The sequence below is a fragment of the Bacillus swezeyi genome, from assembly GCF_001969815.1.
GTDB lineage: Bacteria > Bacillota > Bacilli > Bacillales > Bacillaceae > Bacillus > Bacillus swezeyi.
The window spans coordinates 57,672-100,309 of record NZ_MRBK01000017.1 but is presented as its reverse complement, the minus strand read 5'-3'; the positions used below and the strand labels follow the sequence as shown (position 1 = coordinate 100,309).

Sequence of the window (42,638 nt, the reverse complement as noted above, 5' to 3'; positions counted from 1 at the left end):
ATTATATCTCTTACCAATAATCAATATAGTAATAGAATTGTTCAAGGAGCATTTGGAACTTATAAGAGATTCATTAGCAATGATCAATCTATTCTCTTTTATGATTGGAATAGTTACCACTATAATAGTCATTATTATTAGTTTGATTAAGCACAAGTATTCCGAACAAGCATACTTTTTGAAGATGCTTATGCTAACAAATTACCTTGCAATTTTGCCTTTTCTCACTTTATATGTATTACCAACATTTATAATAGGAGATTATATTTACTCTGCACCATTAGTAGCTCCATGCCTTTTGCTAATACCATTTTCTTTAGTCTATCAATTTATATCAAATAAAATTTACGATGTTGAGTTTTTAATAGGTAGATTAAAGTATTATGGATTATTAGCTATAATCCCAACTATTGTTGTTATCTGCACTATAATATTAATGAAGTATCAGGCGGGTGATTATTATACCGCAAGACTTACAATTTATATTTATCTTGTCATACTTGGTTTGTTTTATCTAAAAGAAATCCTAGACTATCGCTTCCGTCTGAAGCGATTTTCAGAGAAGTTTAACTATCAAGACAGCATTTTTAAATTCACACAAACAATCCGGACATATACGTCATTGAATCAAGTTCTTTTGGAATTGAAGCAAACGATTCTGGATGTCCTGATTGTCAGTCAAGCGCATGTACTGAAAGTGAAAAACGACGGAACGGTATCCTTGCTTGAAGGAGAAACAGAAGAATATCCTTGGATACCATATGAAAAAGAAGTCGCCAAAGTCATTACCGATATCGGCAAAATTGTCGAAGTCGACCGCGGGTTTTTGATTAAAATCGGTGAACGGGGCGGGACGTCGTATGTCATGCTGTGTCTGTCGATTTTAAACACGCCTAAGCTGACGCGCGATGAGATTTCCTGGCTTGAGACGCTGGCCTTTTATACGAGCGTTTCCTTGGAAAACGTTTTGAAAATCGGCGAGCTGATGGAGCATCTTGAAAATGTCAAAAAAGAGGGGCCGAATCCGGTTTGGCTGAATAAGCTGATGTTTGCGATTGAAGAGAAGCAGAGGTCTGACTTGGCAAGGGATTTGCATGATTCAGTGCTGCAGGACATGATTTCATTGAAGCATCAAAGCGAGATGTTTCTTGCCGATTTTGAAAAAGATAAAGTCTGCACGAATCAAATTCGGCAAAGGCTCATCAATATGAATGAGCACATGTCAAACGTCATTCAAATGACAAGAGAAACATGCCAGGAGCTGAGACCGCAGCTATTGTATGATCTCGGCCTCGTAAAGGCGCTTTCCAAACTGGCGGCGCAGCATCGAGAATCCTCCTCGATTGAAAAGATCCGCCTCAATACCGAAAAGTTTTCAAAGATATTGGATCTTGATACACAGCTGAATCTGTACAGGATCGTGCAGGAGCTTCTGAGCAATGCGGCAAAGCATTCAAAAGCCACTGAGATTTTGATTATGCTTGTCTGCATTAAAGAAAAAGTCGTGCTTCATTATGAGGATAACGGTATCGGAGTTGACCAGGACAAGCTTTATCAAAACAGCGCAAACATGGGGCTGTCAGGGATTCGCGAGCGCGTCCGCGCTTTGAATGGCAGTCTGGAGATTCAGACAGCAGAAGGGAAAGGCTTCAGAGTCGTCATTGAAATGGAATTGTAATGTTTAGTTAACAATTTTGCTTGGCATCTGCCAAGTTTTTTCTATAAAATGGTGATAGGGCAAGGTAACGCAAAAGGGAGGAAATTATGAGAAGATTACTTGTGATCGATGATCATCCGGCTGTCATGGAGGGAACGAAGGCAATTCTTGAAACGAATCAGGATTTTATTGTCGATTGCCTCAGCCCGGAAGCAAGCGAACAATTTCTGACGAAGCATGATTTTTCTGCGTATGATCTGATCTTAATGGATTTGAACCTTGGTGAAATCAACGGAATGGACCTATCTAAGAAAATCCTTGAGACATGTTCATCATGCAAAATTATCGTATACACAGGATATGAAGTAGAAGACTATTTTGAAGAAGCGATACGTTCAGGCATGCACGGCGCGATCAGCAAAACAGAATCCAAGGAAAAGATTATCGAGTACATATATCAAGTTTTGGATAATAAAATTGTCGTAGATTATGATTATTTTAAACAGCTGATCACACAGCAGAAAACAAAATCAAGCAGCCAGCAGACCGAACATGAGCTCTTGACTGAAAGGGAATGTCTGATCTTAAAAGAAGTCGAAAAAGGCTATACGAATCAGGAGATTGCCGATGCTCTGCATTTAAGCAAGCGCTCGATTGAATACAGTTTGACGTCCGTCTTCAGCAAACTGAATGTCGGCTCAAGGACAGAAGCTGTTTTAATCGCAAAATCTGAAGGTGTACTTTAATCAAGGGGGATGGCAGGTTGGAGACAAAACATACACTTCTCGAAGCATTGGGGATTGAACTGACAGAATGCAGCAAGGAACGGTGCGTTGCCGTCATGCCGGTTGATGAAAGGACGCGTCAGCCTTTTGGCTATCTTCACGGAGGAGCATCTGTCGCACTTGCTGAAACGGTCGCCAGCATCGGAGCGTATCAGCATATCGATCCAAAACAGCAGGCTTGCTTCGGACTCGAAATTAACGCCAATCATATCAGACCCGTCAAGGAAGGAACCGTTCGAGCGGTCGCGACTCCTTTCCATGTCGGAAAAACCACAATGGTCTTCAATATTGAAATCCGTGATGAACAGGACCGCCTCAATTGCATTTCAAGGTGTACAATGGCGGTCACTCAGCATTCTTCCTCATAAAAAAACTCGCCGAAGTGGCGAGTTTTTTATAGATAAGAATCTTTTTTCTTTTTGATGACAAAATTTCTGTAGCCTTCATAATCATCCTGGACGCTTTTCTTTTCCATTTTAACGCCTGTATTATAGGCGGCCCGGGCGATCAGGTGGGCGCCTACAGGAGACGTCAGGAATACAAAGACGATGCCGAGGAGCACCTTTGCCGTAATCAAGCCGTGAAGCAGCCAGAAGTAAAAGAAAACACCGAGCAGAACACTGATGATTCCCAAAGTCGCCCCTTTTGAAGCGGCATGAATTCTCGAATAGACATCAGGGAGCCTTAATGTTCCAAAAGAAGCGGCCAAGGATATCAGCGCGCCCAATAGAATGAAAACGGCGATGAACAATTTAGCGGCTTCGATCATTTTCGATAATCTCCCCTTTCTCAAGGAATTTGGAAAATGCCACGGTTCCGATAAAGGCAAGAATACCGATTAATAGGATAACCTCTAAATAAGCTGTCGTATTTAACAGGATTGAGACGAGAGCCGTAATTCCGATCAGGTTGATGCCGATCGCATCAAGCGCCACCACTCTGTCAGGGATGCTTGGTCCTTTAATGACCCTGAGGACGTACAAAAAAGTGGAGACCGCCAAAATGCCGAGCGATAATTGCAAAATAAATTCAAACATCAGCGGCTTACCTCCTTAATAGCTTCTTCGAATGAATGGCGAATGTCGCTGATGGCTTTATCGGCATCATCAATATCCACGGCATGAATATAGAGAATAGATCGGTCGTCTGAAACATCGACGACCAATGTGCCGGGTGTTAAAGAAATCAGGTTCGCCAAGGTCGTAATTTCCCAGTCTGCTTTAAGATCTGTCTTGAATGCAAAGATTCCCGGTTTATTTTTCAGCTTTGGGGACAAAATCGTCTTCAGGACGCTTACATTGGCTAAGATCAGCTCTTTTGCAAAAATAAAGAGCAGCATGATAATCGCCCAAATGTTGATCAAATAAAAACGGCGGCGGAAAAAACGCCTCATCAAAAAGAGCGAGAACAATCCGATCGCGTAACCTATCATCAAGCTGACAGCAGTGTAGTCATTGTTCAGAAACATCCAGCATAACGCAAGGATAAAATTCAATAATATTTGTAATGCCATGCGATCTACTCCTTCAAAACGGCTTCAATATATTTTTCAGGGTTTACCAGCGTGTCGGCCGCCTGGTGAAAGTAAGGCGCGACAAACTCTGTGCCGATTCCGATGGCGAGTGACAGAAAGAGCAGTATCGCTGCCGGATACATGTAGCCTTTGACCGGCCTTTTTGCCGGAGCATCTTCCCGGTCATCTCCCCAAAAGCCGTTGATAAAAATTTTCATGACGGAATATAATACGAGCAGGCTTGATAACAGCATGAGCATCGTAATGACGAACTCACCACTTAAAAAGCCCCCTTCTGCAATTTTCAGCTTTCCTATAAATCCGCTGAAAGGAGGAACTCCCGCTAATGAAACGGCTGAGATCATAAACATCCAGCCAAGGACGGGATGGCTTTTAATGAGTCCGCTCATTTTCTTCAGATTGTTCGTTCCCGTCAATGCAAAGAGTGTGCCGCCCAGCATAAACAGAGCCCCTTTGATGATCATATCATGAATTAAGTAATAGACAGACCCTTCAATGGAAGCAGGTGTGTTGGCGGCGATACCAAACAAAATCACGCCGACCGCTGTCACGATATTGTAGATGATGATCTTTTGGACATCCCAATAGGCGATAGAGCCGATAACCCCGAATATAATCGTGAGAGCCGCGAGCCAGACCATCAGCTGATGGGTATAAGCGGTATCTTGTGTGAAAATCAGCGTAAACACCCGGGTGATCGCATATAACCCGACTTTTGTGAGGAGCGCCCCAAACAAAGCAGAGATGGGTGCAGGCGGTGCGTAATAAGAACCAGGCATCCAGAAATAAAGCGGGAAGATCCCGCCTTTCAGACCGAAAACGATCAGAAATAATACGGCGATGACGGTGATCAGTCCTGTTTGGCCGGATTCGCTGATCCGAACGCTCAGATCCGCCATATTTAATGTGCCCGTTACAGCATATAAATAAGCGACTCCGATGACGAATAATGCGGAAGAAATAATATTAAAGACTATATATTTCAAAGATTCCCGCAGCTGAATCTTCGTACCGCCGATTACGATCAGGACATATGAAGCCATCAGCAGAACCTCAAAGAATACGAACAAGTTAAACAGATCGCCTGTCAAAAAAGCGCCGCTCACTCCCGCCAGAAGGAATTGGACAGCTGGATAATAAAAGAAACGTTCCCGCTTTTCTCCGATCGATCGAAACGAATAAAGGACGGTCAGAAATCCGATAATTGCCGTTGTTAATGCAAGAAGGCTGGCAAACTGATCGGCGACAAGGCTGATCCCAAACGGCGGTTTCCAGCCGCCGACATACAATGTTTGTATTCCATCGGTGAACACGGTCTGTACGAGCACAACCGCGGCCGCCACTGCTGCAAGGGAAGATATGGCACTGAATGCGCGCATCAGCTTTATCGATTTGTTCATAAATATTAGCAAAACGGCTGCCAATAAAGGAATGAGTATCGGCAGGATTACAAGATTATTCATGTTGATCATTTCCCCTCATTTGATCCATATCATCCATTTTCAGCTCCTGGTAGGCGCGGAAGGCCATGACCAAAAGAAAAGATGTCACACCGAAAGCGATGACGATTGCCGTTAAAATAAGCGCCTGCGGCAGCGGATCGACATATGCTGCCGTTCCCTCTTGTAAAATGGGAGGCGCTCCTTTTTTTAATCCTCCCATCGTCAGCAAAAGGAGGTGAACGCCGTGGCTGAGCACGGCCGTTCCAATAATCACCCTCAAAAGGCTCTTTGACAGCAATAAATAAGTCGCTGCCGTGAACAAAATTCCTACGATAAATGACATTAAAATCTCCATTATTCTCTCTCTCCAATCGTTTGAATAATGGTCATGGTCACGCCGACCACTACTAGATATACACCGATATCAAACAATACCGCGGTGGCGAGCTCCGTTTTCCCCAGCAGAGGAAGCTGAAAATAATCAAAAGCATGCGAGAGAAATTGAGCGCCGAACACAAAAGAACCGATTCCCGTGCAGAGGGAGATGAATAAACCGGATGCGGCCACATAAATAAAGTTGACGGGCAGGATATTCCGCACCGTTTTTAAATCATAGGCGAGCAGAAGCAGCACGAATGAAGATGCGGTCATCAAGCCGCCGATAAAACCTCCGCCGGGATTGTTATGTCCGGCAAAAAAGATATGGAAAGAAAAGAGCAAAATGATAAAAGAAGCGATCTTCGTAACGGTTTGAAGGATCACATCATTTGTCTGGTGTTTTTTCAATGCTCTTCTCCCCCTTTCTCCATTCTGAGTGTGATCATTCCGTAAATTCCTAAAGCGGCGATGACAAGAACGGTAATCTCAAACAATGTATCAAATCCCCTGAAATCGACCAAAATCACGTTGACGATATTATGGCCGCCTGCAAGCTTATAGCTGTTTTCAATAAAGTAAGATGAAATGCTTTCAAGAGACCGCTGGCTGTTTGCTGACAAAGCGAGCAGAGTCACGATTGCTCCGACTCCGATCGACACAACGGCATTGGTTACTCTGAACTTGGCCGATTTCGGCTTGAATCTGAATTTCGGCAGATGATAGAAACATAAAAGGAACAGCGCTACTGAAATTGTTTCAATAATGAGCTGTGTCAGCGCCAGGTCGGGCGCCCTGAAAATAACAAAAAATAAAGCGAGTGTATAGCCGATGACACCAAGCCCGATAATCGCCGTCAGCCTTGACCTTGCAAAAACGGTTGTAAATGTCGCGGCAATCATAACCGCCGACAGAACGAGTTCATATACGCCGATTGAAGCATTTCCTTTGACGTCATATGAAAAGCCGCCTGTAATCGCGAGCGAGCCGCCGATGACAATGATAAAAAAGACAAAAACATACACAAGGTAGTCGCGGAGAAATCCGGTCATGTATGTCCTTGTGATCTTGTTGGAGCCCTTCTCAAGACCTGACAGCGAGCTGTCATACAGTTTGTTCAGCGTCAGTTTTTCCGGGAGAAGGCCATAGACCTTTCGCCATTTGGCAAGGCTCAAATAAGCCAGAATGCCGAGGACAACGACGCCGACTGTCATAAAGAACTCAGGTGAAAAGTCGTGCCACCTATAAATATGAACCTTGAATTTTTCGCCTTCACCCAAAAGGGTCGGCATAATCGATTCAGCTGCAGGCTCAATGATGCTGTAAGACAAAATGTTCGGGAAAAAGAAAAAAATCACCACGAGAGAGACGAGAATAATCGGCGGAATCAGCATGCCGAGCGGAGCCTCATGCGCTTTTTTCTCAAGTTTTTCAGGCTGATATTTTCCCGTAAATGTTTTAAAAAATAAAACCATGCAGTAAATAAAGGTAAACACGCTGCCGATCCATGCCAAAACAGGGAACAGAAAACCCCATGTACCGGCGTTGAACAGGCTGAAATCAGTGGTCCTGAGCATGCTTGTGAAGAACATTTCTTTACTCAGAAATCCGTTGAAAGGAGGCAGTCCGGCCATCGAGAAAGCGCCGATCAATGTAATCGTAAAGGTAATCGGCATGATCGTCATTAAACCGCCAAGCTTGCGGATATCCCTTGTGCCCGTTTCATGGTCGATAATCCCGACTGCCATGAACAGGCTGCCTTTGAATGTCGCATGGTTGATCAGGTGAAAGATGGCGGCTATAACTGAGACCATGTAATATTCAAAATGATGAAAGTGCAAAGCTGCCGATCCGACGCCGAGCATCGACATGATCATCCCGAGCTGGCTGACCGTAGAAAATGCGAGAATTGATTTCAAATCGGTCTGCTTGACCGCATTGAAGGAGCCCCAGAAAAGCGTCACAATCCCTGTGAGGGAAACGATCCAAAACCATTCTCCCGAAAAAGCGAAGATCGGGGTGAACCTTGCCACGATATAAATTCCCGCTTTAACCATTGTTGCAGAATGCAAATAGGCGCTGACGGGTGTCGGCGCTTCCATTGCATCCGGAAGCCAGATATAAAACGGAAATTGTGCCGATTTTGTAAAAGCTCCGATTAAAATCAGCACGAGTGCCGGAATATAAAAGCTGTGAGCCGAAATCAAGTCAACCTGGCTGATCATTTCCCTGATGCTGAATGAGCCCGTAATCGTATAAAGAAGGATGAACCCGCCAAGCATGGAAAGACCGCCGAAAATTGTGATAAGCATGGACTTTGTCGCGCCATAACGCGATTTTTCCCGCTTGTACCAATAGCCGATCAACAGAAATGAAGAGATGCTGGTCAATTCCCAAAATAAATAAAGTACAATGACGTTATCAACGAGAACAACGCCGAGCATTGCTCCCATAAACATGAGCAGATAAACGTAGAACGGTCCGAGCTGTTCTCTTTCTTTAGACAGATAGTAAATGCTGTAGAGCACAACCAAAGACCCGATTCCCGTAATCAGCAGGGCAAACAGCAATCCGAGGCCGTCCACATAGGCGGTAAAGTTGATGCCGAAGGAAGGAATCCATTCCAGTCCGGCTCTTAATGTGCCCCCATTTGCCGTCATGCCGATCATACGAAAAAAATAAATAAATAATAGAACAGGAAGAAGCAGGACAAACCATCCTGTATGAATCTTTCGGGCATATTTCGCCAATAGCGGAATAAAGAAGGCGAGTGCAATAGGCGATAAAATCGCAATATGTAAAGATGTCATCGTTAACCTCCCTTAGGTAGCTTGTATAAATACATTCTGTTCCATACTAAAATTTTCAAACGTTATGTACTTTTTTAGAACTGGTGACCTAGACAAATTATAACTCAAATTTTAATCGGCTGCATGATCACAAAAAATCACTTGTTTATGCGGTCTTATGAACCTGAAAACAATTTTATCAAAAAATAAAGCATTTGTATAATGGAAAGTTTTTTTGAACAAGCTGAAAACTGAGGTGATAAAAGGTGAGAAAAAAAGCTTTTGTCAGCTGCAGTTTATTTTGTTCGCTTTTTGCAGGAGCGTTTATGATCAACAGGGAAATGACTCGTGAAACGCCGCCTGACATCGGAGCAGACGAAGACCCGCAATACCGCGGCGATTACGCTCCGATTCAGACAGGGGCAGAGGATGAGCCTTTGCTCAAGAAAGGAACCGCTCCTTTTAAACCGAGAGAATATATCAGAGTTGAGAAACGCTGAAAACAAAAAAGGAATCCGATCGCATAGATCAGACTCCTTTTTGTTTTTTTATACGTTCTTACGAGGTGAAAAACTTCAGTAAAACGGTTGCCACAATCACGGTTGATGCCCCTCCGAGACGCGTTGAAATTTGCGCGAAAGGCATGAGGCCCATTCGGCCGGAAGCGGAAAGAATGGCCACGTCTCCCGTACCGCCAAGTCCGCTGTGGCAGCCGGTGACAATCGCTGATTCCACAGGATACATGTTCATTAGTTTTCCGACGAAGTATCCTGACGTCACCATGGCAACAACGACAGAAGCACAGACAGCGATGAAGCGCAAAGAGATGACTGATGCTACATCATCAAGCGGAATATAAAGAATGCCCAATCCGACCATCAACGGCCATGTAAAGCTTGAGGACATAAATTTGTAAAGCTGGTGAGCGCCCTTTTCCATGCTGGCCGGCAGGAGTTTTGCATACTTTACAAGAGCCGCGGCGATGATCATTAAAATCGCTCCGGGAATTGCGATGAACTTGGAAACCAGGCCGCCGAAAATGAAGAACGAACAAGCGATCAGAACGCCGGCGCCCATTAATTTCAAATCAATTTTGGCTTCCTCTTCTTTTTGATTGAAAATTTCATCGTCTTTTTTCGATTTGACAAGGCGTCCGTTCCCGTTTAATTCAGGACGTTTTTCGCCAAGCTTTTTCATCAGGCCGGCCGAGATAATCGCCACGACGTTTCCAATGATAGCGGCTGGGATCAGCTGGGAAACGAATACATCCGTAGATTGGCCCAAAATTTGCGAATACGCTAGAGACAGCGGCAAAATGCCTTCTCCGATACCGCCGGCAATAATCGGGACAATGATAAAGAAGAAAGCTTCATAAGGACTATAGCCAAATAAAAGACCGACGAGAATTCCGGCAGTTACAGCGGCGACTGTCCCGGCCAAAAGCGGAACGAACATTCTCATAAAACCTTGGATCAGAACGGTGCGGTGCATGCCCAAAATGCTTCCGGCTACTAAACAAGCAATATAGAAATACAAGAAATTTGACGTCTTCATCAGTGTTGTAACCGCTTCCAACGAAGCTGGATTCAGCACTTTAAAAAAGACTAAAAACGAAGGAACGAACAATGAAAGAATAGCCGGTCCGCCAATGTCTTTTAAAATTGGAATACGCTGGCCGATATCTCCGAGAATAATTCCGAGAATCATGATGATAGCAAAGCCGCCAAGCATATCGTTCGGCAGTTCATTAAAATACGCTGCTAAGAAGATAATGACAGCCAGAGAAATATAAAGCGGAAAAGGGATAACTCCAATCTTCCAGCTGATTATTTTCTGGAACAGGTTTTTATTATCTTGTTGGTGATTATGATTTGTAATCGGTTTCAAATCTTTTGCTGCTTCCATGAAAAACACCCCCATGTTTGTATGGTTTCAATTGTAGAAGAAAAGTGTCGATTCTGTGCGTTTTTTAAATTAAAATAATTGATTGATAATTAAATTAAAATGAAAAAGGCCGAAAAAGTGATGTTTATTCGCTTGACTAAAAAAAATATAGGCCTTTTGATTTATGGTGGCGGTTTTTCATGAAGAGGAAAAGGCTGCTTTCGTTTATTTTGCGGGTGTTTTTTACACAAGCGGTTAAAAAAATCCCCCGATGGCGTTTTCGGGGGATTACGATTTTCGGTTTGTAAGAGAGCCCAACACTTCTCCCATTTTCACTTGAAGTGAGGGGTGCAGGCGCTCGGCAGGGAGAAAGGTGTCTTTTTCAAACAGGAGAATAACGGTTGATCCGAATGAAAAATAGGCGATTTCTTCTCCTTGGCGCCATTCTTTTGAATCCGACAGTATGACGATCGAATTAATATACATCGCTCCGACTTTCACTAACAGGGCTGATCCAAATTGATGCTTGAATTCTGAAATCATCCTGTGGTTTTTCGTCAGCGGTGATTTTCCGTACGTCAATCCTATATGATTCACCGGGTAAGAAGCGTTTCCCAGCGAATATTGTTTTTCAAGCGTGCCGTGCGCCGGGCTGTGGATTCTGTGGTAGTCTTTCGGGCTTAAATAGATGATGATATATGTTCCGCCCAAATAGCGGCCTGTGACTTCATCTCTGCCGATCATTTCTTCGAGCGAGTAAGGTTTATTTTTCACGATAAACTGTTTATCGGATGAGATCGTGCCCATTTCTTCTATAACCCCGTCTACGGGGCTGACCAGGCTGTTTGGATCTGCGGGGAGCGGGCGCGCCCCGTTCTTCAATTTTCTGATGAACAGTTCGTGCAAGCTGTTAAAAGAGCCGGCATCTTCCAGCATTTCTTCTGTGTTAATATGAAAGGTTTTGATATAAGAAGAGATAAGTGGTTTGCTGAGCTTTGACTGAGCAAACTTTTTCAATGCCCGGGACATGCCCTTTTTATTTGTCAACTCAATCAAAAATCGGTAAAGCCGCTTTTTCAAGCTGTTCACTCCTTTTGTTGTCATCCGGAAAGCAAGTGGCTTTTTATATGACTCCGATCGTGTAGCCGACCGTAATAAAAACGAGACACCAAATAAACGCTCCTGAACCGGCGTACACCAGAAACCTTTTCATTTTCATTTCGTTCATTCCGGACAGATAGCATGTTACATGGCGAATTCCGGGAATAAAATAGCCGAATACGATCGTCCACGGGCCGTATTTGTCAAACCAGTGATGAACAGTATCCATTCTTTTCGGCGTCAGACCGATCCATTTGCCGAACCTGTCCAGCAGCGGCTTACCGATTTTCTTCCCTAAAAAATAACTGATGAGCATGCCTGATATGGCCCCTGAAAAACTGATCAAGAGTGACAGCCCATAGTTTAATATATGAATAGAAGACAGATACCCGACAAAGGTCATCATCACCTCATCGGGTATTGGAAGGCCTGCGATTCCGAGGACAAGCATGCCGAATATCGCAAAATACCCGTAGTGGGAAATCAATTCTCTTGCCAACTCCATTAAACCCTAGCTCACTTTCTTCAATAGTTTTTTTCCTTTTAGACTGATGACTTTGATTTTGCTGACCATGAGATAGGACAAAAATAAAGTGACCATTATGAACGTCTTTTTGCCGAGGATATCGCATAAAAGGTTGAGACACACCAACATGGTGCCTGCAGCCGTAATAGGCAGTCCCGTAAAATAATCCTGGTTCTCTGACTGAATATTAAAACGGGCCAGCCGAAGTGCTCCGCAGACAGGGAACAGCAATGTAGAAGGGAGGCCGAGCAGCGGAGCATCATGAAAAACGATCGAATAAGTAATAATAGCTGGAGCTACTCCGAAAGTGATAATATCAGCCAATGAGTCCAACTCTTTTCCGAACAGGCTGACTGCATTTAATTTCCGCGCGGCCATACCGTCAAGGCTGTCCAAAATGGCGCCGATCACAACAAATATGATCGCCAAGAATAAATACCCTCTGAATGCCAGCAATATCGAAGACAAGCCCGAAACAAAGTTTCCAATCGTAATCAAAGAAGGTATGATTGTTTTTTTCAATTGTTTTCGCATCCTTTAAGTCAAACCATTTTATATAGAAATTAAACAATATTTAATTGTATACGATTTGCATTCTATCTGCAATAAAATTCCTGTAATGCATTTTAACCAGACTTTCTCATCATACCATAAAAGTGGTAAAAGCGTTGGCGTCATCAAAAAAATTTAAGATTTATTAAGGTGCAGTGAAAAAAGAATAAGAGAGCATGGCTGCTCTCTTATTCCATTAATCTATTACCGCTCTCGGCGCATCTGCTCCGCCGATAAAACCGGCAGGCGCGAAAATCGTTAGACGTAAGGGCAAAGGGGCGCATGGACCCGATAATGCTCAAACACTGCACCGATCAAATGCCATTTTCCGAATAAGAGGGCGGCAAGTGCGATAAATCCTTGGCTTGTGAAAAACCCCCCCTTCCAAAGCAGCAGAAGGGGAGGGAGTTTTTATAAATATTGGTTGATCACGTTCATGTCGTTTGTATTTAATTTATATTGGAAAACGGGCCTTCCGATGGTCCCGTAGGCCATTTCCACGTTAAGCACTTCGATTTCCTCGAGAAACTTCAAATATTTGCGGATTGATACTTGAGAAATTTCCGTGTGATTGGCTAAATCCTCGGTCGTGAATGTCAGGCTGTCAAACGATCTGATGCTTGACCAAATAAGCTTCAGCGTGCTTTTTGTGAGCCCCTTTGGCAAGTGCACTTTTTCAGGCGCACGTTTTTTTTGGAAAAGCTCGAAGTCCAGCTCTTTTTGACTGATATTCCGATTGCTTGAATAGATTTGCTGTTTCCGCTTGTAATCGGTGAGGGCGGTTTGAAAACGTTCAAATTCAAACGGCTTGATTAAGTAATCAACTGCTCCGAAGCGCAGCGTTTTTTGCACAACATCCATTTCGCTTGCGGCCGATATGACAATGACATCGACTGACTGGTTTTGGCGCCGGATTTCTGTTAACAGCTCGACTCCGTTCCTGCCAGGCATATAAATGTCAAGCAGGATCAGGTCGATGCGCTGCTCTCTTAGAAAAGAGACCGCCTCCTGAAAAGAAGCGGCAATCCCCTTCAGCTGAAATCCGTCTATTTGACTGAGGTAGCGCTTATTCAGCTCTCTGACCATTGGGTCGTCTTCAACGATTAATACATCAATCATAGTCATCCTCCTTTGGTTCGTACGGAATGCGGAGACTGAATGTCGTTCCTTCATTTTTTTCGCTCGTCACGACAATATGTCCATTTAAATTTTCAAGGCTTTGTTCGACAAAATAAAGCCCGAATCCCCGGTTGGAACCTTTTGTTGAAAAGCCTTGATCAAACATTTTCTGCTGATCTTCTGTTGAAATGCCGATTCCCGTATCTGTAACTTCAATATCAAGCTGACCGTCATGGTACCGAAATGATATTGAAATGTTCTTTTTATCAGAAGAAGAGACGGCGTCCAAAGCATTGTTGAGCAAATTTCCGATGACGGTGATGAGGTCGTGGATCACCGCTTGGTTTGCTGTGTTTGGAATCCTTGTGCTGCAATGGACTTCCAAGACGGCTCCCTGTTCTCTAATATAGCTTTGCTTGCCGAGCAAAAAGCCGGCAAGTACAGAATTCTTAATGTGGTTGATGATTTCGCTCGTTTCAGCCTGCTGATCAATCGCGATGTCTTTTATATAGTTCCCAAGCTCATCATAATTTTTTAATTGGACGAGCCCAAGAATGACATGCAGTTTGTTCATGAATTCGTGGGATTGCGCCCTTAGCGCGTTTGCGTACATTTTAACACCAGACAGCTGTTCAGCTAAGTGTTTGACCTCCGTTTTATCACGAAATGTAGCAATCGCTCCGACAATGTTTCCTTTTTTTAAGTGAATCGGAACCTCGTTGAAGACAAGCTCAAGCCCATTGATTCTGACATCCCTGTCATTTACCGGATTCTGTGTTTCGATGACTTGTTTCAGCCTGCTGTTTGGCAGAAGTTCGCCTACATCACGATTAATCGGATTTTCATCGATCCCCATTTTTTTGAAGAGGCGTTTTGCTTCCGCATTGGCAAGCTTGATTCTGCCGATTCGGTCGACGGCTAGAATTCCTTCTTTCGTCGATTCAAGCATCGCGCTCCGTTCGTTCAGCAATGTCGCAATTTCATACGGCTCCATGCCAAACATGATCGTTTTCACTTTTCTTGCCACGATGACAGCACCGATGACGCCGGCACAGATGCTGAGGACAATGACCGTATATAAAGGGCGGAGGTTTTGCTCGATGATCTGTTCGATTTCATGAAGGGTGATGCCGACCGCGACAGCGCCGACTTGAGTTCCCTTTTCATTATAGACGGGGACGAAAGCCCTCAGAGATTCTCCGAGCGTGCCTTTTGCCGTACTGATATGCTGATGTCCTTTCAGTACCTCTTTTTCATCTCCGCCCGCAAATTTCTTTCCGATTTTATCCGGATCGGGATGGGTTTTTCGAATGCTGTTCATATCCATGACAACGACAAATTCGGTCTTTGTCACCTTTTGAACGCGGCCTGTGTAATGTTGCAGTTCTTTGTATTCGCCGCTTTCAAGCGACTGTGCTGTTATCGGAGCTTCAGCGACCATCTCCGCTGTCTGGAGCGCAATCGTCTGCTCCTGCTCCCGTATATCTCTTGCAGTTTCAGCTCCCATCATAAAAAAAGTGATCAATAAAGAGATGAAGACGACGACACAGACAAATATCGTCAGCCGGGTCTGCAGTTTTAATGTTTTTTTCAATGGCGATTCCTCGCGATCTATTGATTAGTCAACAAGTAATACTTTACAGGGAAATGGCGAATTTGTGAAGAATCCAGCATCTTCTCTGATAGATCATCGAAATAAAAATATGGAAAATATTCTTGTCAACAGGTACTAAGTCGTACATAATGAATGATGGAACATATCAGAAAGGGTTTTTTTTTATGAAAAATACGTATATAACAGGTTTCTTTCCGTTTTTTGCAATTCTGCTCTTTAGTTCATCATTGGCCATCTCTTCCGTAATGTACGCCATGGAGATGCTGTCTTCTCTCGGCATTTATGAAGGAATGCTCGAATTTTTTTCTGAGGGCGGCATCAGAATGGCTTTGTTTATAGTGTTTGCGCTGATTTTTTTTATGGTGTTTTCAGCGCTTAAGCTCATCGCCAATACTGTGACAGAGCTCTCACTTTTGTTTTTTGCCAAAGATCCTGAAGGAGCAAACTTGAAAAAAATGAGGATCGGCTCCTTGGTTTATCTTGGCGCGAGCCTTTTATCCTTTATTTTTGTCCAATATCCCTTGGGTATTGCAGCGGTTTTTCTGCTGGCGACGCTTGCCTACCTTGTTTTTATCGTGTATACGATCCACGGTACGCTTTCATATTTTTCATTAATCGGTTTCATTATGTTTCAGCTGCTGTTTTGGTTTACATTTATGATCGGTACGATCTATATCATCATCAAGCTTTACAACAGCATCATGGCCAGCTTGCCTGTATAAGAGGCCGGGGGGCAAAAAAACCGGAGCATGGACGCTTGTCCAGAGGCTCCGGTTTTTTTATGAGAGAAATCTTTTTCTGATATCAGGACCGGGGATCATACATTCGTTTTTTTGGCCAAACCATTTATAGCGGTTTTTCGCGATCAGGCTGTAAACCGCGTCCCGAAGCGGCCGGGGAATGATCAAAAAGACGGCCGCTGACCGCCACAGTCCGGGGAGGCTTTTCAACACGTGCAATGCCGCCGATGATTTTTGGTATACCCGGCCTTCCTTGATCAATATAAAGCTGTCAAAATGATCGGTTGGGAGCTGATAGTGCTTGAGCAGCTCCCCGCCGATGTCAGATTGCAGAGAAGCGAATGAAAACAAGCCTTTCGGATCATGTTTAATGATGAATTGAACAGCTCCGTCACAAAAATTGCAGACGCCATCAAAAAGAACGATGCGATCAGGCATTTCCGTCATAGGCTCTTGATCTCTCCCTTCTCATACTTTAATTTGCGTATTGAAGCGTCCCTTTCCATATCAAAAGGTGAGGCGCTGCATGATGAAGAAATTCGACATTGCCTTTTTTCTCTTTTCCAACCCATACACTCATTGTATACGTATCCGTCAATCCGACAAACCACAGGTCTCTATAGTCGTTGGACGTCCCCGTCTTGCCTCCGACATATCCGCCGCTGAAATTGGCTTTTCGTCCGGTTCCTTCTTTGACAACCGCTGACATCAGCACACGCAATTGGCTGTTTGTCCGCGGGCTGAAGACCTGTTTCGGTTTGTCTTTCCACTTGTAAAGCGTTTTTCCCTTTAAATCCGTAACCTTTGTGATCGCATGGTTTGGCGTGTAGCTGCCGTCATTGCCAAACGTCGTATAAGCGTTCGCCATCTCAAGCGGTGAAAAGCCATCCGTAAACCCGCCCAGTGCGGCTGGGAGACGATAGTCCTTCGGATCGATTTTTTCAAAGCCGAACGGCTCTAAATAGCTGAACCCTTTTTGCACGCCGACTTGGTTTAACGCCCGGACTGCCGGTGTATTATAGGAATTTTTAAATGCCGTTTTGATCGACACGGTTCCATATGTTTTTTCATTATAGTTGTTCGGGCAGTAATCCTTGCTGCAAAATCTGCTGGCATCGATCATGCTGCCGGCCGTAGCGCCCGTTTCTTCAATATAAGGTCCGTAGTCAAGCAGCGGTTTGATCGATGATCCGGGCTGCCTGTGGGCTTGATAAGCCAGGTTAAAATCGTATTTCTTATAATTTTTTCCGCCTGACATGGCGACAATTTGATGGGTTTGATGGTCGATGACCACAGCCCCGCCCTGTACACCTGCATAAGGAAGCCTGCTTTCCACTTGCTGGACGACCCGGTTTTGCATGGCGGGATCAAGCGCTGTATAGATTTTAACTCCGCTTGTCAGAAGGGAGCTGATTCGGTTTGAAAGCTCTTTTTCGATTTTGTTCTTCTCTTCTTTTGTTTTTGCCTTTTTCAGCCGTTTGTCAAACCCTTCAGAAGCGGAAACCAATTCGGTGAATTCATCATCGACGTATGTCGCATAATCGGGATAAGCATCCTTCTTTTCTTTTACATCAAGCTTAATTTTTTGTTTAACCGCTTTTTTATAGTCTTTTTCAGAAATGACACCCGCTTTTTTCAGCCCTTCAAGGAGCCGCTTTTGACGGGTTTTTGTGTAGTCAAAATGTTTCAAAGGATCATATAATGTAGGGTTATTAGGAATCGCGCAAATAAACGCCGTTTCAGCAAGGGTGAGAGATTTCAGAGGCTTGCTGAAATAAAAAGAAGATGCAGATCCAATTCCGTATACGCCATTATTAAAATAAATCGTATTTAAATATTTCTCGAAAATTTCTTCTTTTGATAGCTTTTTTTCAAGCTGATAGGAGTACAGAAGCTCTGTCAGCTTCCGGTCGAAGGACCGTTCATGGCTCAAATACAAGTTTCGCGAGAGCTGCTGTGTAATCGTGCTTGCTCCCTGATCAATTCCGCCTTTTTTGAAATTGGCTACTGCGGCTCTGGCCATCCCGATGAAATCAAACCCTTTATGGTGAAAGAAATGGCGGTCTTCCGAAGTCAGAAACAGCTGCTTAACATGCTCGGGGATGTTTTCATAAGAGACAAACACCCGGTTTTGGTGATCTGAAACAATTTCAGAAATCAGGGCTCCGTCCCTGTCATACATGTAGCTGTTTTGTACAAGGCCGATATCCTTTAAATTGATTTTTTCATCGAGCACTTTGTCGAGAGGCTTCATTTCTTGGGCTTCCCGACCTGAGGCCATTAAAGTATATACAAATATAGGAATTAACATAATCAGCAAAAACCATCCAATAATCGAACGCAACTTGGTCACTCTTTGTCACTCTCTTTTCGCTAAAATTCTAGCCATATCGTACCATTTTTTTTGAATATGGAGAAGGATAATTTAATAGATTTGCTGTTTTTTATACTGTCAGCTTGCTTTTGCCTCGGATTTCTTTTGTTGGGACCTTTGGAACAGCAAAAGGCAGGCTCCGCTGAAAAAGAGAAAAGCGGTTACGTAAAAGGCGGCAGAAATGCCAAAATAGCTTGATAGAATTCCGCCGAGGACCGGGCCGATGACATTGCCCAAAAATCTGAAACTGACATTATACCCAAGCACTTCCCCCTGTATCGAGCCTGGAGCTTGGAGGCGAATGGATGCCGTGATGCAAGGAATCATTCCGCCTAAGGCGATGCCGAACAGGAATCTGAAGACCACGAGCGTTTCATACGATGATGTCAGCCCTTGGGGGATAAAACAAACCGCTGCTGAAAGCGAGAGAATGACTAATATTTTTCCATGGCCGAATCTGTCGCCCAGAGCTCCCCACTTTCTTGCGGCCAAAAGGCTGCCGAGACCGGTTGCTGAAAAAGCCAATCCGGAAAAGAATGCGAGGTTTTGAGTGCCATGCAGCTCACTGACATACAGGGCGAGAAGCGGCTGGATGCTGAAGTTTCCCACTTGAATGACGGCCGTTAAAATCATGACTGTTATGAGCGGCCGCTGATTTAAAATCGTTCGCAGAACTTGCTTTCTTGTGTATGTGATGGAGCGGTCGCGATTGGATTTCAGCGGCCGTTCCCGAACCCCGGCAAATACGAGGAGAACAGCGCCATAAATGACAAATGCCGTGATAAAAAAGGTATATGTAAAACCGACATGATCGGCAAGAAGCCCGCCGAGCAAAGGGCCGAATAATCCTCCTGAAACCGTGCCCATCTGCAATGTGCCAAGCATTTTGCCAGCTGCTCTTTTCGGCGTCTGGGCTGAAATCATCGCCAGTGAAGTAGGGATGAAGCCTGTGACAAGACCCATTGCCATTCTTAGAAAAAACAGCTCGTATACAGATGAGACAAGGGACATCAGGAGAATGCTCGTTCCGATGCCTGAACCTGTAATCAGCAGTATTTTTTTATAGCCGTGTTTATCGCCGAATCTCCCCCAAAAAGGAGAGACCAAAAAAGCCATCAAAAATGTGACGCCAAAAACATATCCGCTCCATTTTTGCGTGAACCCGTCGGGATAGCTGCCGAGCGTCTCAATATAGAGTGAAAGAAACGGAAGAACCATGGTGGAGCTTGCCGCCATAAAAAAATTTGCAAACCACATGATGACAAGGTTTTTCTTATGAACAGAGATGTGAATCACCTTCTTCAAAAATTGAGTTCCATTTTCATTATAAAGGAAATTTGGAAGAAGGATGGAATGCCTGCATTCCAGAGAATGAAAAACAGGCATTTGAAGGAATTTTCGTCATTTTCAGAAAATATGAGCTTAAATATAGAAATATAATGATATAATAAAAGAAAGATGAACGGATTTTGCATACAGAACAAAGGTCTTGGGTCTGAACCAAACCAAATCGGCTGTCCTCAGTCCAAAAGTTTTTTATATTGCGATAAGAAAGGCAGGTGTGAAAATTGAATCCAAGCACCTTACTTGTTATTGATTTTGAATTTACAATGCCGGAGGGGAAATATCATCCGCAAAATTTTTTCCCGGAGATCATTGAAGCAGGGATTGTAAAGGCGGTTAATGATGAGGTGGTTGAGACGTTTTCAAGCTATATCAAGCCAAAGAAGTTTCCTAAATTAACGAGGCGCTGCAAAACATTTTTGAATATTACCCAAAATCAGGTTGATCAAGGCATCCCGTTTCAGTCCTTTATAGAAAAACTGAGAGAGCTTGATTCAGAGCAAAACAGCGTCATTATTACATGGGGAAACATGGATATGAAAGTATTAAAGCAAAATTGCATGTTTAACCACGTTCCGTTTCCGTTCAAAGGGGAGATGAGGGACTTGTCTATGGAGTACAAGGAATTCTTTGGCGACAAAACGCTGACAAATTTGTGGAAAGCGGCTGAGGAATATGGAGATTCAGGCACGGGAAAACAGCATAAAGCGCTTGATGACGCCATGACAACGTATAAATTATTTCAGCTTGTTGAACGGGATAAACAGTATTTGGAGAATCCAAAACCGACGACGATCGGCGACCGGGTCGACCTTTCCAAGGTATTTCCGCATGCCACATAAAAAACCCAATCTTAAACAGAAGATTGGGTTATTTGTTTGGAAAATATTCTTTTTCAAGTGCGGCAGCACATTCTAACGATTTTGCCGCATAATCGGACGGATCGTTTAATAATTTTTCTTTAAAGCGGTTCAGCGCCTCGCGAAGCGAATCCTTGTAATTCGGAACCGCACCGTCGAACGGCTTCACCATATGATGCGGAATATTTGTCTGTTCGCGATAAGCGAGAGCCTTTCTTTCATGAAAAAAAGGAACTTCCGCATGTTTGGGATGGTGGAGATCCCCCTGCTTCGGATGGGTCAAAACGGCGAGAATTTTGACTAAATAGTGCATCGGCTTGATATCTGTAATTTCACCAATGTACACGCCTGTTTTATAAAAACCTTTTACCTTATCTCCGACTTGAAACTGATTCACTGTGTCTGCCTCCTCATGGTATGATAATAAATGGAAAGAACAAATAAACGGGGAGGAAGAAAAATGGCGCCGCTTCTGATTCAGTTTATGCTTTATTTTCCTGAAGATAAAAGAGAATATATCCCTTCTTTTATCACGCTGGCTATTTTCTTTATCATCGCTCTTTTTGTATTCCGGCTGATCATCAAACATTCAAGAAAAGAAGCTGCAAAAGCGGAAAAGCTTGAAAGGGAATTAAAGCAAGAACCACAAAAACGATAAGAAGAGCATCCGGCGATAGCCGGAATGCTCACGAAAAAGCCGTTTTCAACCGGATCAGCCCGTCTTTTACAACAGACAGTGAACATCCGACATTCATTCTCACAAATCCTTCTCCGCCTGGGCCGTACTTCGGTCCCGACTCAAGGATCAGCTTTCCTTTATGAATGAGCTTGCGTTTTATTTCCTGATCTGACAGTCCGAGCGTCCGGCAGTCAAGCCAGGCTAAATATGAAGCATCAGGCTTCATCATCTGAACATCAGGGAGCTCTTTCTCCAAAAAGCGGCGGACCTCTTCCATGTTATGTTCAATATAGGGAATTAAATGATCCAGCCAAGGTTCGCCTTTTGAATAAGCCGCCTCAATGGCCGCGACCGCGAATGTGTTTAAGGAGTGCAGCCCTTGGCGCTGCATCACTTGTGTGAAAGCCGTCCTCTTTGCCTGATCGGGAATCAGGATGGCTGATGCCTGAAGCCCTGCCAAATTAAATGTCTTGCTCGGAGCGATGCATGTGATGGAAAGCTCCGCGAATTCGGGTGATATAGAGGCGAACGGCGTATGCTTCCTTCCATTCAGCATTAAATCCGAATGGATTTCGTCGGAAACGACTGTGATGCCGTGGTCAAGGCAAAGTTCACCAAGCTTTGTCAACTCTTCTCTCGTCCAGGAACGGCCCGAAGGATTATGCGGATTGCAAAGAATGAACAGCTTCACATCCGGTTCGCTCAGCTTTTTCTCAAGATCGCGAAAATCCATCTCATAGCGCCCGTCTTTTTCAATTAAAGGATTATGTAAAACAGTTCGTCCGTTCTTCGTTACCATGTCAAAGAACGGGGGATAAACAGGCGGCTGCACGATGACCTTGTCTCCCGGCTCAGTGAATGCTTGGACGGCCGTGCCCAGCGCCGTTACAATGCCGGGGCTGAAGATGATAGACGATGGTTCGCTCTCCCAGCCGTGGCGGCGGCTGAGCCAGCTGACGACAGCTTCTTTCGTTTTGGCATTTGCCGACGTATATCCGAAAACACCGTGTTCCAAGCGCTGCTGAAGCGCGTCAATAACTGCTTGAGGTGCGCGGAAATCCATATCGGCCACCCACATCGGCAGCGCGTCATTAACGCCGAACAATTCCTGCGTCAAATCCCACTTTACAGATTGTGTCCCGAGTCTGTTATGTTTTGTATTAAAATCCATGATCTCACCTCATGTTTTTTCATATGTTATACATTAACGATGATAGCAGGAGATTGCAATGTTTAAGCAAAGAAAGTCTCCGTAAAAAAGGAGTGACTGCAGGATGGAGTGGAACAGCATACTTGAATGGGCCTTTCAGCGCCATCTTAATCCGCTGAGCTGGTATATCCGTCCGGTGTTTCTCGTTGTTCTCGCTTATTTTTGCTATAAGCGAAGCTGGAAGGGTGTCATCATGACATTTGTGCTGATGATGAGCAGCATGTTTTGGTTTCCTGTCCCGGAAACGGTCAACCCTGAGATGCAAACTGTTTTGGACTACGAGCTCAAGCTCCTGTCCGACCCTGTTACAGCCATTTTAACGATCGTTTTTATGATGGGATTTCTCGTGCTGATTGGCACGGCATTTTGGAAGCGCTCCTTAACGTGGGGGTTGGCGGTATTGAATGTGACGCTGATCGGCAAGGTTGTACTGTCGCTGTTTTTGACGGGAGAAAGCGGTTGGGCGCCTCTTGGCAATACACTTTTTGGCCTCGTTCTGGTCAATGGCATCGGTCTTTTTTTGATCGCCAGGCGGCGGAAAAGCAATAAGGCGGATCTTTAAAACGGTGATTTATATCGAAGAATTCGCAGGTTATGATACAATAGCTTTGTAAAATTACAGGTTAAGCGGTGATAAATATGAAAGAAAGTCAGGCGGCAGCTCAAATCATACACATCATAAAAGAATGGGACCCATTCCAGGCCGGGCCTGATTTTTATGAAACGGAAGCCGCGGAAATCGTTCAGGCCGTCTATACGGAAGACGACGCCGAACAGCTTGGAAAGACGATTCAAACCGTTTTTGAAGTGTCATTTGATCATGTGCTGCCTCTGGAAACATGCATAAAGCTTGCAGAGCGGCTGCTTGTGATCAAGGACAGCAGTTCCTGCTGAACATCAAAATGCATTCACTCCGTAAAACTGTTTAAAAACCGCCGGACGGCGGTTTTTTTATGTCATGATGAAATCGACGATTTTGTCTGAAACATAATCAGGATTTTCCTCAGGAACGAGATGCCCGGTATGTTTTAAAGAATAAAACATAGAATTGGGCAGATCCTGATGAAGCCTTTTTCCGATCTGAACCGGAACGACGCGGTCTTCTTCCCCCCAGATCAAAAGGGAGGGGGTTTCTATTCTTTTTAAATCGTCCGGTGTTAAATCGCCTTCCCTGTGTCTGATCAGGCGTGCGAGCGCTCTGAATATCTGATCGTCGAGAAAAGGCTTTAAATAGCCGTTGATCATTTCCTGATCGATTAGAGAACGGTCATAGACTACATTCATAAGGTTTTTCAGTACACCCTGTTTAGCCAGCCAGCGTTTGATATACAAATAGAAATAAGGGATGTGGCTTCCGAAAATCAGCGGCCGCGGTGAGCGCTTTAAATATCCTGAACTGCAGAGCAGGACGGCTTTTTTAAATAGTTCTGGCCTTTCTTTTATGGCATAAAGAGAGATTTGGCCGCCCATTGAATGGCCCACCAAGACGGCTTCTTTAATATGCAGCCGTTCGATCAGTTCGATGACCACCCTGGCCATGTTTTGATAGGTATAGACGAACGTCCGTGATTTTTCCGACTGTCCAAACGGAGGCAAGTCAATGGCAATTAAGTTAAATTCATCCTTCAAAAGAGGAATAATCTTTCTGTAGCAGAACGAAGAGGAAAGAAAGCCGTGTATTAAAATAAGCGTTGTTCTGCCTGGATTTTCGTAATGTTCATAATATATGTTGACACCTTGAACGGTTTGCATTGAAGGTTTTGTTAACAGCATGATCAAAATCACTCCGAATGGTTTTCTTTCATGTAAAACAATCTGACTGTATGTTGTCAGGCCAGTCAGAGTATGTTATTTATCGTACCCGAAAAAATTTTTTTCACGCTGTATTTCGCTTTTTTTTACCGACTTACAATCGCTGAAAAACGTGCTATAATATTCAGAAGATTTCTTGACATATAAAGGTGTGATAACAGATGAAACTAACCGAAAAAGAAACAGAAATATTGGAAATTCTAGAGGAGAACAGCCGGCTGGAACCTGAAACCATCGCCAAAATGGCGAATATTTCTCAGGAAGAAACAAAAGCGATCATTGAAAAGCTTGAGAAAGAAAAGGTCATCATTGATTATTCAACGATGATCGACTGGCGTAAAGTGGACGGCCATGAAGGCGTAACGGCGATGATTGATGTCAAGGTGACGCCAAAGCGAGGCGTCGGTTTTGACGAAGTGGCCGAACGCATTTACAGGTTTCAGGAAGTTGAATCCGTTTACTTAATGTCTGGCGTCTACGATCTCTCAGTTGTCATCCGCGGCAGAACGATGTCGGATATTTCGCATTTCGTGTCCGAAAAATTATCGACTCTTGATTCCGTCGTATCGACAACCACCCACTTTATTTTAAAGAAATACAAGCACGACGGTAAAGTTTTTGACTCCGGTGATGATGACAAAAGAATCGTGGTGTCTCCGTAAAATGAGATCAACTTATATATCCAAAGCAGCACAGCAAATCAAACCGTCCGGCATCCGCAAGTTTTTTGATCTTGCATCTACCATGGAAGGCGTCATTTCCTTGGGTGTCGGGGAGCCTGATTTTGTTACGGCATGGAATGTCAGAGAGGCGAGCATCCTTTCTCTTGAACAGGGCTACACTTCATATACGGCAAATGCCGGTCTGCCCTCTTTACGAAAGGAGATCAGCGCTTATTTAAATAAACGCTTTCATCTTGACTATTCGCCCGAGGATGAGCTGATTGTGACAGTAGGAGCGAGCCAGGCCCTCGATATCGCAGTCAGGGCGATCCTTGACCCAGGGGAAGAAGTGCTGATTCCTGAGCCGTGTTTCGTCGCTTATGAGGCGCTTGTCTCTTTGGCGGGGGGAAAAGCGGTTCATATTCATACGAATGCAGCGCGGGGATTTAAGGCAAGGGCGGAAGACTTTGAAGAAGCTTTGACGGAGCGGACAAAAGCAATCATTCTTTGCACCCCGTCAAATCCGACCGGTTCGGTTTATTCAAGAAAAGAACTGGAAGACATCGCAGTTTTTGCGGAAAAACACGACCTGATTGTCATTGCCGATGAAATTTATGCCGAGCTTACATATGATGAACCATATACAAGCTTTGCGGAAATCAGCGGAATGAAAGAGCGGACGATTTTGATATCCGGATTTTCCAAAGGTTTTGCCATGACGGGTTGGCGTCTCGGATATGCCGCGGCTCCGGCTTTTTTACGGGAGCCAATGCTTAAAATCCATCAATATTCGATGATGTGTGCACCGAGCATGGCTCAATTTGCAGCAGAGGAAGCGCTTAAAAACGGAATGGAAGATGTTGAAAAGATGAAAAAAAGCTACCGGCGCAGACGGAATGTGTTTGTCGACAGCCTAAATGAGATTGGGCTTGACTGCCACCAGCCGGGAGGCGCTTTTTATGCGTTCCCTTCAATTGAAAAAACAGGCATGAATTCCGAGACGTTTGCAGAACAACTTCTCATGAAAGAAAAAGTTGCCGTCGTTCCGGGCAATGTATTTGGCCCGAGTGGTGAAGGCTATATCAGGTGCTCCTACGCTTCCTCACTCGAACAGCTTCAGGAAGCGCTCGCCAGAATGAAGCGCTTTGTCGAAAAGATATAGCCGCTCATTTCTCGAGAACAAAAAAATGCGCACCTTTTATTAGGTCCGCATCCAAAATAAGGGGGGAATACTAGAAAGCCTTTATTATTCTTTAGTATTCCCCTTTAGCGTGTGTTTTAAACATCGATTTTCAACAAAAAGTTTTTTGCTTAAAAGAGACTTGTATGATATAATTATTTATTGCGTATAAAAAGAGATTAAATTCATAAGATTTAGGAGTTGTTAGTTATGACAGCAAAATTTGAAGTGGGCAGTGTTTACACTGGAAAAGTGACTGGATTACAGGCGTATGGAGCGTTTGTTGCTTTAGATGAAGAAACACAGGGACTTGTGCATATTTCAGAGGTAACACATGGTTTCGTTAAAGATATTAATGAGCACTTGGCTATTGGTGATGAAGTGCAGGTGAAAGTTCTTTCTGTAGATGAGGAAAAAGGAAAAATCAGCCTTTCAATCCGCGCTACACAGGCAGCTCCTGAACGAAAAGAAAGCAAGCCTAGAAAACCAAAATCAGTCCAAGCTGAAGATGCGGCTGCTCCGCAAGGCTTCAACACTTTAAAAGATAAGCTTGAAGAGTGGATCGAGCAGTCAAACAGAAAAGATTTAATTAAAAAGTAAGCTTAACAAAAATAACTCCGGCCTGCGCCGGAGTTATAGATTGTTGACAACATCCTAAAACGGTTTGAAGTTTTAGGATGTTGTCATCCTTTCAGCGTGATTGAAAACCTTTGCAGTCTAGGAAGGCCGAGCATCGGAGCGGAGCGAATGTTGGAATTCGTGAGCACCGACGCGCAGGCCTGACAACGAATGCGAGGGTTTGTCGACACGCTGATAACTCCGGCCTGCGCCGGAGTTATTTTTTTATGCCGGCTACCGCATTTCCGGCTGTTTGGCTTCTTCTCCGGCGGTTTCTTCAGCCGGTTTAAATAAAAGGCCGAGATTAATCAGACCAGCAATTCCGACAAGCGCATAAATCGTGCGGGAAAAAGCCGATCCAGGGCCTCCGAAAATGGCCGCTACCAAGTCAAATTGAAAAAATCCTATCAGTCCCCAATTGATAGCTCCGATGATCGTCAATACCAGTGCAATGCGCTGAATAACACTCATTTATTTATTCCTCCTTTTTTAGTCATGAAACATTTATAGATTGTGACCGTTTTGGACAGTTTATGCGTATAAGAGCAGATCGCTTTACATGGCGGACAACCTTTTAACATAATAGTGGTTAAAGGAGGAGATTGCATGGATAACTTTACATATTGGAATCCCACGAAACTGATTTTCGGCCGCGGAGAAGTTGAAAAGCTTTCAGAAGAGGTTAAACACTATGGCCGGAATATTTTGCTCGTTTACGGGGGAGGCAGCATTAAACGAAGCGGTTTATACGATCAGGTCATTTCTATCCTCGAAAAAGCGGGGGCAGCCGTTCATGAACTGCCCGGAGTTGAACCGAATCCGCGCGTCGCTACAGTCAATAAAGGGGCAGCAATCTGCAAAGAGAACGATATTGATTTTCTGCTGGCAGTTGGAGGCGGAAGCGTCATCGACTGTACGAAAGCGATCGCCGCGGGTGCGAAATATGACGGCGATGCCTGGGACATTGTCACCAAGAAACATATTCCGACTGATGCGCTGCCGTTCGGAACGGTTTTGACATTAGCGGCGACTGGATCGGAAATGAATTCAGGCTCTGTTATTACCAATTGGGAAACCAATGAAAAGTACGGATGGGGAAGCCCGCTTGTATTCCCTAAATTCTCGATACTTGATCCGGTCAACACCTTCACGGTGCCTAAAGACCATACGATTTACGGCATGGTCGACATGATGTCCCACGTGTTTGAACAATATTTTCACCATACCGAAAATACCCCTTATCAGGATCGGATGTGCGAGTCCCTCTTAAGAACGGTGATTGAAGCCGCTCCGAAGCTTATAGAAGACCTTGAAAACTATGAGCTCCGCGAAACGATTCTTTATACAGGGACAATTGCGCTTAACGGTATGCTTTCAATGGGCGCGCGCGGTGACTGGGCGACTCACAATATCGAACACGCCGTCTCTGCGGTTTACGATATTCCGCATGCCGGAGGACTTGCGATTCTTTTCCCGAACTGGATGAAGCACACGCTGTCTGAAAATGTCGGCCGCTTTAAACAGCTTGCCGTCCGCGTATTCAATATTGATGAAACAGGCAAAACTGATCGTGAAGTTGCTTTGGCGGGTATTGAAAAGCTTTCCGAGTTTTGGACAAGCCTCGGAGCGCCAAATCGCCTCGCCGATTATGACATCACGGATGAAAAGCTTGATCTTATTGCTGACAAAGCGATGGCCAACGGAGAATTCGGCCGCTTCAAAACGTTGAATAAAGCGGATGTTCTGGCTATCTTGAAGGCTTCTTTGTAGAGTTTCTGAAAAGACGGCTCAGGTAGGGTCCTCCTTGCTGAGCCGCTTTTTTATTTGTTGTCATTTTGACAAAAATGAAAAGTGCATGAAGAAATCTGGATTTTTGGCCGTTCAGCCGCCGCATGCCGGGTACCGCATCTTTTTCATCACTTGATTTAACGAAAGAGTTCATATAAAGTGAAAAGGGAAGAGGCTGTCGCCGTAAATCGACATGTTTAACAACCCTTTAAGCCGGAGCTTTGGCGAGAATGAAAGCGCTGGCGGGGATTTAAGAAAACAGTGAGTACTGGAGGTTTATTAATATGACGCATGTTCGTTTTGACTACTCAAGAGCATTGCCATTCTTTAAAGAACAAGAACTTACATATCTGCGTGATTTCGTAAAAGTCGCCCATCACACCATTCATGAAAAAACAGGTGCGGGCAGCGATTTTTTAGGCTGGGTGGATCTTCCGACTGACTACGATCAAGAAGAGTTTGCCCGCATTAAAAAATGCGCTGAAAAAATTAAAAACGATTCAGATGTCTTATTGGTTGTGGGTATCGGCGGCTCATACCTCGGCGCAAGAGCGGCGATCGAAATGCTGAACCATTCATTCTACAATACGCTGCCGAAAGAAAAACGGAAAACGCCTCAAGTTATTTTTATCGGCAACAACATCAGCTCTTCATATATGAAAGATGTCATGGATCTTCTCGAAGACGCTGATTTTTCAATTAACGTTATTTCTAAATCAGGCACGACAACAGAGCCTGCGATCGCTTTCCGGATTTTCCGCAAGCTTCTTGAAGACAAGTACGGAAAAGAAGAAGCGAAACGCCGCATTTATGCGACGACAGATAAAGAGCGAGGCGCATTAAAAACGCTTGCAAATGAGGAAGGGTTTGAGTCATTCGTCATTCCTGACGATGTCGGCGGGCGGTTCTCCGTCCTTACAGCGGTTGGTCTGCTTCCGATTGCCGTCAGCGGAGCCGATATTGATGATATGATGAAGGGCGCACGAGATGCAAGCAAAGACTTTTCTTCATCAGAGCTTGAAGAAAATCCGGCTTACCAGTATGCCGTTGTCAGAAACGTCCTTTATAATAAAGGCAAAACAATCGAAATGCTGATCAACTATGAGCCTGGCCTTCAGTACTTTGCAGAATGGTGGAAACAGCTCTTTGGAGAAAGTGAAGGGAAAGACGAAAAAGGCATCTATCCTTCTTCCGCCAATTTCTCAACTGATCTCCATTCTCTTGGACAATATGTTCAAGAAGGAAGAAGAGATATGTTTGAAACCGTCTTGAATGTTGAAAAGCCAAGACATGAACTGACGATCGAAGAAGCCGATAATGATCTTGACGGCTTAAACTATCTTGCCGGCAAAACAGTCGATTTCGTCAATAAAAAAGCTTTCCAAGGCACTATGCTTGCCCATACGGACGGAAATGTACCGAACCTGATTGTCAACGTGCCGGAAATGAACGCCTATACGTTTGGCTATCTTGTGTACTTCTTTGAAAAAGCCTGCGCGATGAGCGGATACCTGCTCGGCGTCAATCCGTTTGACCAGCCGGGAGTAGAGGCGTACAAAGTCAATATGTTCGCGCTTCTCGGCAAACCGGGCTTTGAAGAGAAAAAAGCGGAGCTTGAGAAACGCTTGGATCAATAATAATGAAACAGCCTCCCGTGCTTATGAACCGGGAGGCTGTTGTTTTAATACATATGAGGGGTGCTGAAGCCCTGTCGGCTGATAAAATTCGTCGTGTGTGTAGTGAAAGCCCAGCTTTTCCAAAAACTTTTGCGAAGCTGAATTTTCGGGGTGATGCCCTGCAAACAGCTTGTTTGCTTTTATTTCTTTAAAGGCATAATCAATCATAGCTCTGGCTGCTTCACCTGCATAGCCTTTACCCCACATTGTATGTATGAGATGGCATCCAATTTCATAAATTCCACTTTTAAAGTCATAGGGGCGCAGCCCGCAGCATCCAATGAATACATTCTCTTCTGCTTCAAAAATTGGGAAGTATTGGACTCCATGCTCTTGATATTGATTGATTTCCATGAGCAAACGGTCTTTTACCTCTTCTGCTGTCAACTCCCCTTCTGCAGAAATATATCTGGTCACATCAGGATCTCCCCACAATGCTTCGGCCAAATTCAGATCCTCTTTTGACCATATAGAAAATCCAATACGTTTTGTTTGGAGAAAATAGTCCTTCATCGATCCATCATCCTTTATGATTAGTCATCATCATTTTATCACGGCTTCAGCCGGTAAAGGATGCTGGAATGCTTAAGGATTCATCAGATAGATTGTATAAGCCAAATAAGTAGCGAAAAAACTCCACAGTACATAAGGAACGAGGAGAATGGAAACCGTTTTACCTGCTTTTCGTGAAATGATGGCAAGTGCAAGAGCCGTAAGAGCGACGAGGAAGGAGTCAACCGCTGAAGCGAACAAATCTTTTTCCGTAAATTGAAAGTAACTGAATGCCTGATTAAAAACATAGTTGATGATCAGCATGATCCAGAAGGTCATTGCTGTATGTTTAAATCCGTATTTTGTATAGACAATAGCCGCAGACAATGAAATCAATCCGAACAGTACACTCCATACGCCTCCGATGAAACTGCTTTTTGGCGTCCATTCCGGTTTGTTTAAGGATTCGTACCATTCGCGGTCAACGGGAAATAAAACGCCAGCCAATGAAAACAGCGCATATGTAATGATGAACACGAGCACTGCTGAACCAATACCTTTACGCTCCAAAATAAATCCCTCCAATCAAAAATTTTACAAGCCTACCTCTGTCTTTCCCTTTTTTATTGAAACATACTCATACAGAATAGACTTGTGAACCATAATAAAAAATAAAATGGTTTGGAGTGAGATCATGTTTTTTGTACTTGAAACACTGTTTCTCATTTTATCAGGGATTGTTCTGCTGAGAATTTCGGGAAGAAAATCAATATCGCAGATGACTATAGCCACAACCGTCGTCATGATTTCAATCGGAACGGTCATTGTTCAGCCGATCATCGAAGACAGCGTCTTCAAAACGTTGGCCGCCGCCACGATCTTTATCATCGTCCTGCTAGTGATCGAATATTTAAAAATGAAGTTTGACTTTTTTGAAAGCATGATGGCGGGAAAAGCCGTAATGCTGATTGAAAACGGACAGCTGCAAATCCACAATCTCAAAAAACACCGGCTGACCGTCGACCAAGTGGAAATGAGGCTGAGAACTCAAGGGATTTCAAAAATAGCGGATGTGAAAAACGCAACGCTTGAATCAAATGGCCAGATTGGCTATGAACTAAAAGATGACGCAAAGCCATTTACAATGGGAGAGTATAAAAAATTTCTCCAAATGCAAAACAATATACAGCAGCCGGAGGACACCATGTTTAAAGAAATCACCGATGGTCATATGAACGAACATGACAAGCGCTTACGATAATTAAAGGCTTTTTAAAAACGAAAAAAGGAGATTTTTTAAAATGATTAGCTTACCTTCTGAACTTGAAAATCGTTCTTTCTCTCTTTATCATCTCGAACAAACGCTAAAGCCCCTCGGTTATGTGATCAGCGGGGGATGGGAGTATGACCGCGGGTTTTTTGACTATAAGATCGATGACGAAGACGGATATCTGTTTTTGCGGCTGCCATTTGAGGCGGAAGACGGACAGCTCGATTCTCAAAATGCAACTGTCAAATTGGGCAAGTCGTTTTTGCTTCGCCACGTATATCAAGAAGGGTTGGATGATCACGTCATTCAGGGGAATTTTCGGGCATCCTTCGACCAATTTGCAGAACCTAAGGAAAAAGACGCCGATATTTCCGGCGTTTATGAAGATCTTGGCCGCTCCTATATCAAAGAGCTTGAAAAAGCGCTGTTATCTTAAAGCGACAGCAGCTGGTCAGTCGGCTGAATTTTATATGAAAAGGAAGGTGACAAAGCAGGGCCGTCTTTTTGCTGAATACCGATAATTAAAATGTTGTCATTCATAAAATGCTGGATGACATCTTGAAAAGAACAGCCCTCCATATGTTCCGGAACAGGGAAGGCGTGCACTTTTAAATGAATGTCGGCTTCCTGGAAAACCGGATCCGCAAGCTGGCTTTTAATGAGAAAATGCTGCAGCATAGCCGTTTTCAAAAGATCAGCTGTGCTGATGATTTGATTGGCTCCGGCCCGTTCGGCATTCTTTCTTTGTTTTTCCGTCAGGATTTCAACGACGCAATACACAGAAGGATTCAGGCCTTTGACAGCGAGCAATGTTAAGATGGACTGCATATCTGCGGCTGCTTCGTTTTTATGCTGATTAGCGGTGATAAATACAATGTCGGCTTCTTCGATATTCGCATTCTTTAAAGTGGAATCGTCTGCAGGATGTCCTCGGATGAAATGGATGTTTTCCATCAGAGGACCTTCCTGTAGGGTTTCATCGATCAGCACGATTGTTCTCCCTGGATTGGCGGACTGTAAGGTTCGCATCAGTTTATTGGATTTTTCGTTCCAGCCGACAAGGATCATATGCCCCCTGCCTCTGTAATTCACCTTTCCTTCTGCATAGCGCTGCTGTTTGCTGAAAGCGGCTGTCGCCATCGTTGCAAAATAAGCCGTCACAAAAGCCGCTCCCAATAAAATGAGCAGCATGCTGACCACTTTTCCAGCAGGCGTCTTCGGTACCGAATCACCGTATCCGACTGTTGAGACGGTAATGAGCGCCCACCAAATACCATCAAAAACATTTGAAAACTGTTGAGGCTCAACCAAGGAGATCAGCTGTCCAAAAATGATGATCAATAAAAGGATGATGATTGCAATACGGGTATAGATCGGCCATCTGAGCCATGCGATGAAAACCCGGTTGGATTTCACGTTTTCTCACCATCCTTCAAAAGGGAAAATGATAAGATTTCTTTTATGATCGCATTTAATTTCTGATTGATGCTTTCTTCCCCATACTGTTCAATTGCTTGTTTGATAATGTCTGCTGTCTCATCTTCATACTTAATCAAAGGCTCGTCCTTTTCCGCTTCATTGTAAAGCAGAATGAATGCATCAAGACCTTCATTCATTTTATCGATTGCCGTGCTTAACTGCTCTTTTTCTTGATCTGTTACTTTCACCGTGCCACCACCCGAGATCTCTTTTTATTCAGTATATCCCTCTTTTGCAAAAATTTTTCAGGTAAAAACGCATCCTTGTTAACCGACAATAAATGATGGAGATGAGATATTTTTAGACGCCTGCATAACCATCCCCGTCCTTCCATACAATTTTACAAAACGGGTGAGGGATGCGAGTTGAATGTCCTGTTTAATGAGGCTCTTCATGATTTTGATCGGCGGCCAGCTGATGGCCGGAGCGTCCATTCAATTTATTTTTGATTTAAATGCCGTTCAACATTCTTCAGATGAGGTGTTCTGGAGGGAATTTTTCAAGGAACTGACCGTAAGGCCGCCGTTATACGTCATGATTTTAGGAATGGTGTTTTTGTTTATCGGGGTTTGTTTTCCGCGAAAAACCAGGTAGTGCACTTTTCTGTACAAAAGAGAGTCCCTCAAATAAAATATATTTTACAATCATGAATTTTAAACTATTTCATATAAGAGGGAAGATGATTGCATGAGCATGATTTTTTTAGTGTTGACATTTGCTGCATTAGGTTTATCGATTTGGGCACAATTTAAAGTAAAGAACAATTTTGAAAAATATTCAAAAGTAGAGGCCTCAAGCGGGAGAACAGGGGCTGAAGTGGCGAGACAAATTCTCGACCGAAACGGCCTTTACGATGTTCCGGTTGAACCGGTAAGAGGAACCTTGACAGACCATTATGACCCGACAGCGCGCGTTGTACGATTATCAGAGCCTGTATATTACGGCCGTTCGATCGCTTCCGTTTCAGTTGCTTCCCATGAATGCGGACATGCCTTACAGCATCAGGAATCATACGGCGCTCTTGTTTTAAGACATAAGATGTTTCCGGTTGTGAATTTTTCTTCAGGAGTAGCGCCGTTTTTATTTATCGGAGGCATGCTGCTTGGAAGCCTGAATCTGATTGGACTCGGAATCATTTTGTTTTCCGCAGCCGTATTCTTTCAGCTTGTGACTCTGCCTGTTGAATTCAATGCAAGCTCTCGGGCAAAAAGGATCATCGTTTCAGAAGGAATGATCCGCAACACTGAAGAAAGAGGCGTCAGCAAAGTACTTGATGCCGCGGCTTTGACATATGTAGCTGCAGCACTTGTTTCATTGTTTGAGCTGCTGCGCTTCGTAGCGATTTTCCTGTCCGGTCGTAATGACTAACCATTAGTCAGAGGAGGTGGCCCCTTACCATGTTGTTTGGTAAGGGTTTTTTTGAATATCCTGAATCTCATACTCGTCATGCTTTTAATTGCAGCTACGGCTTTTTTCGTTGTCGCCGAGTTTGCGATTGTCAAAATTCGCGGTACAAAAATCGATCAATTGGTAGAGAATGGGGATACGCGGGCAATTGCAGCCAAAAGGGTGATTTCAAATCTTGATGAATATTTGTCAGCCTGCCAGCTGGGGATCACGATCACCGCTTTAGGGCTCGGCTGGCTCGGGGAATCAACGTTTGAACAGATCATTCACCCGCTGTTCGAATATCTCGGTCTGCCCGAGTCCGTATTGAGGGTCGCATCTGTTGTGACCGCTTTTGTAATCATTACGTTTTTGCATGTTGTGGTTGGAGAGCTGGCCCCGAAAACGATCGCCATTCAAAAAGCGGAAGCCGTCAGCCTGTGGACGGCGAAACCGCTCATTATTTTTTATAAAATCATGTTTCCTTTCATTAAATTATTAAACGGCTCGGCCCGCCTGCTGACCAGACTTTTTGGTTTCCATTCGGTCAAAGAGCATGAAGTGGCGATCAGTGAGGAAGAGCTGCGGCTCATGCTTTCTGAAAGCTATAAAAAAGGTGAAATCAATCAGTCCGAGTATAAATATGTCAACAAAATTTTTGAATTCGACAACAGGCTGGCAAGGGAAATTATGGTGCCGAGAACGGAGATTGCGACGCTTTCGGCAGACCAGTCCATTAAAGAAGCGATTGAAACCGTCATTAATGAACGCTATACGAGATATCCGATCATTAAGGATGATAAAGACCATATTATCGGTATCGTCAACAGCAAGGACCTGTTTAAATCCTACTTTCTTGATCAGCCGATTCCTTTGACCGAATTAGCGAGGCCGGTGATCAGGGTGATTGAGAGCATACCGATCCAGGAACTGCTGATTCGGATGCAGAAAGAGCAAATTCATATGGCGATTCTTGTTGATGAATACGGCGGTACGGCAGGTCTGGTAACGGTTGAAGACATATTGGAAGAAATCGTCGGAGAAATCAGGGACGAATATGATCAGGATGAAATGCCCCACGTTATTAAAAAGGGCGAACATCATTATATCATGGACGGAAAAGCATTAATCGATGAAGTGAATGATCTGCTGCAAATTGCGATCGACCATGAAGAGGTTGATACGATTGCCGGATGGCTCTTGACGCAAAAAATGGAGCTGAAAAACGGCGATGTTTTTAAGACGGAAGGCTGTGAATTTAAAATTATTGATGCCGAAGATCATCATATCCGCTTTATCGAAATTAAAAAAACAGATTTTTAAATCTAAAAGAGAAGCAGCTGCGTTTGGCCGCGGCTGTTTTTTAGTTCTAAAGGATGTCCATATTTCAAAATTATGGAGGTTTCTTTAAAGATAAGCGTATTGATCTATGGAAGATCATGACTTTTTGCGAATGTGAAGCTGACCGTTTTTTTTTATAATATCGTGTATACACACGAGGAGGTTTGTAAAACGTGAACAACAATCGTTTCTTAAAATCCGTTCTGCTGTGGAGTGCGGCATTTATCATTTTATTGGCGGGTCCGCTCACGGCACTTGCCGCATCTTCTTCAACACCATCGGATAAAATGTATTTTAAAAACAAAAAATACTACATATTCAACAATGTATGGGGGGCCGATCAAGTCAGCGGCTGGTGGCAGACCATCTATCACAACAGTGATTCCGATCTGGGCTGGGTATGGCATTGGCCGAGCAGCACAAGCACAGTCAAAGCCTATCCGTCGATCGTCAGCGGCTGGCATTGGACGGAAGGCTATACCGCGGGAAGCGGCTTCCCAACCCGTTTGTCAGATCAAAAAAACATCAACACGAAAGTCAGCTATTCGATCAGTGCGGACGGGACTTACAATGCGGCATATGACATTTGGCTGCACAATACAAATCAAGCGAGCTGGGATTCAACGCCAACCGATGAGATTATGATTTGGCTGAACAATAAAAATGCCGGACCGGCCGGTTCATATGTCGAAACCGTTTCAGTCGGCGGTCATAATTGGAAGGTTTACAAAGGCTATATTGATGCCGGAAACGGAAAAGGCTGGAATGTGTATTCGTTTGTCAGAACGTCAAATATTCAGAGCGCCAGCTTGAACATCCGCGATTTCACAAATTATCTTGCAGATTCAAAAAAATGGCTAAGCAAAACGAAGTATGTCAGCAGTGTTGAATTTGGCACAGAAGTGTTCGGAGGAACAGGACAAATCAATATTTCCAATTGGGACGTCAAGGTCCGCTGATGTTTTAGAGAGCACCGCTCCTTTAGAAAAGGGCGGTGTTTTGTTTATTCCAAACTTTCTTTTTTTATAGGAGATACGTCTTCATATATTGGTTCAGAAATATTACGATACCATCCTGACGTATTGCCGCTTACTCTCATCCTGAATGACCACTCCAAGCTTTGCCAGGTCTTTGCGCAAGATTTTTGCCTCTTCATGTTTATTTTCCAGCATTGCCCGTTCTCTAGCTAAAAGAAGAGTATTGATATGTGAGGGGAAATCAGGATGATCCGCAACCCAGCGTTCATACTGATTCTTGAAGGGGTCCTCTTCTTTCCATTTATAACCGTGATTTTTAAAAGCACTTTCAACAAGAGCTTTCTTTGATTCAATCTGTTCACGGTACAATTCATTGCCGCTATCACCAAGAATAACAAGATCCTTATTCTCAAGATAAACTGTAGAAATGTCTTTTTTCTCAATGATTTCTTCTTTCTCTTTAAATAACAACCTTACGTTTTGATCAGAAATGAACACTTTAAGAATTTCATTGAAAATATATTGAGAAAAAAACAGGCCGGCAATAATACCGATAACTGCAGCGATAACAGATACCCAGAAACTGTTTAATGATGTGATAAATTCTAAAGGCCCTTTCAAAAGAACAATAGGAATAGTCAATACCCATTCTGCAATAACAGGCAAAAACCATCCAAGAACAGCCCCTAAAATTGGCGGAATCATCCAATATAAAGCTTTTTCTATTTTTGATAATCCAATCATCGTTTCCTGATTCAAAATCATTCACTGCCTTTCATTACATGACTGACTGCTGTTTCCCATATTTTTTTATAATCCATTTCAATTCCGAAGATCATGAAATTACCCAAATTATCAATAACAAGCGCAAGGGTATGTGCATTCACCTTGGTGTTTTGAGAAGAGATGACACCGAGTTCAACACCGTAAGAAAGTAATGCATCAAAACCTTCTAAGAAGTGTTCCATAATAGATTTAAGCTTTTTCTCATATTTTGGTCTTTGTGCTGCACTTAAAACAAACTCGTGTACCACTTTCAAAGCAGGAGTGTTATGTTTATACTCTTCAAAATAGCGCATGCCGTCTGCTATTAACCGTTTTTTAAAATTCTCCTTCGTGTACTCATTGATTGAAAAATAAGCAGAGAAATGGTGGTCAGCAAATACTAAATGAAAAAGGTAATCGACCAGCTCTTCTTTAGATGAGAAATAATAGTAAATAGCAGGTTTTGAAATGCCTACTTCTGACGCAATCATTGATAAGCTCGTACTTTTTAGACCGTGTCGAGCGATAAGAGTAAATGCTGCTTCAACAATCGCCTCTTGTGTATTGCTTTTCTTTTTCATTAAAATCAATCCTTAGCATCATCTGTACATTAATTTTACTTACCGATAGGTAAAAAAACAAGTGTGATTTAAACTTTGCGTCATTCTGTATTAACTCAGATCTGTTTCGAAAGGATTTAGGCTGCTCTCAACTGTATTTACTTGAATGCTTTATCATCTTCAGTTTGAACTGTGTTTTCTTCTTTTTTTCAAGAATAAACGTGGTCACAATGCAGCACAGCATAAAAAACGATCACAAAAATGGCGTGCGTCACCTTGTAACCTTCCTTTCCAAAGATTTATAAGCCGCAAAGCATATTTAGCATAAAAAAACGTATAATCGTTGGTATATCAAAGTTTATGGGATGTTTAGCTCGAAAAGCCTTCTATATATAATGACATCACAACAAGGGGTGTTTGGATGACAAGGGCATGGTGGAAAGAGGCTGTCGTTTATCAAGTGTACCCGCGCAGTTTTATGGATTCAAACGGGGACGGAATAGGGGATCTAAACGGGAGCAGGGCGAAGCTGCCGTATATGAAAGAGCTTGGAGCGGATGCCATCTGGATCTGTCCTGTCTTTGATTCCCCCAATGCCGATAACGGCTACGACATCAGGGATTATCAAAATATCATGGAAGAGTTCGGGACGATGGACGACTTTGACGCGTTACTGGCTGAAGCGCATCAGCTCGGCTTGAAGCTGCTCATCGACCTCGTTATCAACCATACGAGCGATGAGCATCCATGGTTTATAGAATCAAGGTCGGATAAAAAATCGCCAAAACGGGACTGGTATATTTGGAAAGATGGAAAAGACGGGCATGAGCCGAACAACTGGGAAAGCATATTCAGCGGTTCAGCCTGGACTTATGACCGAAAAACGGATCAATATTATCTTCACGTCTTTCACGAAAAGCAGCCGGATCTGAATTGGGAAAACATCCGTATGCGCCGCGCCGTATATGAAATGATCAACTGGTGGCTTCAGAAAGAAATCGACGGCTTCAGAGTGGACGCGATTTCACATATTAAGAAAAAAGATGGCCTGCCAGATCTTCCTCATCCGAAAGGACTCTCCTTTGTGCCATCCTTTGACGGCCATATGAATGTTGAAGGAATCATGGAATTTCTTCGGGAGCTGAAGGAAGAAACGTTCGCCAAGCATCCGCATATCATGACGGTCGGCGAGGCGAACGGGGTGAGTGTCGCTGAGGCGGAGGCGTGGGTCGGCGAGGAAAACGGCATATTTAACATGATGTTCCAGTTTGAACATCTGGGGCTTTGGGACATCGGTGATGAAGAACAAATTGACATCGTTCGTCTGAAGCGGATTTTGTCCAGATGGCAGACCGGTCTTGAAGGGAAAGGGTGGAATGCCCTTTTTATAGAAAATCATGATCAGCCCCGCTCGGTTTCGGTTTGGGGAGATGACGGGAAATACAGAAATGAAAGCGCCAAAGCCTTGGCTGCCATGTATTTCTTTATGAAGGGAACGCCTTTCATTTATCAGGGACAGGAAATCGGCATGACAAATGTGGCGTTTTCCGATATTGAGGATTACGATGATGTTTCCCTCAGAAATTACTATCAGATTCAAAAGGAGAAAGGCAGCTCACATGAAGACATCATGAAGGCGGTTTGGAAGAAGAGCAGGGATAATGCGAGAACACCGATGCAATGGACGGATGAAAAAAATGCCGGATTTTCAAACGGAAAGGCTTGGCTGCGTCTAAATGAAAATGATCCGCTGATCAATGTGGAAAACCAGAAGAAGGATCGGCATTCAGTCTACCATTTTTATAAGCAGATGATCTTTCTCAGGAAGTGTCATGACATCTTCATCGATGGAACGTTCGAGCTTGTCCTTCCTGAAGATCAGCAGATTTTTGCTTATTTGCGCAAGTTACCGGACCAGACCGCGATCATCATGACGAATCTCAGCCGGCATTCCGCGTTTTACCAGTATTCCGCATACCCATTATCAAGCGGCAGACTGCTTTTGGCCAATATGGATGTGCCAGTTCACAAACATCTCACATCCTTTATCATGAAACCGTATGAAGCACGCATTTATCTATTGTAAAACAGGAGATGACAAACTTTTAGCGAATTGAAGAAATGGTGATAAAGAAAGGAGCAGATTCGGATGTTGAAAAAAATACAGATTCAGACAAACCATCGCGATGAAATGCTTGACATCTCGGATCAAGTGCAAAAGTTTGTCATGGAAGAAGACATTTCAAACGGTGCTGTTATCGTCTATTGCCCGCATACAACAGCCGGCATTACGATAAACGAAAATGCCGATCCTGATGTCAAACGGGATATGCTGAGAAGGTTTGATGAAGTGTATCCGTGGAAGCATCAGCTTGACCGGCATATGGAAGGCAATACCGCAGCCCACATGAAATCAAGTACGGTAGGAGCCTCCCAGCACATCATTATTGAAGACGGAAAGCTGATCCTTGGAACATGGCAGGGCATTTATTTCTGCGAATTCGACGGTCCGAGAACACGGACCTGCTATTTCAAAATCATAGCCGGGTGAAAGGGGAATAGAAAAATGAACGAATTCATGAAGCTTCTCTCACTGTCAAAGCCTGTGATACAAGCGCCGATGGCAGGCGGACCAGCAACGCCGCCGCTGGCCGCCGCCGTTTCCAATTACGGCGGTTTAGGGAGTCTTGCTTCAGGTTATCTGACGCCCGAGACTTTAAAAAGGCAGATCGAGGAAACGAAACAGCTCACGTCAGCTCAGTTTCAAGTCAATCTCTTCGTTCCGGAAAAAAGGGAAAAAGTCAGCCGGAAAAAAATCGAAGATTGGCAAAATAAGATTCCTTTATCACAGTCAGCTGAGCTTGAAACTGATGAGGAACAGGATTGGAATGATTTTTACGAAAAAATAGACATCGTTCTCAACTCAGGTGTCAAAGTCTGTTCATTTACTTTTGGAGTGCCTCCTGTCGATGCTGTCAAAGAGCTTAAAAAACGAGACTGCTGTTTGATCGGAACTGCAGTGTCAGTTGATGAAGCCGTACTGCTTGAAGAAAAGGGGATGGATATTATCGTCGTCCAGGGAAGTGAAGCAGGCGGTCACAGGGGAGCCTTTCTGCATACGAAGGGCGAGGCTGCTGTCGGCTTGATCGCCCTGATTCCGCAAGCCGCCGATCATGTGTCGGTTCCGGTGATTGCTGCAGGCGGCATCTATGACAAAAGAGGCGTGGCGGCATCGTTTGCTCTAGGCGCTCAAGGCGTTCAATTGGGTACCGCCTTTTTGGCGTGCATGGAAAGCGGCACATCTGCCGTATACAAACAAAAATTGATCGAGGCGGCTGAAACCGACACAAGGCTGACAAGGTTGTTTTCGGGAAAACCGGCAAGAGGCATTGTCAACCAGTGGATGGAAGACAGGCGAATAGACGAAGACAATGCATTGCCGTATCCGCTGCAAAATACATTGACGAAGCCGATGCGAAAACAGGCGCAGCTTGAAGGAAACCCGGAAAGCATGTCATTATGGTGCGGACAGGGCGTGCGTGCCGCTACTAAGCAAACGACGGTAAAAGAGCTGATGGATCAGCTTGTGCCCGCCGGCGTTATCTTATAATTTCAAATAAAGCCGGAATATCGACCCGTGTGACCTGTGAAAGCAGATAGGCGGACGTCTGGGCGCCCGGCTTTCTCAGCCCGTTCAGCTTTTTAATAATGGTCTCGGCGCTCAAGATTCCTAATCCGTGTGCCGCATATTGATCATTTCCTAAATAAATGGCGTTTTCTCCGCGCCATTGCGGTCTTTCCGGATCAAATTCAGGATTTTTGAAATACAGGCAGTCTCCCGGCAGGAAGTCATTTCCTTTATCAGTGTAGATCGGGAGCTTCTCATAATGCCAATCATATAAAATGATCCTTTGATAATTCTGGTCAAATTTTTGGTCCCCAATCGTTTTGACCAGCGCCATATAAAAGATGATGACAATCGCAGTCGCACATTCAAATGCGTAAAGGGGGCCGCTTCCAAAAATATTTCTAATCGCTTTGGAAGC

50 protein-coding genes (1 of these 50 only partly in view) are annotated in these 42,638 nt (G+C 43.9%); 23 read left to right on the top strand and 27 right to left on the bottom strand.

The window, feature by feature from the left end; genetic code table 11:
- Positions 1-436: 436 nt before the first annotated feature.
- The 3 genes from BTA30_RS15335 (at position 437) to BTA30_RS15325 (ending at position 2,810) form a co-directional block, all read left to right on the top strand.
- On the top strand, positions 437-1,678 hold the full coding sequence (locus BTA30_RS15335) for a sensor histidine kinase (RefSeq protein WP_239695195.1): 1,242 nt from the start codon (positions 437-439) through the stop codon (positions 1,676-1,678).
- An 86-nt stretch (positions 1,679-1,764) separates the two neighbouring features.
- Entirely contained in the window at positions 1,765-2,403 is a 639-nt protein-coding gene (comA, locus tag BTA30_RS15330; protein WP_076762176.1) for a two-component system response regulator ComA, read from the top strand.
- A gap of 17 nt (positions 2,404-2,420) precedes the next feature.
- The gene (locus BTA30_RS15325) at positions 2,421-2,810 is read left to right on the top strand and encodes a hotdog fold thioesterase (RefSeq protein WP_076762175.1); all 390 of its coding nucleotides are present in this window, start codon (positions 2,421-2,423) and stop codon (positions 2,808-2,810) included.
- A 26-nt stretch (positions 2,811-2,836) separates the two neighbouring features.
- Here BTA30_RS15325 and mnhG read toward each other — a convergent pair whose 3' ends face one another.
- Genes mnhG through BTA30_RS15290 form a run of 7 tightly spaced genes read right to left on the bottom strand, consistent with a single transcriptional unit; the run spans position 2,837 to position 8,603 of the window.
- The gene (mnhG, locus tag BTA30_RS15320) at positions 2,837-3,211 is read right to left on the bottom strand and encodes a monovalent cation/H(+) antiporter subunit G (RefSeq protein ID WP_076762174.1); all 375 of its coding nucleotides are present in this window, start codon (positions 3,209-3,211) and stop codon (positions 2,837-2,839) included.
- On the bottom strand, positions 3,195-3,479 hold the full coding sequence (locus tag BTA30_RS15315) for a Na(+)/H(+) antiporter subunit F1 (RefSeq protein ID WP_003184842.1): 285 nt from the start codon (positions 3,477-3,479) through the stop codon (positions 3,195-3,197). The genes mnhG and BTA30_RS15315 overlap by 17 nt, the downstream gene beginning before the upstream one ends.
- Entirely contained in the window at positions 3,479-3,955 is a 477-nt protein-coding gene (locus BTA30_RS15310) for a Na+/H+ antiporter subunit E (protein ID WP_076762173.1), read from the bottom strand. Before BTA30_RS15310 ends, BTA30_RS15315 begins: the two co-directional genes overlap by 1 nt.
- Before the next feature lie 5 nt (positions 3,956-3,960).
- Complete coding sequence (locus tag BTA30_RS15305) at positions 3,961-5,439, bottom strand: Na+/H+ antiporter subunit D (RefSeq protein ID WP_076762172.1); 1,479 nt, start codon at positions 5,437-5,439, stop codon at positions 3,961-3,963.
- Entirely contained in the window at positions 5,432-5,773 is a 342-nt protein-coding gene (locus BTA30_RS15300; RefSeq protein ID WP_076762171.1) for a Na(+)/H(+) antiporter subunit C, read from the bottom strand. Before BTA30_RS15300 ends, BTA30_RS15305 begins: the two co-directional genes overlap by 8 nt.
- Positions 5,773-6,204 (bottom strand): Na(+)/H(+) antiporter subunit B, encoded by a 432-nt coding sequence (locus BTA30_RS15295; RefSeq protein ID WP_076762170.1) that lies wholly within the window; start codon positions 6,202-6,204, stop codon positions 5,773-5,775. Before BTA30_RS15295 ends, BTA30_RS15300 begins: the two co-directional genes overlap by 1 nt.
- Entirely contained in the window at positions 6,201-8,603 is a 2,403-nt protein-coding gene (locus BTA30_RS15290; protein WP_076762169.1) for a Na+/H+ antiporter subunit A, read from the bottom strand. The genes BTA30_RS15295 and BTA30_RS15290 overlap by 4 nt, the downstream gene beginning before the upstream one ends.
- Before the next feature lie 245 nt (positions 8,604-8,848).
- Between BTA30_RS15290 and BTA30_RS15285 the strand changes: the two genes are divergently transcribed.
- Positions 8,849-9,082: a hypothetical protein gene (locus BTA30_RS15285; protein ID WP_076762168.1), complete on the top strand. Its 234-nt coding sequence runs from the start codon at positions 8,849-8,851 to the stop codon at positions 9,080-9,082.
- Positions 9,083-9,140: 58 nt separating this feature from the next.
- Here the strand turns inward: BTA30_RS15285 and maeN are convergent, their stop codons facing one another.
- From maeN to malK, 6 genes are all read right to left on the bottom strand, one after another.
- The gene (gene maeN / locus BTA30_RS15280; RefSeq protein ID WP_076762167.1) at positions 9,141-10,487 is read right to left on the bottom strand and encodes a sodium/malate symporter MaeN; all 1,347 of its coding nucleotides are present in this window, start codon (positions 10,485-10,487) and stop codon (positions 9,141-9,143) included.
- Positions 10,488-10,754: 267 nt separating this feature from the next.
- A complete protein-coding gene (locus tag BTA30_RS15275) occupies positions 10,755-11,546 on the bottom strand; it encodes a phosphatidylserine decarboxylase (protein WP_076762166.1) in 792 nt (263 codons plus the stop codon).
- Positions 11,547-11,589: 43 nt separating this feature from the next.
- Positions 11,590-12,072, bottom strand: a complete 483-nt coding sequence (locus BTA30_RS15270; RefSeq protein ID WP_076762165.1) for a DedA family protein — start codon at positions 12,070-12,072, stop codon at positions 11,590-11,592.
- A 6-nt stretch (positions 12,073-12,078) separates the two neighbouring features.
- Positions 12,079-12,615, bottom strand: a complete 537-nt coding sequence (gene pssA / locus BTA30_RS15265) for a CDP-diacylglycerol--serine O-phosphatidyltransferase (RefSeq protein WP_076762164.1) — start codon at positions 12,613-12,615, stop codon at positions 12,079-12,081.
- 441 nt (positions 12,616-13,056) lie between these two features.
- Positions 13,057-13,764 carry a response regulator gene (locus tag BTA30_RS15260; protein ID WP_076762163.1) on the bottom strand — a complete coding sequence of 236 codons (708 nt, stop codon included), beginning with the start codon at positions 13,762-13,764 and terminating at the stop codon, positions 13,057-13,059.
- Positions 13,757-15,358: a malate sensor histidine kinase MalK gene (malK, locus tag BTA30_RS15255; RefSeq protein WP_076762162.1), complete on the bottom strand. Its 1,602-nt coding sequence runs from the start codon at positions 15,356-15,358 to the stop codon at positions 13,757-13,759. The genes BTA30_RS15260 and malK overlap by 8 nt, the downstream gene beginning before the upstream one ends.
- A 185-nt stretch (positions 15,359-15,543) precedes the next feature.
- On the opposite strand from malK, the gene BTA30_RS15250 reads away from it, so the two are divergent.
- Complete coding sequence (locus tag BTA30_RS15250) at positions 15,544-16,101, top strand: YufK family protein (protein ID WP_076762185.1); 558 nt, start codon at positions 15,544-15,546, stop codon at positions 16,099-16,101.
- A 57-nt stretch (positions 16,102-16,158) separates the two neighbouring features.
- Here BTA30_RS15250 and BTA30_RS15245 read toward each other — a convergent pair whose 3' ends face one another.
- From BTA30_RS15245 to BTA30_RS15235, 3 genes are all read right to left on the bottom strand, one after another.
- Positions 16,159-16,566, bottom strand: a complete 408-nt coding sequence (locus tag BTA30_RS15245; RefSeq protein ID WP_076762161.1) for a thiol-disulfide oxidoreductase DCC family protein — start codon at positions 16,564-16,566, stop codon at positions 16,159-16,161.
- A 28-nt stretch (positions 16,567-16,594) separates the two neighbouring features.
- Entirely contained in the window at positions 16,595-18,472 is a 1,878-nt protein-coding gene (locus BTA30_RS15240; protein WP_192855980.1) for a transglycosylase domain-containing protein, read from the bottom strand.
- A 99-nt stretch (positions 18,473-18,571) separates the two neighbouring features.
- A complete protein-coding gene (locus tag BTA30_RS15235; protein ID WP_411813159.1) occupies positions 18,572-19,750 on the bottom strand; it encodes an MFS transporter in 1,179 nt (392 codons plus the stop codon).
- 311 nt (positions 19,751-20,061) lie between these two features.
- Between BTA30_RS15235 and kapD the strand changes: the two genes are divergently transcribed.
- Positions 20,062-20,679 carry a 3'-5' exonuclease KapD gene (gene kapD, locus BTA30_RS15230; protein WP_076762160.1) on the top strand — a complete coding sequence of 206 codons (618 nt, stop codon included), beginning with the start codon at positions 20,062-20,064 and terminating at the stop codon, positions 20,677-20,679.
- 28 nt (positions 20,680-20,707) lie between these two features.
- On the opposite strand, the gene kapB is transcribed toward kapD, so the two are convergent.
- On the bottom strand, positions 20,708-21,094 hold the full coding sequence (gene kapB / locus BTA30_RS15225) for a kinase-associated lipoprotein KapB (protein WP_076762159.1): 387 nt from the start codon (positions 21,092-21,094) through the stop codon (positions 20,708-20,710).
- Positions 21,095-21,157: 63 nt separating this feature from the next.
- On the opposite strand from kapB, the gene BTA30_RS15220 reads away from it, so the two are divergent.
- A complete protein-coding gene (locus BTA30_RS15220; protein ID WP_076762158.1) occupies positions 21,158-21,355 on the top strand; it encodes a hypothetical protein in 198 nt (65 codons plus the stop codon).
- 28 nt (positions 21,356-21,383) lie between these two features.
- Here BTA30_RS15220 and BTA30_RS15215 read toward each other — a convergent pair whose 3' ends face one another.
- On the bottom strand, positions 21,384-22,547 hold the full coding sequence (locus BTA30_RS15215) for a MalY/PatB family protein (RefSeq protein ID WP_076762157.1): 1,164 nt from the start codon (positions 22,545-22,547) through the stop codon (positions 21,384-21,386).
- Positions 22,548-22,650: 103 nt separating this feature from the next.
- Here BTA30_RS15215 and BTA30_RS15210 point away from each other — a divergent pair, with 103 nt between their 5' ends.
- Entirely contained in the window at positions 22,651-23,148 is a 498-nt protein-coding gene (locus tag BTA30_RS15210; RefSeq protein ID WP_076762156.1) for a hypothetical protein, read from the top strand.
- Positions 23,149-23,225: 77 nt separating this feature from the next.
- Complete coding sequence (locus BTA30_RS15205) at positions 23,226-23,480, top strand: DUF1871 family protein (protein WP_076762155.1); 255 nt, start codon at positions 23,226-23,228, stop codon at positions 23,478-23,480.
- A 57-nt stretch (positions 23,481-23,537) separates the two neighbouring features.
- Here BTA30_RS15205 and BTA30_RS15200 read toward each other — a convergent pair whose 3' ends face one another.
- Positions 23,538-24,359: an alpha/beta fold hydrolase gene (locus tag BTA30_RS15200; RefSeq protein ID WP_076762154.1), complete on the bottom strand. Its 822-nt coding sequence runs from the start codon at positions 24,357-24,359 to the stop codon at positions 23,538-23,540.
- A 200-nt stretch (positions 24,360-24,559) separates the two neighbouring features.
- On the opposite strand from BTA30_RS15200, the gene BTA30_RS15195 reads away from it, so the two are divergent.
- The 3 genes from BTA30_RS15195 to yugI all read left to right on the top strand — a co-directional run bounded on the left by BTA30_RS15195 (position 24,560) and on the right by yugI (position 26,840).
- Positions 24,560-25,060, top strand: a complete 501-nt coding sequence (locus tag BTA30_RS15195) for an Lrp/AsnC family transcriptional regulator (protein WP_076762153.1) — start codon at positions 24,560-24,562, stop codon at positions 25,058-25,060.
- A gap of 1 nt (position 25,061) precedes the next feature.
- Complete coding sequence (locus BTA30_RS15190) at positions 25,062-26,222, top strand: aminotransferase (protein WP_076762152.1); 1,161 nt, start codon at positions 25,062-25,064, stop codon at positions 26,220-26,222.
- 228 nt (positions 26,223-26,450) lie between these two features.
- Complete coding sequence (gene yugI / locus BTA30_RS15185; protein WP_076762151.1) at positions 26,451-26,840, top strand: S1 domain-containing post-transcriptional regulator GSP13; 390 nt, start codon at positions 26,451-26,453, stop codon at positions 26,838-26,840.
- A gap of 252 nt (positions 26,841-27,092) precedes the next feature.
- On the opposite strand, the gene BTA30_RS15180 is transcribed toward yugI, so the two are convergent.
- On the bottom strand, positions 27,093-27,329 hold the full coding sequence (locus BTA30_RS15180; RefSeq protein WP_076762150.1) for a DUF378 domain-containing protein: 237 nt from the start codon (positions 27,327-27,329) through the stop codon (positions 27,093-27,095).
- Between the two features lie 135 nt (positions 27,330-27,464).
- Here BTA30_RS15180 and BTA30_RS15175 point away from each other — a divergent pair, with 135 nt between their 5' ends.
- Together BTA30_RS15175 and BTA30_RS15165 are read left to right on the top strand one after the other, a co-directional pair.
- Positions 27,465-28,628 (top strand): iron-containing alcohol dehydrogenase, encoded by a 1,164-nt coding sequence (locus BTA30_RS15175; protein ID WP_076762149.1) that lies wholly within the window; start codon positions 27,465-27,467, stop codon positions 28,626-28,628.
- Between the two features lie 302 nt (positions 28,629-28,930).
- The gene (locus BTA30_RS15165) at positions 28,931-30,283 is read left to right on the top strand and encodes a glucose-6-phosphate isomerase (RefSeq protein ID WP_076762147.1); all 1,353 of its coding nucleotides are present in this window, start codon (positions 28,931-28,933) and stop codon (positions 30,281-30,283) included.
- Positions 30,284-30,304: 21 nt separating this feature from the next.
- On the opposite strand, the gene BTA30_RS15160 is transcribed toward BTA30_RS15165, so the two are convergent.
- Positions 30,305-30,835 (bottom strand): GNAT family N-acetyltransferase, encoded by a 531-nt coding sequence (locus BTA30_RS15160; RefSeq protein ID WP_076762146.1) that lies wholly within the window; start codon positions 30,833-30,835, stop codon positions 30,305-30,307.
- 72 nt (positions 30,836-30,907) lie between these two features.
- The gene (locus BTA30_RS15155; RefSeq protein ID WP_076762145.1) at positions 30,908-31,384 is read right to left on the bottom strand and encodes a TspO/MBR family protein; all 477 of its coding nucleotides are present in this window, start codon (positions 31,382-31,384) and stop codon (positions 30,908-30,910) included.
- Between the two features lie 124 nt (positions 31,385-31,508).
- Between BTA30_RS15155 and BTA30_RS15150 the strand changes: the two genes are divergently transcribed.
- Both BTA30_RS15150 and BTA30_RS15145 read left to right on the top strand, forming a co-directional pair.
- On the top strand, positions 31,509-32,075 hold the full coding sequence (locus BTA30_RS15150; protein WP_076762144.1) for a DUF421 domain-containing protein: 567 nt from the start codon (positions 31,509-31,511) through the stop codon (positions 32,073-32,075).
- A gap of 40 nt (positions 32,076-32,115) precedes the next feature.
- Positions 32,116-32,520: a YugN-like family protein gene (locus BTA30_RS15145; RefSeq protein WP_076762143.1), complete on the top strand. Its 405-nt coding sequence runs from the start codon at positions 32,116-32,118 to the stop codon at positions 32,518-32,520.
- Here the strand turns inward: BTA30_RS15145 and BTA30_RS15140 are convergent.
- Both BTA30_RS15140 and BTA30_RS15135 read right to left on the bottom strand, forming a co-directional pair.
- The gene (locus BTA30_RS15140) at positions 32,517-33,500 is read right to left on the bottom strand and encodes a potassium channel family protein (protein ID WP_076762142.1); all 984 of its coding nucleotides are present in this window, start codon (positions 33,498-33,500) and stop codon (positions 32,517-32,519) included. The two genes, BTA30_RS15145 and BTA30_RS15140, sit on opposite strands and share 4 nt — an antisense overlap.
- Complete coding sequence (locus tag BTA30_RS15135; RefSeq protein WP_076762141.1) at positions 33,497-33,751, bottom strand: protein mistic; 255 nt, start codon at positions 33,749-33,751, stop codon at positions 33,497-33,499. The genes BTA30_RS15140 and BTA30_RS15135 overlap by 4 nt, the downstream gene beginning before the upstream one ends.
- 181 nt (positions 33,752-33,932) lie before the next feature.
- On the opposite strand from BTA30_RS15135, the gene BTA30_RS15130 reads away from it, so the two are divergent.
- The 4 genes from BTA30_RS15130 to BTA30_RS15115 all read left to right on the top strand — a co-directional run bounded on the left by BTA30_RS15130 (position 33,933) and on the right by BTA30_RS15115 (position 37,249).
- Entirely contained in the window at positions 33,933-34,157 is a 225-nt protein-coding gene (locus BTA30_RS15130; protein ID WP_076762140.1) for a YuzI family membrane protein, read from the top strand.
- 99 nt (positions 34,158-34,256) lie between these two features.
- Entirely contained in the window at positions 34,257-34,931 is a 675-nt protein-coding gene (locus tag BTA30_RS15125) for a zinc metallopeptidase (protein ID WP_076762182.1), read from the top strand.
- Between the two features lie 51 nt (positions 34,932-34,982).
- Positions 34,983-36,272: a hemolysin family protein gene (locus BTA30_RS15120; RefSeq protein WP_076762139.1), complete on the top strand. Its 1,290-nt coding sequence runs from the start codon at positions 34,983-34,985 to the stop codon at positions 36,270-36,272.
- A gap of 191 nt (positions 36,273-36,463) precedes the next feature.
- Positions 36,464-37,249 (top strand): GH12 family glycosyl hydrolase domain-containing protein, encoded by a 786-nt coding sequence (locus BTA30_RS15115; RefSeq protein WP_076762138.1) that lies wholly within the window; start codon positions 36,464-36,466, stop codon positions 37,247-37,249.
- A gap of 102 nt (positions 37,250-37,351) precedes the next feature.
- Here BTA30_RS15115 and BTA30_RS15110 read toward each other — a convergent pair whose 3' ends face one another.
- Both BTA30_RS15110 and BTA30_RS15105 read right to left on the bottom strand, forming a co-directional pair.
- Positions 37,352-38,032, bottom strand: a complete 681-nt coding sequence (locus tag BTA30_RS15110) for a YqeB family protein (RefSeq protein WP_420885595.1) — start codon at positions 38,030-38,032, stop codon at positions 37,352-37,354.
- Positions 38,029-38,613: a TetR/AcrR family transcriptional regulator gene (locus tag BTA30_RS15105; RefSeq protein ID WP_076762137.1), complete on the bottom strand. Its 585-nt coding sequence runs from the start codon at positions 38,611-38,613 to the stop codon at positions 38,029-38,031. The genes BTA30_RS15110 and BTA30_RS15105 overlap by 4 nt, the downstream gene beginning before the upstream one ends.
- A 400-nt stretch (positions 38,614-39,013) precedes the next feature.
- Here BTA30_RS15105 and BTA30_RS15100 point away from each other — a divergent pair, with 400 nt between their 5' ends.
- The 3 genes from BTA30_RS15100 (at position 39,014) to BTA30_RS15090 (ending at position 42,202) form a co-directional block, all read left to right on the top strand.
- Positions 39,014-40,678, top strand: coding sequence for a glycoside hydrolase family 13 protein (locus BTA30_RS15100; RefSeq protein WP_076762136.1), 1,665 nt, complete (start codon positions 39,014-39,016; stop codon positions 40,676-40,678).
- Between the two features lie 63 nt (positions 40,679-40,741).
- On the top strand, positions 40,742-41,143 hold the full coding sequence (locus tag BTA30_RS15095) for a secondary thiamine-phosphate synthase enzyme YjbQ (protein WP_076762135.1): 402 nt from the start codon (positions 40,742-40,744) through the stop codon (positions 41,141-41,143).
- 15 nt (positions 41,144-41,158) lie between these two features.
- Positions 41,159-42,202, top strand: coding sequence for a nitronate monooxygenase (locus BTA30_RS15090; protein ID WP_076762134.1), 1,044 nt, complete (start codon positions 41,159-41,161; stop codon positions 42,200-42,202).
- On the opposite strand, the gene BTA30_RS15085 is transcribed toward BTA30_RS15090, so the two are convergent.
- Positions 42,192-42,638: the 3' portion of a protein-glutamine gamma-glutamyltransferase gene (locus tag BTA30_RS15085; RefSeq protein ID WP_076762133.1), read on the bottom strand. 291 nt of this gene lie beyond the right edge of the window; only the last 447 of its 738 coding nucleotides appear in the window; the start codon falls outside the window, past its right edge; its stop codon occupies positions 42,192-42,194. The genes BTA30_RS15090 and BTA30_RS15085 overlap by 11 nt on opposite strands.

Bases quoted from the DNA above. Each gene is read 5' to 3' on its own strand.
- BTA30_RS15335 (WP_239695195.1), top strand. From the start codon at position 437: ATGAAGTATCAGGCGGGTGATTATTATACCGCAAGACTTACAATTTAT.
- comA (WP_076762176.1), top strand. From the start codon at position 1,765: ATGAGAAGATTACTTGTGATCGATGATCATCCGGCTGTCATGGAGGGA.
- mnhG (WP_076762174.1), bottom strand. From the start codon at position 3,211: ATGATCGAAGCCGCTAAATTGTTCATCGCCGTTTTCATTCTATTGGGC.
- BTA30_RS15315 (WP_003184842.1), bottom strand. From the start codon at position 3,479: ATGTTTGAATTTATTTTGCAATTATCGCTCGGCATTTTGGCGGTCTCC.
- BTA30_RS15310 (WP_076762173.1), bottom strand. From the start codon at position 3,955: ATGGCATTACAAATATTATTGAATTTTATCCTTGCGTTATGCTGGATG.
- BTA30_RS15305 (WP_076762172.1), bottom strand. From the start codon at position 5,439: ATGAATAATCTTGTAATCCTGCCGATACTCATTCCTTTATTGGCAGCC.
- BTA30_RS15300 (WP_076762171.1), bottom strand. From the start codon at position 5,773: ATGGAGATTTTAATGTCATTTATCGTAGGAATTTTGTTCACGGCAGCG.
- BTA30_RS15290 (WP_076762169.1), bottom strand. From the start codon at position 8,603: ATGACATCTTTACATATTGCGATTTTATCGCCTATTGCACTCGCCTTC.
- maeN (WP_076762167.1), bottom strand. From the start codon at position 10,487: ATGGAAGCAGCAAAAGATTTGAAACCGATTACAAATCATAATCACCAA.
- BTA30_RS15270 (WP_076762165.1), bottom strand. From the start codon at position 12,072: ATGGAGTTGGCAAGAGAATTGATTTCCCACTACGGGTATTTTGCGATA.
- BTA30_RS15260 (WP_076762163.1), bottom strand. From the start codon at position 13,764: ATGATTGATGTATTAATCGTTGAAGACGACCCAATGGTCAGAGAGCTG.
- BTA30_RS15250 (WP_076762185.1), top strand. From the start codon at position 15,544: ATGAAAAATACGTATATAACAGGTTTCTTTCCGTTTTTTGCAATTCTG.
- BTA30_RS15245 (WP_076762161.1), bottom strand. From the start codon at position 16,566: ATGACGGAAATGCCTGATCGCATCGTTCTTTTTGATGGCGTCTGCAAT.
- BTA30_RS15235 (WP_411813159.1), bottom strand. From the start codon at position 19,750: ATGTGGTTTGCAAATTTTTTTATGGCGGCAAGCTCCACCATGGTTCTT.
- BTA30_RS15220 (WP_076762158.1), top strand. From the start codon at position 21,158: ATGGCGCCGCTTCTGATTCAGTTTATGCTTTATTTTCCTGAAGATAAA.
- BTA30_RS15215 (WP_076762157.1), bottom strand. From the start codon at position 22,547: ATGGATTTTAATACAAAACATAACAGACTCGGGACACAATCTGTAAAG.
- BTA30_RS15210 (WP_076762156.1), top strand. From the start codon at position 22,651: ATGGAGTGGAACAGCATACTTGAATGGGCCTTTCAGCGCCATCTTAAT.
- BTA30_RS15205 (WP_076762155.1), top strand. From the start codon at position 23,226: ATGAAAGAAAGTCAGGCGGCAGCTCAAATCATACACATCATAAAAGAA.
- BTA30_RS15200 (WP_076762154.1), bottom strand. From the start codon at position 24,359: ATGCTGTTAACAAAACCTTCAATGCAAACCGTTCAAGGTGTCAACATA.
- BTA30_RS15195 (WP_076762153.1), top strand. From the start codon at position 24,560: ATGAAACTAACCGAAAAAGAAACAGAAATATTGGAAATTCTAGAGGAG.
- BTA30_RS15190 (WP_076762152.1), top strand. From the start codon at position 25,062: ATGAGATCAACTTATATATCCAAAGCAGCACAGCAAATCAAACCGTCC.
- yugI (WP_076762151.1), top strand. From the start codon at position 26,451: ATGACAGCAAAATTTGAAGTGGGCAGTGTTTACACTGGAAAAGTGACT.
- BTA30_RS15180 (WP_076762150.1), bottom strand. From the start codon at position 27,329: ATGAGTGTTATTCAGCGCATTGCACTGGTATTGACGATCATCGGAGCT.
- BTA30_RS15175 (WP_076762149.1), top strand. From the start codon at position 27,465: ATGGATAACTTTACATATTGGAATCCCACGAAACTGATTTTCGGCCGC.
- BTA30_RS15165 (WP_076762147.1), top strand. From the start codon at position 28,931: ATGACGCATGTTCGTTTTGACTACTCAAGAGCATTGCCATTCTTTAAA.
- BTA30_RS15160 (WP_076762146.1), bottom strand. From the start codon at position 30,835: ATGAAGGACTATTTTCTCCAAACAAAACGTATTGGATTTTCTATATGG.
- BTA30_RS15150 (WP_076762144.1), top strand. From the start codon at position 31,509: ATGTTTTTTGTACTTGAAACACTGTTTCTCATTTTATCAGGGATTGTT.
- BTA30_RS15145 (WP_076762143.1), top strand. From the start codon at position 32,116: ATGATTAGCTTACCTTCTGAACTTGAAAATCGTTCTTTCTCTCTTTAT.
- BTA30_RS15130 (WP_076762140.1), top strand. From the start codon at position 33,933: ATGTCCTGTTTAATGAGGCTCTTCATGATTTTGATCGGCGGCCAGCTG.
- BTA30_RS15125 (WP_076762182.1), top strand. From the start codon at position 34,257: ATGATTTTTTTAGTGTTGACATTTGCTGCATTAGGTTTATCGATTTGG.
- BTA30_RS15110 (WP_420885595.1), bottom strand. From the start codon at position 38,032: ATGATTTTGAATCAGGAAACGATGATTGGATTATCAAAAATAGAAAAA.
- BTA30_RS15105 (WP_076762137.1), bottom strand. From the start codon at position 38,613: ATGAAAAAGAAAAGCAATACACAAGAGGCGATTGTTGAAGCAGCATTT.
- BTA30_RS15100 (WP_076762136.1), top strand. From the start codon at position 39,014: ATGACAAGGGCATGGTGGAAAGAGGCTGTCGTTTATCAAGTGTACCCG.
- BTA30_RS15095 (WP_076762135.1), top strand. From the start codon at position 40,742: ATGTTGAAAAAAATACAGATTCAGACAAACCATCGCGATGAAATGCTT.
- BTA30_RS15090 (WP_076762134.1), top strand. From the start codon at position 41,159: ATGAACGAATTCATGAAGCTTCTCTCACTGTCAAAGCCTGTGATACAA.